Genomic DNA, 40519 nt, shown 5'->3' with positions numbered 1-40519 from the left:
AAAACCAGCCGCGTCTCAGCAACTGACTCTGTTGTAGTGGAGCGTTTTAAAATCGCTATTCGCAATATCAATGAGTTATAAAATTAACTGTCGAACTCGGGGGAGCAGGTGCTGCGTGACCTCACCGGATAAGACGCGGATCGCTTCCCTCCCGATTTTCTGTTTCAACTGGACGAAGCGGAAGACGCCGCTTTGCGGTCGCAAATTGCGACCGCAAACACCGGGCGCGGCGGGCGCCGGTACCTGCCCTGGGCCTTTACTGAGCATGGGGCCATCATGGCCGCCACGGTCTTGAACTCCAGCAAGGCCGTCGAGATGAGCGTCTTCGTGGTGCGCGCCTTCATCCAGTTACGCGAGATGCTCTCGACCCACAAGGAACTGGCGGAGAAACTGGATGCTCTGGAACGCACGGTTTCCACCCACGACCAAGTCATCGCCGGACTGATCAACGCAATCCGGGAACTGATGCGCACACCGGAGACCAAGAGTCGGCCCATCGGCTTTACCGCAAACATAGATGGTGAGCGGCCATGATCGTTCTTTGGACATGACCAGCGGCGAAGACTGGCCCAATATTCTCCGCCTGCCGGACTACCAGATCGGTGCATTTCGGGAAACCGAACACGATTATCATATCCAGATCGAAACCCATATGTCGAAGATGGCCCATTCGGGGTGTCATACACAACTTATTACGAATACCCTGAATTTCTTCAGGCACCAATCGGTTAGGTGAGGGGTGTCATGACCGTTCTGCTGAGGACGGCGGGATTTATTTTCTGCGCTTCGTCCATGACAGGGCCGCGGTTGGATATCGCGCGTTCGTGATCAACCGAGCGGCTTTACCGGGCGCGACCAAGGCGCGTTGGCGAAGCGGCGCGCCAGAAAATCGATCATGAGATCCACGCGCAAGGGGCGCGCGCGCTGCGGGGGCGTCAGGATGTGCAGCGCAATGGGCGGCGCCACCCACTCCGGCATGACCTGTTCCAGCCTGCCGTCGCGGAGCTGCTCCCAGACCAGAAACTCCGGTTGCAGGGCCAGTCCCAGCCCGGCCAGCAGCACGGGGGTGAGCGCCTCGGCGTTGTTGACCGTCAGCGACGCCGGAATGCCGATACCGAATTCCCCGTGCCGTTGGTGTTGGAAGTGCCAGGCATCGCCCTGCGGCGCGTTGGCGTAGCGCAAGGCCCGGTGGCGGCTGAGCTCGCGGGGATGCTCAGGACGCCCGAAGCGCTCGAGGTAGGCGGGTGAACCCACTAGAAGTACACGGATCGCACACAGGCGTCTGGCCAACAGGGTCGAATCGGCCAGATTGGAGATGCGCAGCGCGACGTCGATCCGGTGTTCGATCAGGTCGACGATTTCGTCGTGGAAGTCGATCTCCAACGCGATGTCCGGGTAGCTCGCCATGAACTCCGGCAGTAGCGGCGCGAGGTGGCCGATGCCGAACGACATCGGTGCCGCCATCCGGATCAGTCCGCGGGGGTTGGTGCTCTGCGCCGTAACCTCGCACTCGACGGCCTCGCCTTCGGCGACGATGCGCGCGGCCCGTTCCACCGCGACGCGGCCACTCTCGGTCAGCGACATCTTGCGCGAGGTGCGATGGAACAAGGTGGTTTTCAAGCGTGCCTCGAGCCGGGTGATGGACTTCGACACGGTCGCCTGCGACAAGCCCAGTTCCTGCGCCGCTTTCGCGAACGAGCCTAGCTCCACGACCTTGGCGAAGATCGCCCAGGCTTCCAGGTCCGGCAGCTTGATCATGACCATAATCGAAAGGTTCTCATTCCATTTCGTCCGTTTATTTATGGATCAGCGAAGCGTACCTTAGAGCCCATGGTGATGCCACCCCAACTCGCTAAGGACGACTGACATGATTGAACGCAGACCCTTCGACCGCCTCGGCGCAGCCGACCACGGCTGGCTGAACGCGAAGCACCACTTCTCGTTTGCCGAATACTACGACCCCCAGCGGATGGGCTGGGGCGCGATGCGCGTGTGGAATGACGACACCATCGCGCCGCAGACGGGGTTCCCGCCGCACAGCCACCGCGACATGGAAATCATCACCTACGTCCGGCGTGGCGCCATTACCCACGAGGATAACCTCGGCAATCGTGGCCGCACGCTGGCCGGCGATGTGCAGGTGATGTCGGCCGGCACCGGCATTCGCCACAGCGAATACAACCTCGAACCCGACACCACGCAGATCTTCCAGATCTGGATCATGCCGGACCATCAAGGTGAGCCACCGACCTGGGGTGCCAAGCCGTTTCCGCGCGCCGACCGTACCGGTCGCTTCGTCGCGCTGGCCAGCGGCATGGAGGGCGACGCCGAGGCGCTGCCCATCCGCGCGAATGCCCGCGTGCTCGGGGTCTCGCTGAAAGCGGGCGAAAGCGCCGAATACGACTTCGGCAGCGAGCGCCTGGGCTACCTCGTGCCGGCGAGCGGACGCGTCGAGGTCAATGGCCTGACGCTCGAAGCGCGCGACGGCGCGGCCATCAGCGGTGAAAGCAGGGTGCGCGTGACGGCGTTGGAAGACGCAGAGCTCGTGCTGGTCGATTCCGCCCCTTGATCGCGGCGGCAGTGACACTTCGAATCCACGTGTCGGCGATGACGCGCGCATGCCCAACCCCAACTTGCCCAAGGAGACCAGCATGACCAGTGAAGCCATCCGCGACCCCATCGAAGACGGGCTGCTCACGCCCCAGAATGCGTGCCTCGTCATCATCGACTACCAGCCGATCCAGATCAGCAGTATCGGCTCGATGGACCACCAGCAACTGACGGACAACATGGTCCGCGTGGCCCGCATCGGCAAGACCTATGGCTTGCCGATCGTGCTCTCCACGGTCAACGTCGCCAGCGGCAAGAACAAGCCCACCATCGAGCCCTTGCAACATGAGCTGGGGAACATTCCGTCCTACGACCGCACCACGATCAACGCCTGGGAGGACACTGAGTTCAAGGCTGCGGTCAAGGCCACCGGCCGCAAGAAGCTCATCATGACCGCGCTGTGGACTGAGGCCTGCCTGACTTTCCCCAGCCTCGACGCCTTGCGCGAAGGGTACGAGGTGTACCCGGTGGCCGATGCCGTGGGGGGAACCTCGGTGGAGGCCCATCAGATCGCGCTGCGCCGCATCGAACAGGCGGGCGGGCAACTCATCAGCGTGGCGCAGCTCATCTGCGAGCTGCAGCGGGACTGGATCCGCAAGGAAACGGAAAAGCCGTTCGTCGACATCCTGTTCGGCTCGGGCATGGTCAAGCACACCTGAGCGGTGCGTGCGGCTTTTGTCCCGGCAGCAACGATCCGGCGCCGCGTTGAAAGATTCACCGACATTCACTGAAAGGAGATACATCCATGGACACCTCAAAGGCGTGGCGATTCGATCGTTATGGCGACCCATCGGTCATGCAGCTCGTCGAACGCCCACGACCGCAGCCGGGTCCGGGCGAGGTGTTGATCAAGGTTTTGGCTGCCGGCGTTAATCCCAGCGACGTCAAAAACGTATCGGGCCATTTCCAGTCGACTCTGCCGCGGGTCCCAGGGCGCGATTTTGCGGGCGTGATCGTGGGCGGTGCGCGCGAAGGCGAGGAAGTCTGGGGCAGCGGCCCCGGCTTCGGCGTCACCCGTGATGGCGTCCATCAGGAATACATCACGATGCCGGAAGCCTGGCTGGCGCGACGGCCACCGGGCCTGCCCGCCGAGGTGGCGGCGGCCGCCGGCGTGCCGTGGCTCGCCGCATGGAGCGCGCTCATCACCCAGGGCAAACTGCAGGCCGGCCAGACGGTGCTGGTCACGGGCATCTCGGGTTCAGTCGGCAGTGCTGCGACGCAGATCGCGCACCAGTTGAACGCGCGCGTCATCGGCGTCGGCCGTTCCAGCGCCAACCCCTCTGGAGCCGATGTCGTCATCGACACAACGACGCAGGATCTGGTGACCGAGGTGCGGGCGCTCACGGAAAGGCGCGGGGTGGATCTGGTGCTGGATGCGGTGGGTGGCCCCATGTTTGAGCCCTGCCTGCGCACGCTTTGCCACGGCGGGCGTCAGATCGCGATCGCCAGCAATCCGCAAGTCGTCAGTTTCAATCTGGTGGACTTTTACCACAACTCCGCACAGCTGGCGGGCGTTGACACGATGGCGTTGTCGGGACCGGAGGTGGCGTCGATCCTCAGCCAGCTCAGCGAAGGGTTCGCCACCGGCCGTTACCACACACCGACGATCCAGACCTGGGCCTTCGAGCAGACGATTGACGCGTACAGCGCCGTGCTCGCCGCCGGACAGCCCATCAAGCATGTCCTCAAGATGTTTCCGTAGTGAACCCTCCAGGTGCCATCCCACGAAGGGGCGGCCTGCACCATCTGAGCGGAACGGATGGGATGGCGAACGAACCGCGGAGTCCGACATGATGCCGATCACCGTCCATGACGCCGCCGTCAGCCTGATCGGGATCGTTCTCGGGCTGGCCGTGGGCGCCGGCTGCCGCTACTTCGGCATTCCGTCGCCGGCGCCACCGCACCTGCTCGGCGCATTCATCCTGCTTGCGATGACCATCGGCTATGTCGTCGGCGGCCACGTGTTCGGATCGGGGCACCTTTGACATGTTCGCGAAAACCGTCAAGCCCGTTGCGGGAATCGTGGTCGCCTTCCTCTTCGGATTCACCTGCCGCGCATTCGGCATCCCCTCGCCGGCGCCACCCGTGATCATGGGCGCCATCCTGGTCATGGCGATGACCGTCGGCACCATCGTGATGGACCGGGTGATGACGAAGTCGGCGCTGCGCGCGAACGATGGTGGCGATCCGAGCGAGGTGGCCGAAGACGCACCAGCGGGCGACGCTCACCCGCGTGGTGTCGGCGTACACGGTGCACAAACCCATGACGCGCGTCGAGATCGTGATTGAGACGGCTGAGTGGGTGTGAAGACGGGCAGGGCAATGAAATGACCTATTGTGGAGTAATGCACCCATGAGCTACACAGCAACCCTGAACACGCTGGCCCAGACACTGCGCCAATTGCACAAGGCGCTCGTCGAGGCGGAGGCGCGCAACTACGGGCCGGCTGAAGGCCCCTATCAACTGTTGCAGTTGCTCGCCTACGACCCCCATTTCGCATGGCTGCATTGCCTCTCGGAGGTGATGGTCGACATTGATGAGCTGGGTGACGCCCAGGAACCTGTGACCGACGCGCAAGCGCGTGCCACGCGGGAGGTGATTGAGCTGTTGGTTGGACCTCGCGCGCCGGCACGGCCCGCGTTCCGGGAGCGCTACATCGTGCTGATGCAGCAGTCGCCTGAGGTGGTCATGGCCCATGCGGAGCTGCGCAACGTGCTCGCCACGCTTCCGCGTTCCGCCCCGACGGACCACCCAGAGTAGTTGGCACAGGCAACTTCAACAGGGCAATTAGTCGGAGCGGCAATGCGGCATGGACACAGGACGACTCGAGGCCAGGAATTGGACCGGGAGGGGATATTCAGCTATTGCATCAGCCTTGATCCCCAGGCCGATGACTACGTCAGCCACATTTTTGGCCGTCAATATACCGTGATCGACCAGATCGTCCGGCTCCCGGAAAAACTCCCGGCGCTGTTTATGGCGCTGACGCGATAACGTAACCGCCAACTGAACGGCGTCCTTGCGATCTATCTGATCCACCTGTAGATGCCCAACTGAAGAACAGAGGGCCACATGGCGGATGACGCTTGTGGAATACAGCCCTGGGAGGATCAGTGCGCGCGAAAAATCGGAACACCAGCGGTTGCGGATGCCGTTGCCTGATCGGTCACGATGTTGAGTCTACTGAGCAGGACAATAAAGCGCTGCGGGTCTGCTTCAGTCACAAGAGCTTTGGTCTCGACCTTGGCGACTACCGGTGGTGCCGAGTTGCTTGTGGTCTTGGGCGGTCATGATTTTTCTTGGGAGTTTGGTTGCAGGCTTTTCTGGAGTTTGGCATCAAAAGTATAGATTTCTTCCTGGTCCACGGTATGACTCGCCCAGAGAAGGGTGTCCACAAAATCCAGTTTGCTGCTGCTGTAGAGTCGCAACGCGCTCAGGAAGCGTTCGGGCCTGTCCATGTGTACCAAGCCTTCCAGCAGGAGATTGGATAGCTGGGCCTTGATTTCCCCCCTGTCGATCCCGTAGACCTTCTGGAGCACGTAGACCACCTCACAGGCCACCTCTATGAGCAGGGTTACGCTATGCTGTTCCAGGATTTCGGAGGCCCTGGCAGACAGTTCCGGATGGTCGTCCAGCAGGTAGCGCAGGACTACGTTGGCATCGACAAGACTCATTGGGGATCACGGACCTCCGCCGCCCAGGCGCCAGACTCCAGGGGGATCAGATTGGGATTAGCATGGGCTTTCAGGGCACCCCGCAGGCTTTTTTGGGCCGGCTTGGCGGTTTTTTGTACGGGTGAGGGAGTGGCCAACACGATGACCTCAACCTGCTGTCCCCAGAAGGCGCGGGGTAGTTGCAGGTGAATCTCTCCATTGGCGACGTTTTGAATGGTGCGGATGGCTTCCATGGGGTGTTCCTCGTTTCTTCGGGCTGAACGGCTTGACAACAAGCTCGCCCCGTCATTGTATCAGGTGTGAGGAATGGCCGCTGCATCGAACTGGGCGGGAAGGGGCATCGTAACCGGTAACTGAAAGGTGACCTTGCGGTCTATCTGGATGTCGTACAGAGATCGGAGCGCCAATTGTCATGGGAAACCGCCATTCTGATCCACCTGGGGATGCCCAAGTGAAGAACAGGGGGCCACATGGCGGATGACGTTTGTGGAATATAGCCCTGGGAGGATCAGTGCGCGCGAAAGATCGGAACACCAGCGGTTGCAGATGCCTTCGCCAGATGAGCGTCTAGAGTTGCCAGCGGCAGGCCTGCACGCAGAGCCAGTTCCAAGTAAGCGGCATCGTAGGCCGACAGCTTATAACGTCTGGCGAGGTGCAACGTGTCGCCCAATGCGTGTGTTGCCGTCGCCTGATCGGTCACGATGTTGAGTCTACTGAGCAGGACAATAAAGCGCTGCGAGTCTGCTTCAGCCACAAGACCTTTGGTCTCGACCTTGGCGACGACATTGGCTGCTTCCAGTGCAAACAGTGACGGCACAAAGGCTTGCACTTCCTTTAGCGTCTTTAGGGCCGCACCAGCATAATCTGCGCCTGCTGGATTGGTTTCCGGTACTAACCAAAGCAGTGCCACAGAGGCATCCAACACAAAACTCATGCCCGGCCCTCATTGATGAGGGCCTTGAGATCGACACAGCCAACCGGCTTGCGCGCCCGAGCCTGCATGAAGGACAGCATATCTTCAACGGCCGTAATGGCGTCCCGGTGCTTGTTGCCTTCCACCGGCACAAGGTCAGCCACCGCTTCACCCCGCAGCGTGATGGTATAGCGATTACCGGCTTGGGTACCACGCAACAACTCCGGCAACTTTGTCTTGGCTTCGTATGATCCAATTTCGATGTTCACGATCCGCTCCGTTGGATAGGCGTAGACCAGTATATAAGCCAGTCTGGCAAAAACAAGTTGCGGTCAATTACCGAGTCCGCGCGTGCGACAGTATTCCGCCAACTCCGTGGCATTCAGGCCCGGCGTCTCGACGACGGCCGCAAAACGATCTTGTCCCGACCAGGACACCGCATCCCCATCGGGGATCCACCGACCTTGCATCCGCGCCTCTTTCCGCCAAGCATACAGGGTCACTGCCGAAACCCCTTCGGCCGCAGCCAGCGCGTTCACCGTCAGGTTCATCGGTGGCAGCAGCTTCTTCAAAATCGCTTCTTTCCGCTCTCGACCGTACCGCATCCTCATCTCCCTAGCCCCCCTCAGACTCACTCTCTACACCAACAGAGGGTGACCAATAGCCTGACACAGGGGGATCACCACATCACCACGCTTGTTTTCCTCGAAAATGATAATATCATAGGCGATATGACACTGCCCCGCGTCGTTCTGGATACGAATGTCCTGGTGGCTGCTTCCCGCAGCAGCAGGGGCGCTTCGTTCGCCTTGCTGCAAGCGTTGAGGGACGAACGCTTCATTGCACTGCTTTCGGTGCCCCTGATGCTCGAGTACGAAGCTGTTCTCCTGCGTTCAGAACAGTTGGCGGCGAGCGGTCGCAGTCCTGCCATGACGCAAGCCTTTCTGGATGCGCTATGCCTGCGTGGAGAAGCGGTGCATCTGCATTACCTGTGGCGTCCACAGCTCCGGGATCCGGCAGACGAAATGGTGCTAGAAACGGCACTGAATGGCCGCGCCGATGCGCTGGTTACGCTGAATGTCAGAGATTTTGTTGCCGCCGGACGTTTTCGGTTGAAGTTGACGACACCCGGAGCGTTTTATCACCAATTACGAGAGGAGTACCGCTGATGTCAAACTATGCCCTGCGTGTGCCTGAATCTCTACTCGCCTATGTGCGTCAGGTGGCTGAGGAGGAACAGGTATCCATGAACCAGTTTTTTGTGACGGCCATCGCCGAAAAAGTCTCCGCTCTCAAAACGGAAGCCTATTTCCGGGATCGCCAGGCGCGCGGTGATTTTGCTGCCTTTGATGATTGGCTGGCGACCAGCCCGGATGTGCCGCCTTCAAAAGGTGACGATCTGGACTGAGATCCATCCTTTTTCCCTTACCCCCGCCATCACCATCGCTGCCGTGCGCTGTCTTCCCTGATCACCTGATCAGGTTCCGCCCATTGCAACCGCGCAGCGGTGCTCACCGAAGGCCAGTTGCGCACCTTTGAAGACGTGGGCGAGGCGATCGCCCTGTACGAGTCACTGTAACCGGATAGTAAGCGGTTGCTGAACGACGTTATTCTGATGCTGGATTTTCGACCATGCTCTCATCTTTTAGAGACAAGGATGCTGGGATCATGGATAACCAAAGGGAAACTGCCGTTTCAGAACGGGCCTTGAGATCGACACAGCCAACCGGCTTGCGCGCCCGAGCCTGCATGAAGGACAGCATATCTTCAACGGCCGCAATGGCGTCCCGGTGCTTGTTGCCTTCCGCCGGCACAAGGTCAGCCACCGCTTCACCCCGCAGCGTGATGGTATAGCGATTACCGGCTTGGGTACCACTTTCTTTTAATGATCCGCATATCGCCAATGTCGGATGGTGGCTCGCTTGTTTTTCCGATGGTTCTTTTAGGGTTTTCCGTGGCATTCATGTTTGTTCCTTATAACTTGATCATTTTTTCAGGCGTCAACAAAGAAAGTCACCAAACAACATCAGCAGTGAGTAACTTTATTCGAGTTTATCTGTCTAGTGTGGCGGTTGAGCTATTGCATGTTTTCTGGCAACAGATTCGTGCGGTTATTTACGAGAGCTCTACCAGCATAGACTACTATGGGGTTTTTCCCCCTCTCTATGCTCAGGTATCAAATGCGAACAGTACCGCGATGTCGTGGTCTGTTAATGCTTGCGCGGCGCTCTCGCGGGCCGGGTGCGTTGCCGTTTTCCTTCTCGTTATAGCGTTCGCTTATCGTAGTTACAGGGTGAGCAGAGAAAAGTGACCGATACATAGGCCAATGTCGCATCCGCTTCATCGAGCAAGATCACCCTCGCCCGTCAGATAGGCGGAATTAATGGCAGCCCGTACCATCTGCGCGATTTCCTCCGGTTGCGCAGAACGCCCCATGGGCGCTGCGTCTTGCCATTGCTGGCGGAGATGTACTGAGTTGGGTCGTCCGGACTTCCCTAATCGGCGTTGCGCGATCAAGTGATTTTCGCGCTGAATGCGGAAAAGTTTCAACAGTTCGTGTTGCCACATCGTGTTGCCCCATGGTCCCATGCGCAGCATCATGACAAATAACAGGGTACCAATGGAGGGCATCATGTCATCAATCCATGAATCGACCGGTAAGGTAGCGCGCCACCGCGAGCGGATGCGTGCTGCTGGGCTGCGCCCTGTCCAATTTTGGGTGCCGGACAGCCGCTCGCCTGAGTTTACGGTGATCCCCGAAGGTGGAGGCCTCAGGCCGCGCAATCCACCACGCGCAATGCCAAATGCTGTGCAAACGGATCAAAATCGCGATCGCTGTGCAGTAACGGCAAACCGTTGTGTAGGCAACGGGTCGCGATGAGCACATCCACCGTACCGCGCACCGTTACACCGATATTGCGTAGCTTGCGGTAGTTTTTTGCCGCGCTCACCGCTATATCAAAGCCGCCAATTTCCACTTGGGTTAACTGCCAGAGCATGGTCTGTACTTCGTAGAAGCTGCGATCGTCCTGGAGCCCTCGCAGCACCTCGGCAAGAATCAGATCGCCGATGGCCAACTCCTCCACATCAAGGTTGCGATCCAGCCAGTCAGACTGTGCCGTGGAGTGGCCGCGAAAAAAGTCGATCCAGACGCTGGAATCAACCAGAATCACCGGTCACGTCTCATGGCGTCCAAATCGCCTACCCATTCATACTGGCCACGCATCTTGCGCAATTCCGTTTGCTGCTTCAGGCGCAGCAGGGTTCTGAGCCCCTCTTCTACCACCTCACGCTTGGTTTTCAAGCCGGTGGCCTTTAGGGTGGCGTTCATCAGGTTGTCGTCAATCACGATATTGGTGCGCATGGGTGTATTGTCCTCAAGATTATACACATACTACCCTTGCGGAAGTTTCGCGGCAATCTCGGTGTCTGTCTTTGACCGTGCTTGATGGCTCACGCGCTCACCTCCTCCACAATTACGGTTGCGTTCCGCCACCCGCAAGCAACTGGGGCTTAAGCCTGGGGATGCCCTCTTGATCCATCTGGAGGGCGGTCGGATCGTCCTCGATCCTGCGATCGTTCTCCCCGTAGAAAGCTATACGGAAGAGCGCATTGCCGAATTTGCGGAACCGCTGCCCCTTACCCAGACAAAAATCTCCGCCAGGCATACGTTAAGCAACGGTTTGCGCGTCCAGCAAAAAGTCCATAAAGCGCTGGGCGACTGCAGATAGCTGCTTGTTTTTGCGATATACCGCATGCCATTTGCGCATGATGGGGAAGCCCTCCACATCGAGGATGGCGATGTCGCCGGCGGCTGCCTCCGTGGCGACGGTATTGCGGGACAGTACGGTGATGCCCAAACCCCCGGCCACCAACTGTTTGACTGCCTCATTGCTGCTCATGGTCATGCGTACGCGCAGGGCCATCCCGCGCTCGGCAAAAAAGTTTTCCGCTGTGAGCCGAGTGCCCGAGCCTTCTTCACGGAGGATGAAGGGTTCGTCCCGCAAGCGACTGGGGGTAATGTGCGGCGTTCCAGCCAAGGGGTGATTGGCAGGGGCGACCACCACGATGGGGTTATCTAAAAAGGGTTGCGCAACGCCATCAATATCATTGGGTACCTGACCCATGATGTAGATGTCATCCAGGTTCTGTTTGAGTCGCTCCAACACCGTGTCCCGATTGACAATTTCCAGGTGGACCTCGATGCCGGGATAGCTGCGGCAGAAATTGCCCACCAGGCGGGGCGCGAAATATTGGGCGGTGGAAATGATGGAGAGCCGAAGTAGTCCCCGGTCCAAATTGTGCTGGGCGTCCAATTCTTGCACCAGTTCGTCCAACCGCCGTTGAACGTCGTGGCCCGCTCGCTCAACGGCTTCGCCAGTGAGGGTCAAATATAATTTTTTACCGATTTGCTCATAGAGTGGTGTCCCGAGTTTTTCTGATAGCTGTTTGATTTGTAATGATAATGCTGCTGGTGTCTGGTGCAATTCCGCCGCCGCTCGCGTCATGTTAAGATGCCGGCCCAGCACCGTGAAGATACGAAGTTGGTGTAGCGTGATGTGGCGGATGGACAACTTTTGCTTCTCCAAAAGGTAACGTTAATTATCTTTTACTTTACCCTACGGTAGCTGCACTGTACATTCGGCCGTGGACGCAGTTCTGCAGCTTGGGTTGGATTGACATTTTAGGAGGGATCTATGGCTGGTAAATATGAAGCCGGCGTCAAGGAGTACCGCCACACATATTGGGCTCCGGACTACGTGCCGTTGGACTCGGATTTGTTGGCGTGTTTCAAGATCGTGCCCCAGGCTGGGGTGGATCGGGAAGAGGCGGCTGCTGCCGTAGCGGCAGAGTCTTCCACCGGTACCTGGACCACGGTGTGGACCGATCTGTTGACCGATATGGACTATTACAAGGGCCGCGCGTATCGGATTGAAGACGTGCCAGGCGACGACACGGCGTTCTATGCCTTTATCGCTTACCCCATCGATCTCTTCGAAGAAGGCTCGGTCGTCAACGTGTTTACCTCGTTGGTCGGCAACGTGTTCGGCTTCAAGGCTGTGCGCGCCCTGCGTCTGGAAGACGTGCGTTTCCCCTTGGCCTACGTGATGACCTGTAACGGTCCCTCCCACGGTATCCAGGTGGAGCGCGACAAACTCGACAAGTACGGTCGCCCCATGCTGGGTTGCACCATCAAGCCCAAGCTCGGTTTGTCGGCCAAGAACTACGGCCGCGCCGTGTACGAAGCCCTGCGTGGCGGCTTGGACTTCACCAAGGACGACGAAAACGTCAACTCCCAGCCCTTCATGCGCTGGCGTGACCGCTTCCTCTTCGTGGCCGACGCCATCCACAACGCCGAGGCCCAGACGGGTGAGCGCAAGGGTCACTACCTGAACGTTACCGCGCCGTCTCCCGAAGAGATGTACGAGCGTGCCGAGTTCGCTAAGGAACTGGGTATGCCCATCATCATGCACGACTTCCTTACCGGCGGCTTCTGTGCCAACACCGGTTTGAGCCGTTGGTGCCGCAAGAATGGGATTTTGCTGCACATTCACCGCGCCATGCACGCTGTGATCGACCGTAACCCCCACCACGGCATCCATTTCCGGGTGTTGACCAAGGCCTTGCGCCTCTCCGGTGGCGATCACCTGCACACCGGTACCGTGGTCGGCAAGCTGGAAGGCGACCGTGCCTCCACCTTGGGCTGGATCGACTTGCTGCGCGAATCCTATGTTCCCGAAGACCGCAGCCGCGGCATCTTCTTCGACCAGGATTGGGGCGCGATGCCCGGCGCCTTTGCCGTGGCCTCGGGTGGTATCCACGTTTGGCACATGCCGGCGCTGGTCAACATCTTCGGCGACGATTCGGTTCTGCAGTTCGGTGGCGGCACCTTGGGTCACCCCTGGGGCAATGCGGCCGGCGCGGCAGCCAACCGGGTGGCGTTGGAAGCCTGTGTCGAGGCCCGCAACCGAGGTGTCGAGCTGGAGCGCGAGGGTAAGGAAATCCTGACCAACGCCGCCCGTCACTCGCCCGAGCTGAAGATCGCTCTGGAGACCTGGAAGGAAATCAAGTTCGAGTTCGATACCGTCGACAAGCTCGACGTGCAGAATCGTTGATTTTCCGGCTAACGCATTTACTTCAGGAAGGAGTCCATCATGGCTGAAGTTCAAGATTACAAGCAGGTGCGGCGCTACGAGACCTTCTCGTATCTGCCGCCCATGTCGGCGGAGCAGATTCGCGCCCAGGTTTCCTACATCATCGCTCAGGGTTGGAACCCGGCAGTGGAGCATGTGGAGCCCGAGCGTTCTTTCAACCACTACTGGTACATGTGGAAGCTCCCCATGTTCGGTGAGCGTAACGTCGATACCGTCCTTGCCGAGCTCGAGGCCTGCCGCCGCGAGTATCCCAAGCATCTGGTTCGCTTGATCGGCTACGATAACTATACCCAGAGTCAGGGTTTGGCGTTCGTAGTGTATCGCGGTTCTTAAACCGAATAGATCGTTTTGGTGCCCGGCAACGCCGGGTGCCAAATTAAGGGGGACGTATGTCGGATTTATCAGCATCCGGTCCAATACGAGGCCGGGCTTTGGCGCAGGAGAAGCGGCGCCAGCAGGCGATGCGTAGGCAGGGTGGCGGCGCGGCCAAGCCAGTCGTCGCGCCTTCCGCGCCAAAGTCTGGAAACAGCATGGGGGCGCAGCCAGTACCTGCGCTCGAAACCCATCCAGAGACGATGTCGACGCGCAGTAGCGGGCGCGAAGCCGCCTTGGTGCATCGCGCCATGCGTTGTTCCGGGGCGCAGTGTTGGGCCGATCCACAGCAGCGCCAAATACGTCATCGTGGGCAGCGACCTGTTGTCAGTTCGGTCGCGCCAGCGGTAGCTGCCGAAGAAGTGGCGCCAGCGTTGATTCCCGGGGTTGAGGAAGAGTTCCTCGACTCGGTTTGTGAGCTTGTCGAGCAAAATCCCGATAGCTTCGGGTGGCGGGAACGCCCTGTTCGGCAGCTCTGTCGTGCACGTCGACAAACCTTGGCGCAGCGTGGCAAGGCGGCTCTTAGCGTGGTACGAGGTTTGAGTTCCGCTGCCGCCCGACTGCGCTACATGGAAAACGGTAGCGCACGGGAATTTGCCAAGCTGCGTCGGGAAGAGCAGGCGCAGCATGGTCGTGGCTTCCAAAAGAGTGCTGCCGATGCCGCGGGCAAGCGGCGCTCCAAAAAGTTCCGCAAAGTTGAAGAAGGTACCACCCTCGCGGGAGCGACGGTGACCGGTACGCAGGTCGAGCGTGGTGATGCGGTTACCGGTAGCGAGATGGGCAGCTGCCGAGCGATTACGGGTACTGAGTACACTGGCGCGGAGCAGTTTGACCGTTTTTGCGGTACCCGCCCTGCAGCGAGCCCGGCCAAGGTTGCGGTTACCAGTACTTCTGGACGTCAGGCGATATCGGGCACGCAAGTGGGTCGTGCAAACACGGTGACTGGTGATGAGTCGGGTGCATGCCGTACCGTAACGGGTACCGAATACCTCAGCAGCGAAGGTTTCCAGAGTTTCTGCAATGCGAATCTGCCTGAGCGACCAGCGAAAGTGGTAACTGGCAGTACACAGAAAAATGCGCTTCCCGTTACCGGTAGTGACGAATCGCGTGCGAATCGTGTGACTGGGTATGAGGCGGGTGCGCAGCGCGGTATTACTGGATCGCAATACTGGGATGCCGGCGTCGCCAAAATGACTATCAACGGTGCCCCGAGCAAGGTTGCCGAAACTCACACCTTTGCTGGACGCACGGTCTCTGGCACAGCGGTAGATAGCAACCAGCGTATCACCGGGTTGGAACCCGGTGAATGTCGGCAGCTCACAGGTACAGAATATTTGAGTCTGGAAAACTACCAGAGCCTGTGCAACAGCAAGCCCGAGGCTGCTCCTGCGAAGGTAGGTGTGGTTGCTACGGAAAAAGGCCAGCGGGTAACTGGGAACCTTGTTGACCGATCGGAGAAGGTGACCGGCAATGAGCCGGGCTCCTGCCAGCGGGTAACCGGCACCGGCTACAATAGCCCCAATCTCTGTGGTGGGGGTGTTGACAAGGTGCAGGCAATGACCAGCTTGGCTGGTTCAACAATCACTGGGACGGGGATGGATCAGCGCCCAAAAATGACAGGTGACGAGCAGGGTGGGTGCTGGCCCGTCACCGGAACGGAATATTATGGGCAAGAGCAGTTTGCCCACTGCGCAAGCACCCCGCAGGCAGAAGCGGCAAAAGTTGCCGTGAGTCGGACGGCGAAAGGTCAATGGGTCAGTGGTCCAGCGATGGAGCCGGCAGATAATGTTACTGGCAACGAGGCTGGCGAGGACCTTGCCGTTACTGGTACACCTTATTTAGGTGAAGAAGTAGAGACAGTAGCTACTGCGCCTAGCGCTAAGAGTGCAGGTTCTTGCGCCTGCGAAAGTTGTGAGTGCAAGCAAAAGGCTCTGGCCTTTGATGCGTTGAACGCTGGTAGTCAGCGCTATGTGGCAACGGCTCCGGCACCGGCGATGCGTGAATCGGTCGCCGTCCAGGACTTCAGTATCGTCCCGCCATCACGCCAAGCGCCAAACCGGATTACCGGCAATGCCTTTGAGCAGAGTGGTCGTATTACCGGGCCAGTCAACTTGGCCCGCGGTTTGATTACCGGCACACCCGAGTTTCGTAGTCGCGAACCGCAAGCGGTTGTTGTAGTGCCGCCGACAGCCGTGATGGCGCCAGATGCAGAAGCCTCGACGCCGGAACGGGGTGCCTGGCGGGTTACCGGTGATGACTGGAGTCGCAACGAGCGTGTCACGGGGACGGAAGGTGCTTGGGCGCAAGGGCGTAACCCTACGCAGCGTGGGGCAGCTCGCTCCTGCGTGATGAGTGCGGGCGCCAATCGCAATCAAGCCCTGGCAGCGCCCGTAAGCGATTCCAAGGTGACCGGAAGCAGCGGTAGCGCGCGAAAGGGTGCAGCGGTGACCTACTCGGGCGGAGCAAGGGGCTAAGTCGCGACCATGGACACACGCAGAAAGATGCGGTACTTACGGCAAAACGCTGCACCACCGGCGTCGATGGTGCCCATGGCGCAGCGCTTCTCCGTGTCTGTGCAGGCCCCAATTTCTGCGTCGGGTACTGTGGCTGAACATCCCGCTTGTAGCACGCTGCCGCAACGCTCTTGTCGGCATCCGCTGACGAATCTCGTGGAGAACGATCGTCTTGCCCGTTGTGAGGAGAGCATCAAGGGGCGCTTCGACGCTATCGTCCCGTTGTTGCAGGAATTGGCGGCGCGAGGCTTGGGGCGCGGTTACGTCGAAGACGCGCAGCGTTTGTCCACAGAGCGTCTCGGCTTTACTCTGCCGGAAAAGCTGCTTGGTAATGCCTGGGTACGAGGCTTGGATACGCGCGGTCTCTTTGCTAGTGCCACCTTTGCGGCTCTGGAACTTGGCGTAGAGCGCTTTTCGCAGCGCATGCGTGATGAAATGCAGGCTGGGGAAAACGTCGATGCGATGCTGGTCGAGTGTGGTTTTCACACACTCAATGTATCTGCCTGTGCCGATGGGCGACTGAAAGGGCTCTTTCCTTATGTCCTGCGCCTGCCCGCCGGGCGTCTGCTGCGACGCAGCGCCTTTGCCGGTACTCTTTTCGACGTCGAGAAAGACGTAGACGATTGGCAGGCAACGGAATTACAGCGTTTTCGGGAAGGCTTCCCGACGACCGCCGACGTGCCCACCCGCTATTTGAAGGTGGCGGTCTATCATGGGAGTTCTCTTGATCCCACCCACCAGGGATGTGCGGCGCATGGAAGTAATGAGAGTAAAGCGTTGGAAGCCGCATTGCAGCGGTTGCAGGATTTCCGTGGGGCGATCGAGAACGAATTTTGTTGTGGTGCAAGCACCGATATTTTGCTGATCGGTTTGGATACGGATACCGATGCAATCCGCATCCACGTGCCAGATGCGAAAGGAAATCTGAGTGCCTATCGTTATGTCGATAATGCACAAGTTTATCAGCAAACCCTGGGTATGGATGCCGATCGAGCACGGCTGGCAGTGTATGAGGCGATCCGCGTAGCGGCGGAGTCTTCTGGCTGGGGGCAGGGGGACGGAATGCCGCATGACGGCATGCGCAGGCTCATTGCTACTTTATTGATCAATAACCTAAGCCAGATTGAATACGTTGGCGAGCAGGTTGGCGGTTGGTATCCCGATCAGGGGCATGGCGAGCGTTTCATTAGCGTTGGGGATGGCTTTCAAGAGTTGCAGGTGCGCAATCTTGCCTACTACGCCCGCCTCGATACCGTGGAAGAGGGTGCCGCAGATCTCGATGTTGGTATCAAGATCTTCAAACACCTCAACATAGAGCGGCAGTTGCCCATTCCTATGACAATACATTATCGCTATGACTCACGCGTTCCCGGCAGTCGTGAGCGCGTGGTGGCCAAGTTGCAGCGTGTTGCCGCTGCGATCCGTCAGCGCTACGCACAACTGGATGGGGACGGCTGGCTGTACCTGCATGGCAGTGTACAAGACATGCCTCTGGGAAGTGTGTTGGAGGAGGTGGTTTTAGCATGAGGATCATGCGTGTTGAAAAGACCTTGGTTTCCACCAACCGCATTGCCGAGATGGGACACCGTCCCTTGCTCGTGGTGCAGGAAAAAGAGGGCGGTACGCGATCGGTAGCGGTGGACTCCGTTGGCTGTATTCCTGGCGATTGGGTGATTTGCGTAGGCTCCTCGGCGGCTCGTGAAGCGGCGGGCTCCAAGGAATATCCATCGGATCTCACGATTATTGGCATTATTGATAATTGGACGTCGGTCTGAAATGGAGATCATGTGTGTTCAATCTGATCTGGTTACCACGCGGCGCATATCTGGGCTGAAACAGGCGTCCTTGCGCGTCCTGCGCGATAGTACCGGCAAGACGGTTGTGGCGACAGATCCGGTGGGGGTGCCCGAAGGCAAGTGGGTGTTTACGGTATCTGGCTCGGCGGCTCGCTACGCGCAGGGCGATTTCGAGGTCCTTACCGATCTCACTATAGGTGGCATCATCGATTTTTGGGAACCCTGACGGGTTCGGGTTTTTCTCTGTGAGGAGGGGTGACAAATGGCAGACGTAACAGGTATTGCGTTGGGAATGATCGAAACCCGTGGTTTGGTGCCGGCTATCGAAGCCGCCGACGCCATGACCAAGGCCGCAGAAGTGCGCTTGATCGGTCGTCAGTTCGTTGGTGGCGGCTATGTGACGGTTTTGGTGCGCGGTGAGACCGGTGCCGTGAACGCCGCTGTGCGTGCTGGCGCTGATGCTTGCGAGCGGGTGGGTGATGGCCTGGTGGCCGCGCACATCATCGCGCGCGTGCATTCCGAAGTGGAACATATCCTGCCCAAGGCCCCGACCGCGTAAAGCGGTGGGCCAAACTGGTCAGGTTCCCAAAGATTTCTTTTGATTTTTCTTAGGAGACAACAATGGCAGATGTAACGGGTATTGCTCTGGGTATGATCGAAACGCGCGGTTTGGTGCCGGCTATCGAAGCCGCCGACGCCATGACCAAGGCCGCAGAAGTGCGCTTGATTGGTCGTCAGTTCGTTGGTGGCGGCTATGTGACGGTCCTGGTCCGCGGTGAGACTGGTGCTGTCAACGCCGCTGTTCGCGCCGGCGCCGACGCCTGTGAGCGCGTGGGTGATGGCTTGGTGGCCGCGCACATCATCGCTCGCGTGCACTCTGAGGTGGAGAACATCCTGCCCAAGGCCCCGACGGCCTGATCTAGTCTTGCGGATGTGACGCGGCGACAGGGATTTTCGCCGTGTCTCTCTTCCCGGACTCCTGAAGGAGATACAACTATGGCAACAGTAACGGGTATTGCATTAGGGATGATCGAAACGCGTGGTTTGGTGCCGGCTATCGAAGCTGCAGATGCCATGACCAAAGCAGCCGAGGTACGTCTGGTCGGTCGTCAGTTTGTTGGTGGCGGTTACGTGACGGTCCTCGTCCGTGGTGAGACCGGCGCCGTGAACGCCGCTGTGCGTGCTGGTGCCGACGCCTGCGAGCGCGTGGGTGATGGCTTGGTGGCTGCGCATATCATCGCTCGTGTCCACTCGGAAGTGGAAAATATTCTGCCCACCACGCCCACAGCCGACGGTGGTGGCCGTGATGGTGAAGTCAGTACAGTGCAGAGCTAAGGACAGGTCTTCGCCTTGCGACCACATCCACGCATAGCCGGCTTTCTGGGTCGAGCACTCAGCCATGAATTTTTGGCAGTGCAGCAATACCTCGTGCAGTCGCGTCTCTGTGGTCTCTGGGGTTGGCAGGATTGGGCCGCGAGTTTCGCCAAGGAATCGCGTGAGGAACTTGAACATGCCGGCCTGCTCAGCGACCACTTATTGCGTATTGGCATCGCTCCCAGTGCAGGGACCTTGCGTCCCTCGCGGCCGGGTAGAGATCTGCGCGAAATGCTTGAGCAGGACATGGCGATTGAGTGGTCGGCAGTAGAGCTGTACGCTGAGGCCCTTGACTTTAGTCGGCGGGTACGAGATGAAGGCGTTGCCCAACTCTTTGCCCATTTATTGGCGGACGAGCAAGGCCACCTAAAGCACTTGCAAGAAACAATCAACTCCTTGGGAGGAGCAGAGCATGGCCAGTGAGGCCCATCTTTCCTGTCCCGAGAGCTGGGAGGAGCGCAAAAGACCGCGCAGCTGGAACCGGCGTTTTGGCTTTTCTGATTATGCTGCTACGCGGGCATTTCTCGACCGCCTGACGGAGTTATCGGAAGAGTTTGGTTATTATCCCAATCTCAATTTTACCCGAGATTACGTTGTCATCGCCATCCAGTTTGAAGGCGAAGAAATCGATGCGAAGCTTGCCGGTTATGCCCATGCGGCGCAAGCGGCCTATGCCGCTGCGGGGTGAGTGGTGAGCTTGCGGCGCATTGTCCTGTTCAATGCCAAAGGCGGCTGTGGCAAAACCACCTTGGCCTGGAACTTGGCCTTTGGTCTGGCGCAGCGCGCCAAGACCCTGCTTGTCGACGCGGACCCACAGGGCAGCTTGGGACGTTGGGCGGACTGGAGTGAGGAAGAAGGCAGCGGGATAGCGGTCGCGGGCTCTGAAGCTCTCGATGGTCAAGCATCGCGGTCCCTCTGTTACCTTGTGGTGGATTGCCCTCCTGCGCTTGAGGCAGCAGAAACGCAGAAGGCACTGGCATCGGCAGACTTCGTTCTGCTCCCGGTTTTGCCCTCGCCGCTGGACCTCTGGGCCAGCCAACGCAGTGTGGAAGCTATTGAAGAATTCCGGCAGAGACGCAAAAGCTTGCGGGCAGCGCTGGTGCTGAATCAGACGGAAGGGCGCAGTGCTCTCTCCCGCGCGGCGGAACACGCTATCGCCACGCTGGGGCTGCCGGTGTTGTCTGGACAGATCGCGAGACGGGCCATCTATCGCAGTGCGGCGGTTGAAGGCAAGAGCGTCTATCAGATGGGAAAGCGCGGAGCAGCAGCCGTCGCGGAAATTGAGGGACTGATCGAGGAGGTGCTCAAGTGACTAGCCAATTGGAAGACAAACTCAACGCCAGTATGCAGAGTCCGCGGCGGCGCAGCAGTGCCAAGGCGACGACAACTGCGGCGGAAAAAGACGCGGTGCCTGCGAGCAGCGCACGTACGACGGCGACCAAAACGAAGCGTGAGCCTGTCGCGGATCTCAACGCCGGAACTGGGCGTGAACTGAATCCGCAGCGCATCTGGCCAGACTGAGTTCATCGCGCAGTACTGTAGGTAGCGCACGACCACGATAGTTGGTCGGGCTTTCATTTACCCGGAGGGCAGGCTGAGCGGCTTATGGCAATCTTGCTGACCGATTATCCCGATGTACTTGCAGAGTTGGGGGACGATGCGTCCACCGTCCTTGAGGCGAATTGGCATGAGGCCGCTCGCATCTTTTCCAAGCGCGGCTTGGAGGCCTATCTCGAAGGGGCGCGCAGCCTAAAATCCTTGGGGCGTGGCACGGATCTCGTGCTCAGCTTTATCCAGGCCGGGCCGCACGTGGCCCGTGACATCGGCGAACAAGCAGTGTTCGAGATGCTGTCCACTGCCATCCGCATGTTTTCCAAGACCAGTTCCGAGGTCCTGGTGCTCTTTTTCTCGACTGCCCCGGTGGTCGCGCAGCGGCTTGGCGAAATTGATCTCTTCCGCGGCTATCTGTTGCTTTTAGATCAACTGCTTGCGCAGGCCCCACGCGGCGTGCGCCCGATGCTGGGCAAAATTGAAGTGCTTCTCGAGCAGATGACTCTTGGCGGCTTGCGCCGTTGGGCGAGTTGGGGTATCTCGGCTTATCGCACGGACTTTGCTGCCCAGGCAGAGTTCTTCGGCTTGGAAACTCCCCAGTCTCTTGCGGTATTGCAGCAAGAGCATCGCGGTATTCTTTTTGTGGACGTGCAGCGGCGTTTGAACATGTACTTGCGCGCCCTCTGGGGTCGCGATTTCTTTCTGCGTCCTACCTCGGGGGATTACGAGAGCCGCACGGGTTACCAGCCCTACATCGAAGACTACTTCATTTTTGTGCCTGATGCCTATGACGATGTTGTCATCGGTGAAGATGACAAGGTACCAGCCCTCGAGGTCTATCGTGCGGCAGTCGCACATGCGGCTGCACACGTGGTCGAATCGCAATTCGATACCCGTCTGGAACTCGCCACGCCGCTGAAAAAGCTCTGGGTAGGGGTGTTTGAAGACGCGCGAGTGGAGACCCTGGAAGGGAAAAAGTTTCCCGGTCTTTTGCCCTTGTGGCGGCGTTTGGGGCGCACGGACGCCGTACGTGAACCAAACGCTGACGCACGGCTTGGCGAAATTGCCGAGCGTGCCGTGTATGCCTTGATCGACCACGACTATGCTGATGCGCACCCACTGGTGGAACGTGCGCGGGAACTCTTTCCGAAAATTCTTGCGGAGGAGGAAGATTTGTACGGCGTTCTGCTCTCCGCTGCGGAGGAGCTGGCCGAGTTGAGCAAAGAGCTGGCTTTGGAGTATTCGGCGCAAAAGGACCAGCCGCGCAGCCCGTACCGGGATGACAATCGCTATCTCTGGACGCCAGCAGGAAGCGCTGGCTCGGTAGACATCCTGAATGGCGGGCAGCCGCAGCTACGCAAATATGTCAACTTGATGGAGATGATCAACGCCGTCGATGTGGAGTTCGCTGGGGACGATGCCCAGGAGATCTGGATTCTTGCCACTGAGTTCTATGATGACGACGGTAAGACCTTCAACGAGAAGGAGGGGAAAGAGCCGGTTGCCCAGCCGGTGAGCTACTCGGAGTGGGATTATCAAACCCAGCTTGAGCGCCCGATGTGGACGACGGTCTACGAGAAGCGCCCGAAAATGGGCGATCCTGCCGAAATTGAGGCCTTGTTGGAGCAAAACAAGCCGTTGGTACAGAAGATCGGCAAGATGATCGAGGCCATTCAGCCACAGGGGGTAGTGCGCACGCGCAAGGTGGAGGACGGTGATGATATCGATATCAATGCTGCCATCCTGGCGATGACCGATATCCGCATGGGCCACCAGCCTGATCCACGTATTGGGATTCGCACCCGGCTGCACATTCGCGATCTATCGGTCACGCTGCTCATTGATCTTTCAGAATCCACTAACGACAAGCTACGCTCGCGAACAGAAGGTGATGTAACGGTCCTACAATTGGCGCGCGAGGCGGCGGTGCTGCTCGCCGGTGCCCTGGATCGCATCGGTGATCCCTTCATGCTTTGTGGTTTTGATTCCAATGGGCGGCATGACGTCGAGTTTTATACCTTCAAGGCCTTTGATGCCCCTTATGACGAGAAGGTGAAAGGACGCTTGGCCGGCATGGCGGGTAAACTCTCCACGCGCATGGGTGCAGCACTTCGTCATACCGGGCACTTGATGGAACAGTATCCGAGTCAGAAGAAGTTGCTCATTCTGCTGACCGATGGCGAGCCCGCCGATAATGATGTGCGCGATCCACAGTATCTGCGCTTTGATACCAAACGCGCGGTAGAGGAATTGGCGCGTAAGGGGATTCGTACGTTTTGTCTGTCTCTCGACCCCTATGCCGACGAGTATGTCAGTCGGATTTTTGGCCAGCGCAATTATTTGGTGTTGGATCATGTCGATAGCCTGCCGCAGAAGCTGCCGCAGCTGTATATTGCGATGACGAAGTGAGGAAAAATATGGGGCGTAGCTTATGTGCGGCATAACTTTCCAGATCGACGAACGAAGCGTTAAGAGGACTTGGTGATGGACACCCTAGCGGTCATTATTCCTTTTGTGCCCGTCTTATCGGCGTTGTTGATTTTTGCCTTTCTGCGTCACAACAAAAGCACAGCCGCACGCCTGAGTGTGCTGGCCACCCTCCTGACCTTCCTGCTATCGCTGTCTCTGCTCGGTGATTACATCAGTTCTGGGATGCCAAAAGTGGTGCTCATTGGGCAGCTTTGGGGGAGTGTCTGGCTGGATCCCCTAGCCTTGATCATGTGGTCTTTTGTTTCCGGGATCAGTCTGCTAGTGCACATGTACTCGGTGCGCTATATGATCGAAGAGCCGAATTATCCGCGCTTTTTCGCTTTGCTTGATCTGATGACGGCGACTATCTTTTTCATGGTTTCCGCTGCCGATTTGATCACCCTGTTGGTAGCGTGGTTCCTGGTGGGCGTATTTCTGTATTTTCTCCTGGGCCATGACACCGATCGCGCGGCCTCCGGTCGCTACGCGTTCTGGACGCAAATCACCTATCGTTTTGGTGATCTGCCCCTGTGGTTGGCGGCCTTCATTCTCTTTCAGGCCTACCATAGTCTGTCTTTGCCAGTCATATTTGCCCAAGTGGCGGCAGCACCGCACGCCGCGCAGCTTTGGGGTATGTCGGTGCCGGCATGGGTGGGTATCCTGATAGCGATTTCCGCCTTCGCCCGCTCGGCGCAATTTTTGCTGCATGGTTGGTTACCCTACACCATGGATGGTCCGACGCCAGTATCGGCCTTAATGCATGCAGGTATCGTCAATGCTGGTGGTTTTCTCTTCAACCGCTTTGCCCCCATTTTTGAGTACACGAGCCTGGCGCTGCACATCGCCTTCGTGATCGGCTTGATCACTGCGGTGCTTGGGTCGGCACTGATGTTGATTCAGAACGACATCAAGCGATCTTTGGGATACTCGACCATGGGTCAGATGGGGTTTATGGTCATGGAGTGTGGCCTAGGTGCTTTCCCTTTGGCGGTCTTTCATCTGATTGCCCACGGCTTCTTCAAGGCCTCGCTATTTTTGGGCGCCGGTAATGCCATTGGGGATGCGCGCGCGAACGATGGCGTGCCACCGGACCCGGTCTATGTTTCTGTCGTAGAGCGGCGGCCCAATAAACCTTCGCGTTTGCCCTGGATCACCGCGGCGGCGTTGACCATACTCGTGCCGGTATTGGTGCTCAGTCTGTCGCATTTTTTTGTGGCCTCGCATCTGTTCTTTGAGCAGGGCGTCATCGTGCTGCTCTTTTTCGCCTGGGTCACTGGAGCGCAGGCCCTGTTTGCCGCGCATAAGATGACGCATAGCAATCCCTGGCAAGTCATGGGTGGTATCCTCGGTTCTTTCGTCCTGGTGGTGGTTGGTTATACCCTGATTAGCCACTATTTCGGCAATTTTCTTTACCCCGAGCCTGGGGCCAGCGCTCGGCTCTTCGCTTCGGCGAGTATCGGCGTGCTCTCTTATGATGTGCTGGTGATTGTATTAGCGCTGATCTTTGTTGGTGGCTGGGCACTAACCTTTTTCGCGGATGCGCAAGATTGGGGACAGCGTTTTAATGACAAGTGGCACGGCACCTATGTGGCACTCTACGCCCTCCTGAGCCGTGAACTGTATCTCAATGACATCTATGTACGCATGACGCAGCTATTACTGGCCGCATCACGTCGTCTGAATGTCTGGTTCCGCTGGAGCTAAGCCCATGGAATGGATCATTCTTCTCATGAGCGCGGTTCTGCTCCCGGTTTTTCCGCTGAGCTTGATCTTTAACCGCCTGGTTGATTCTGCCCCTGGCCCTTGGGGTCGGGCATTGGCGGTGTTGGTGCTACCGCAACTCGGTATCTTACTGCTCTATCACACTGGACCGTTCTTACCCTTGCCGGTTCTAGGGCAACGGATCTGGCTCATGGTGGTACTCTTCACTGCGGTGTTTTACGCATTTCGTGCGGTTAGCGCGCGCGAAATCAATATTTGGTCGCGGCTTACGGCAAGCTCAAGTTTGACCCTTACTTGGCTCTTGGTTGCGAGTGGCAGCTCCGTGCACATGACGGAATTGTTTGCTCTCGCCTGGTCCCTGCCAGCAGGTCTGCTAATGCTCTGGGCGGGCATGCTCAGTCGGCGTATGGGCGGTGCATACCTGGGCTTGCGCGGTGGTTTGGCAACGGAGCTGCCACGCTTGAGTGGACTCATTACCGTTACCGCCTTGGCATTGGTAGCAACACCAGTGTTCCCCAGTTTTTTTGCGCTGTTGCATGTTTTTCATTTGCTCGATCTCTCTTGGCTCTGGCCCCTCCTCCTACTCTTGATGATTTGGGGTTGGTCTATTGGTAAATTCTTGCAAGATCTTCTTTTTGGTATCTATCGCGGTGAACCCCTGGTGGATATTGGCGGGGGAGTGGCGAGTATTGGTGCGGGTATTCTCTTTCTCTTCGCCCTGTTTGGATTGCTCTGGAGTGGCCTATGGATAGGAATCTGACCCTCGGCGACCGCCTCAAGGTCCGGTCAATGATCTACGTTGCCGGCGAGCCGATCCCACGTTTCTGGCCGATGCGTACCTTCATTCACCACAATCCACTCTTTGGTCTGGAGCATATGCCGTTCCCGGATGCGGTAGCGGAAGGAAGCCGTCTGTTCCATGGCCGGGGGTATCTACCTCGTTCTCACTACCAGGGTTATCGTGGCGAGGGCAAGATCGATGACGCAGCTCTGCGTCGATACTTGCAGGACTTCCTGGCGCAGGAACATGTTGATCTGCCGGGTATCGATCTGGAGTCCTGGCTGTGGACAGTGATGACAGAATGCCGCTCGGAACGCTTGGTTGCCGCAAGCGACTGGTTGGATGGAGAGGCACTGGCCGCCGCGTTCCAGGGGCAGGAAGCACCCGAACTAGACTCTGCCCCTCTAGTGGAACGCCTCAGGGCAGTGTTGCAGCGAAAAATTGCTAGCGATGGACCGTTGTATGGCAATATTGATCTGCTCTTTGGCACCAAAATTGGTGATACCCTAGACGACCTGCTCGTAAAAAGCTGCCTGGATTTCTTTGATGAGGGGCAGTCCGCGTGGCAGGCACCGAGTCGGGAGAAGGGGTTTTTTGCCTCATGGAAAGATGTGGCACAGCACAATCTGCGTTTTACCTTGCTTGGATTGCACTTGCGCGAACTTTTGGCATCCAGTGAGAGTCCCGAGGGGACCATCGCACAGATTCTGCTTTTGCTGAAGATTCCTGAAGAACATTGGCAAAAGTACATCACCCGGCAGCTTACCCGCTTGCATGGTTGGGCGGGCTTCATTCGCTTCCGTAGTATGGCCAAGCATTATTACTGGGCTCAGCAATATCCGGCAGATCTCACCGATTTCCTGGCGGTGCGCATGGTCCTTGGCCTCTCTTTGGTACAGGAGGCGGTACGGCATCATGGCTGCCCCGGGGATGCAGAGGCGCTGCAGCAATTCGTCTACGACGACCCCTACGGCGCTTATTTGCGCAGCGAGCTGCATGGTGGGACGATTTTGCCGGCTTGGGCGCAGCGCGTTGATGACGCCTTGGCGCGCCGCTCTCGGCGCGGATTTCCTGCCTTGGCCTCGGACTATATTCACGCTAAGCGAGAGCATGAGGCGCAACGGAAAACGCAGGCCTTGCGCGCGTTGGCAGGGCGGGTAGGAGCGGATGCCCTGGCTTCGCTGCAAGCCTTGCTGCCAGAGCAGTTGGCGCAATTTGTGAATGTGCTGCGGCGTTGGGAGCAAGCAGAGGGCTTTGCATGGTTGCGCGCGATGGAGTCCCACTACATCACCGATTTGGTGCGTAAGGTACGCTTACCAGAAGACCATCCGAAAAAACGCCCATTTGCTCAGGCATTTTTCTGTATCGATGTGCGTTCCGAGCCCATGCGCCGCCATCTGGAAGCCTTGGGCGACTACCAGACCTTTGGCATCGCGGGATTTTTTGGGGTACCGATTGGCTATCTGGAGTATGGCAAAGGCAGTGAGGTCCACCTGTGCCCTGCCGTGCAAACGCCCAAGAACCTCATCGTCGAAATCCCCGCCGAACTAGAGCTCGAAGAAGAGCCGTTGTATGGAGCGCTAGAGCATGTTCTACATGACATCAAGTCCTCTGTGCTCTCACCTTTTGTAGCGGTGGAGGCGGTGGGTTTGATCTTCAGTCTTGGATTGATCGGGAAAACGGTCTCGCCGGTCACCTATCACGAGCTGCATGGTCGCTTACATGCCGAAAAGCCGACTACCCGCCTGTTGATCGATAAATTGAATGCGGAGCAGGCCGATTCCATTATCCGCGCTGTGCAGCGCGCAATGATTGTCCGTGCCCTGCAACGGGAATTGCAGGTGAGTCGCGACCAGGTGACAGGTAATGAGGTACGCGAGCTGCGCGAAATTGCCTTGGGTAACCGCGTCGGCCGCAGTGCCTTGGCGGAACGCCTGGGGCTATCGTTGCCGGTGGAAGCCGAATTTATCGAGAAACTGCGCAGCGGCTATCGAGTCGACCGGCAGGAAACCAGCCTGCAGAGGGAGCGCATTGCCCGTCTGGGCTTTAGTATCGAGGAGCAGGTACGCTATGTATCCAATGCCCTGTTGTCGACCGGCCTGAACCAAAACTTCTCCCGTTTTGTGCTTATGGTGGGGCATGAGAGTCAGACCGAGAATAACCCCTACGAATCGGCCCTCGATTGTGGCGCTTGCGGTGGTGGTCGCGGTCTGCCGAATGCGCGGGTGATCAGTGCTATGGCCAATCAGCCGGAGGTGCGTCGCCTGCTGCGCGAGAAGAAAGGGATCGACATCCCCGAAGATACCTGGTTCATGGCGGCGGTCCACAATACCACCACGGATGAAATCACCCTGCACGACCTGGATCTGCTGCCGGCGCGCCATCTACTGTACGTGGAGCGGCTGCGCAGCGGTCTTGCCGCGGCAACTCGCGTGACCGCGGCGGAGCGTATGCCCACTCTGGGGGGGAGCCCCAGCCTGGCGAAGGAGCCCTATGCGGCCGCGGCTATGGCGCGTCGACATGCCCATGACTGGTCGCAGGTGCGGCCGGAATGGGGGCTGTCGCGTAACCTCTATGGCATCATTGGCGGTCGCTACCTAACAGAGGGAGTGAATCTCGAGGGACGCCCCTTCCTGCAATCCTACGACTACCGCCTCGATCCCAAGGGGCGTTTTCTGGAAAATATTCTCTCGGCGCCGGTGGTGGTAGGAGAGTGGATCAATCTGGAACATTATTTTTCTACCGTTGACGTGCACCATTACGGCAGTGGCAGCAAGGCCTATCACAACGTCGCCGGCCGCTTTGGCGTGATGACCGGGAACCAGAGCGACCTGCGTACCGGTCTGCCCATCCAATCGATGTATCGGGAAGGCAAACCTTACCATGAGCCGGTTCGTCTGATCGCTCTTGTAGAGGCGCCCGCGGGCTTCGTTCTTGCGGCGGTGGGCCGCTTGCCCAAGGTCAAGGCGCTGATTATGGGTGGCTGGCTGCGGGTGATCGTGATGGACCCGGAGGACGATTACCGCTGTCTGGTATTGGAAGAAGGCGAATTTCAGGTACACCCAGAATCGGGTAGACAATATCGGCAAAGCTTACTGGAGGCCAGTGCATGAACACCCTCAATCTTCATCCGTTGAAAAAGATCGAGATCATCCTCGAAGGCGCGCACCGTGATTTTGCGACTGACCTGTTGGACCGCGCCGGCGTCAAGGGCTATAGCATCGTCGGCAATCTCTCGGGCAAAGGCAGCCACGGTATTTACGAGGGCCATTTGATGTTCAACGAAGACGATGTGTTGATGATGATTATTGTTGCTGTACCACAGGATTTGCTCGCTCCTATTCTTGAAGGGTTTACCCCGTTCTTTGAAAAACATCAGGGGGTGATGTTCGTTTCCGATATCCAGGTGAGCCGCCTGGTCAAGTTCCAAAATTGAGGGGTAAGCAGCCGTGAGTATGGACAATAGCCAGTATGTAATCAGTCAGGAACCGTATTACAAGGAGGTCCACGACGAGATTTCTTTGTTCGAGGCTGCTTATGCGGCGCGCCTGCCAATGATGGTGAAGGGCCCGACGGGCTGTGGCAAATCGCGCTTTATCGAGTATATGGCGTGGCGTTTACAGCGGCCGCTGATTAGCGTCGCCTGTAATGAAGATATGACCGCATCTGATCTGGTCGGACGTTTTCTGCTCGACAAGGATGGTACCAAGTGGCAGGACGGTCCCTTGACCACCGCCGCACGCATGGGCGCCATCTGCTATCTCGACGAAGTAGTGGAGGCGCGGCAGGACACCACCGTCGTCATCCATCCTCTTACCGACCACCGACGCACTCTGCCCCTCGATAAAAAGGGCGAGTTGCTGCATGCCCATCCAGATTTCTTGCTGGTGATTTCCTACAATCCGGGTTACCAGTCGTCAATGAAGGATCTGAAGCAGTCCACCAAACAGCGCTTTGGTGCCTTGGACTTTTCCTACCCCGATCGCGACCTGGAGATCGAGATTGTCGCGCATGAATCTGGCGTCTCCACCGAGATGGCGGGTAAGTTGGTCTCCATTGCCGAGCGTTCACGCAACCTTAAAGGTCATGGTCTCGATGAAGGCTTGTCAACACGTATGCTGATCTACGCCGGCTCTCTGATCGAGAAGGGGATTGCGCCCCTGGCCGCCAGCAGCGTTGCTCTCGTTCGCCCGATTACCGATGATCCAGACATGCGTGATGCCCTGGATGCGGCGGTGACGACTTTCTTCTGAGAAACTTGTTTACCGTAACGAAAAGGCGGCATTTTGCCGCCTCATTCTTTTCTGCCGAGTGGTTTCAAGGGGACTCAGCGCCGATGTTGTCGTAGCCAATCCTGGCTCTTCACCAGCAGGCGATGGATGGAGAGTTCGCGGTTGTAGCTATGTACTTCGTGTAGTGGCACCCAGCGCAGTTCGTGCGACTCGCTATTGCCCAGCAGCGGCAAACGGTCGTCAATTTCCACCAAAAAGCGGATGTCCAAGTGGTGGTGCTCTGGTTCTTCGCGCCGCGCCGGAATACGGTGGATGTCGATGTCAAAAATTTGATGCGAAAGAAAATGGATATGTTCAGCGGCGAGTCCTGTCTCTTCGCTACACTCCTTCAGTGCTACCCGCTGCACATCTTCGTCACCGTCGCTGTGGCCGCCCGGTTGAAACCAGCGCTCGAGCTTGCGATGCAGCATCAGTAGCACGTGATCGCCCGCTGGGTTCAGCACCCAACTAGACGCCGTGACATGCAGTCCAGGGCCGCTGCGAAGAAAGCAATCCGGCCCTGTGGCGAGGAGGGCGCAGCCACGACGGGCGTAGGCTGCTTCTTCGGGATAACGGCTGCGATACGCACACAGAGCTTGCCGGAGGGTTTCGCGGTCCATCCTCAGGTCCAGGAAGGGTTCTCGACCGCATGAATGGCTGCGGCGGCGGCCTCGTCCACGTCTGCTTCCTTGCCAGCAATGGTGAGACGGCCATAGGCGCCAACGGCGCGTACGTCGATTAGGGTGATATTGGCGGCTTTTTCCGCCTGATTGGCAGCGTAGATCACGTAACCCGCAGGTTCCGTCTCAAGAATGAACATGCTCTGCTCGGGCAGGATCATGGAGCCGCGACGGGCTTGGCGATTAATGAGGACGGTGTGGTCCGGCATCATGCCGCGAATGATTTCATTCCAGGTCACGCGACAGACCGTACGATCACTTTGTTGTGCGCCCATCCGCTGCAGCACCACGCGGCCCGCCTCGCGGACGTCACTTTGATCACGATGATGCACTACCATGGTACCAAATTCGCGTTCGACCACCTGCTGCGAGAGATGTACGCGCGTGGCCTTGAGGGCAATATCAGTCAGGCGATGCACTGCCATGCCTGGCGACACCTCAATCCACAGCGCCGCATCCCCAGGTACCGGCAAAAAGCCTTGGGAAACCGAGGCCATATATGCCGCAAGCTGGGGCTGCAGAGAGTCGATGTAGACGTAAGTGCGAAGATGGATCATGGACAAGGCTTTGACATTTCCCGTTAGTATAAGCGAAAAATGCGCTTGTTTATAGCCCTCTAGCGCGACTCCTCCCGTCTCCAAAGCGCAACTTGCGGGCAATCTGGAGACGGGATTCGCACTACGAGGGGAAAAGTTTTTGGGTGATCTCTGCCACGTGCCGCCCCTGAAAGCGCGCTATGGCAAGCTCGTTTGCCGAAGGTTGGCGACTGCCATCACCTTTGGCGAGGGTGCTGGCGCCGTAGGGAGTGCCGCCAGTGATCTCGTCCATATTGGTCAGCTCGGGACAGGTGTAGGGCACGCCAACCACGATCATCCCCTGATGGAAGAGAAAGGGATGAAAACTCAGGATGGTGCTTTCCTGACCGCCATGCTGCGTTGCGGTACTGACAAAAACGCTGCCGACTTTGCCCGCCAGGGCTCCATCATGCCAGAGCCCGCCGGTACGATCGAGAAAATTGCGCATCTGCCCGGTCATGTTGCCAAAGCGGGTAGGGGTGCCAAATAGGATGGCATCGTAATCGCCCAACTCGTGTGGATGTGCCTCGGGCGCGCTTTGTGTTTTTACATGCATCGCAGACTGTTTCTCTGCGTCCATGGTTTCTGGCACGCGTCTGATTACTACCTCCACTCCCGGTACCGAACGTGCCCCTTCTGCTTCCGCTTCCGCCATCTGTTCAATATGACCCCACAGGCTATGGTATAGCACCAAGATTTTGCTCATTAAATGTCTCCTTTTACTGCTTCGAATTATGCCAGTCGCCCGGCCCGATAGTCTTCTAACGCTTGCTGCAATTGCTCCTCATTGTTCATCACAAAGGGGCCATACTGGGCAATAGGCTCGCCCAAGGGCCGCCCAGCCACCAACAATACACGGCTGGCTGTGTGCGCCTGAATCGTCACACCAGTCCCGGCGTCGTGCAAAATGGCAAGATGCTGCGCGGGAATATTCCGCCCGCCGATCTCGACTTCCCCTGTATAAGGCACAACAAAGGCATGATGGCTAGCGGGTAGATCCTGCCAGAAGCTGGCCCCCGCCGGTAGCTCCAGATCCACAATCAGTGGTTCTGTCTGTGGCCGTTGTACTGCACCCTCGACGCCATGGCTGGAGCCGGCGATCACCGTCCACCGGCATCCTTGGGCGTCTTCACCGCGCGGCAGTTCGCTGGCCGGAAAGTCGTGATACCAGGGTGCGCAAAGTTTGTCTGCGGCCGGCAGGTTCAACCATAGTTGAAAGCCGGCCATACGTCCTTCGCTCTGCTGCGGAATCTCGGAGTGGACTACCCCCTTGCCCGTCGTCATCCACTGCACCCCACCACTCTCCAGCAAGCCCTCGTGCCCGGCGCTATCGCGGTGCAGCATGCGCCCAGCCAGCATGTAGGTGATGGTCTCGAAGCCGCGATGCGGATGATCCGGAAAGCCCGCAATATAGTCGTCCGGGCTGTCGCTACCGAAGGCATCGAGCATAAGAAAAGGATCGAGCCTCTTTTGTAATGAACGCTCAAAGAGGCGGGTGAGTTTGACCCCCGCACCATCGGAAGTGGCGCGGCCAGGGATGACGCTTTCCACGCTCCGGCTCTGCTCAGCAAAATTGCTCATGATGTCGTCTCCTCGCGCAGGCTTTGCGCATAACGATGTTTTTGCATAGTATGTCATCAGGTATTTTTGTAAAGTAGGTACCAATTAGTAACCATGAGAAAGACGATACAAGATAGTCCCTGCCCCATGGATTCCCTGCTGCGCCTGCTGATGGGGCCATGGACTACCTACATCCTTTGGGTATTGCGTAACCAGGGCCCATTGCGCTTTGGCGTATTGCAGCGATCTGTTGGCAAAATTTCCGCGCGCATGCTGACAGAGCGCCTGCGTTTATTGGAGGAAGCGGGAGTTATCTATCGCGAGTACCGTCCTACCGTGCCGCCGGAAGTGAGCTATGGTCTGACGGAACGTGGTCGAGAATTGGGATCTATGCTGGACGGGCTCGATGCCCTGGCACGCAAATGGGCAGCGGAGGGTTTTCACTAGCGCTTCCCCTTGCCGGGGGGGCAGGGAGTCGATACCCTGCTCGCTGATTTCTGGAGGGGTGATGGCTATGGCAGCGTTGATTTTTGACACGGAGACTACGGGGCGTACGGAGCCGCAGCTAATCGAAGCCGCGTGGTTGCGGGTAAATGACCTGCGTACCCTAGAGGTGGAAGAGCAATTTGTGCAGCGCTACCGTCCCGAAAAAAGGATAGAGCTAGGCGCGATTGCTGTTCATCACATCCTCGATGAGGATCTCGCCGACTGTCCGCCCGCCAATGCCTTTCACTTGCCCGCCGATACCGAATACCTGGTGGGGCACAGTATCGACTTTGATTGGGGGGTTGTCGGCAAGCCCGAGGTGAAACGGATCTGCACCTATGCCATGAGTCGGCGCCTGTGGCCGGAGATTGATAGTTTTTCGCAATCTGCCTTGCTCTACCACTTCAGTAAAGATCGCAACAAGACCCGAGAGAATCTCAAGAACGCCCATTCCGCGTTGGCTGATGTAAAGTTCTGTCGGGTGATTTTGAATCGCATTATCATGGCGGTGCGGCCAGCGAGTTGGGAAGCCCTTTGGGAGTTCAGTGAACGTGCTCGCATTCCGGAAACGATGCCATTTGGTAAACACAAAGGCGTAAAAATCTGCGATCTGCCGGATGATTATCGTCGTTGGGCGCTTAACAATTTAACCGATATGGATCCCTACTTGCGCAAGGCCCTGGAGGGATCTGCGTAACTGCGTCGGTTATCCGCCACTGCGGGAGATCGCCATGATACCTGAGACTGCTCTGCTTCTGCTTTTTGTGGCAGCCTCTTTGTTGGCTGTCATTGCCCATCGTTTGCGCCTCCCTTATACCGTTGCACTGGTATTGGGCGGGCTGTTGCTCGGCAGTCTGCACCTTTTTCAAACTCCCGTTCTTACGCATGATCTGGTTTTTAGCATTTTTCTGCCGGGACTGATTTTCGAGTCGGCATATCACCTCTCTGCAAGTACCTTGTGGCGCGACCGCCTTGCCATTTTCGGTCTGGCAGTGCCCGGCGTATTCCTGTCAATGATCGTTACCGCCTATGTTTTTTTAGGGGTGTATCCCTACCTTCCGCACTTGGCTGGCATGAGTCTCAGCTTGGGCGTCGCGTTGGTATTTGGTGCTGCCGTGGCGGCGACTGATCCCATCTCCGTGGTTTCCATTTTCCGTCAATTGGGCGCGCCCCCGCGCCTGACCTTTTTGATTGAAAGTGAAAGCCTGCTCAACGATGGGACTGCCATTGTCTTCTTTACGCTTTTTATGGGAATTGCCCTGGGTAAAAATATCTCCCTGCCATCTCTTGGGTTGGAGTTTGTTACCATGGTTGGGGGCGGAGCCCTGCTTGGCCTCGTTATCGGCTGGCTTAGCTCGGAAGTGATCAAGCGGGTAAACGACGGGATGGTAGAGATCACCATCACGATTTTGGCCGCGTATAGTAGCTTCCTGCTCGCTACACAGCTCAATTTTTCCGGCGTGATTGCCACCGTTGTGGCCGGTCTGCTTTGTGGCAATTATGCGGCGCAGCGCGGCATGAGCGCCTCGGTGCGCATGGCGGTCAATACCTTCTGGGAATATCTCGGCTTTGTCCTTAACTCGTTGATCTTTTTGTTGGTAGGCTTGACCATCCATCTGGAAGATTTGCTGAAGATTTGGGCGCTGATCCTCGCGGCGTATCTCGCGGTTACTGTGGCGCGCGCCGTAGTGGTCTATGGAATGGGCGCAATTCTCCGACCAACACGCGCCCGTATCCCGTTGAATTGGAATTTTATCCTACTTTGGGGAGGAATTCGTGGTGCACTTTCCATGGTCCTGGCACTCAGCCTACCGATGGATTTCCCCTCCCGTGATCTGCTTATCAATCTGGTTTTTGGCGTCGTGTTGCTGACTATTTTGGTGCAGGGCCTGAGTATCTCGCCTCTCGGTCGTCTCTTCGGTGTCCTCGCGGCGAAAAATGACAACGAGAATTTCGAGAGAAATCGCTTGCGACTTGCCCTCGCCGAGCATGATCTCGATGAGCTGAAAGCGCTAGAACATCAGGGGCTGCGTGATCAACAGGTGTTACAGCTATTGCAGCAGCATTTTATCGAGGAGCGCGATCAGACACAGGCAAATCTGGCCGCCGAAAATCTCGACCAAGACTGGATTCGCCAACGCGATTATACGCGCTTGTATCGACGTTTGCTTCTGCAACGGAAGCAGCGAGTTCTGGATGCTCGGCAAGAGGGGTTACTGGGCGAAGGTGGCGCGGAAGAGTTGCTTGCCGATGTGGATGCGCAGCTTTTGGAAATCGAGTCCGCGCCCGGAAAGGTATTTCAGCGGGCGAATGAGCGTGGACAAGACCTTGAGGTAGAAAATAAGGGGGCTTCAGAGACCAGTGCTTAGCAGTATGCCACTGCCTGCGCCCAGTCAGATCTTTTTCTCTCTGACTTAGGAAGTCCGAGCATCAATAAAATGATTTTTGAGAATATGAAAGAAGCGCCGGTATTTGCGCAACTCGCGGTCGAGCACCAGAACTTGGTCCATGATTTCGTCCGGGTGGGCGCGATCGATGCTGGCAACGAGTTCGCGCAGCTTCTCTTGCACCAGTTCCTGCTTTTCTTCCAAGGCGTCCAAGGCCTCTTGTAATTCGCTGAGCGATTTGGCGACGGGTCTCTGTGCAGCGGGATGTTGTCGTATATTCATACAATTGCTCCGAAGGAATAGGCCCCGCGAACGGGGCCTGTGTAGATCAGTGGGCCGAATACATCGCCTTTTTGGTGTAGCGACCACGGAAAACCCAGATCTGGTACCAGTTGTACATAATCATGATGGGCACAAAGCCCGTCATGAATAGGGTAAAGACTGCCAGGGAGTCTGCCGGGTTGGCTGCTTCCTGTACGGTCCAGGTGCCGGGCACAATGTAGGGGAACATCGTCGCCCACAGGGCAAACCACATCAGCGCGACAACGCCTTCGCCCCAGAGCAAGGCAATAAAATCTCTCGAGGCAGAGTGTGCCATCATCGACTTATAGGCGAAGCCGAGGATTGCGAGAATCCAGATTAGCCATACCCACCAGTGGCTACCCGTCCACTTCGCCGCTGCCCAGGGGAAGAGGGCATAGGACCAGATCAAGGTAATAACGATGGCCGCCAAGGCAATCAGGGAAAACGCATTGGTCCACTTCTTAGCACGTTCGTGGATGACGTCACCTGGCACGAAGCGCGCACAGAGATACAAGCCACCTGCCAAACTGGCGGCAATGACGGCCCCGACACCTGTCCAGATGCTGAACCAGCTAAGAAAGTCCAGCGGTCCACCAGAAAAATGCTTCACGGCATTGAAAGAAAATGCGTGTGCTCCGCTGACGCCTTCGGCGGCAATGTGGTGCATGGTGGGAAAGCCGAGCAACGTACCACCGAGGGCTACGCCGGCGCCAAAAGGGGCAACCAGACTACCGAATGCGAAGAGGAAGCCCCAAAAGCGTTTGGAACCAATGGCATGCACATGAAACTCAAATGCCACGGCGCGCATGATGATGCCCCACAAGGCGATCATCAGAGGGATCATCAGGTAATTGAAGGCCGAGCCATAGACCAACGGAAAGGCGCCAAAAAGGACGCCACCCGCGACAACCAGCCAAGTTTCATTACCGTCCCAAAAACCGGCCATGGACGCCATGATGGCTCCGCGTTCCTCTTCATCGGGAGAAAACAGGGCAAAGATGCCGGCACCCAAATCGGCCCCATCGAGGCCAACATAGAGCAGAAACATCAAACAAAGCACCAGCCACCACCAAGTGGAGAGGCTGGATGCGATTCGTGCAATATCAAACATAAATTTCTCCGTGGCGAGCCGGGGCTTAGTGCCCCGGCGCTTTCTGGTTAGCGGGTTTTCTCCAGCATTGGCTTGCTGGCGAAGGTGGGCTTGGCAAAACCGCCGCCTGCCTGTTCTTCGCTGTGGCCTTCTTCATCGTGATGGGTGAAGAGGGTGTCGGAGTGCGGAATGTTGTCCACGCCCTTGGCAATAACCCGGCTGAAGAAATACCAGGCACCAGACCAGACCATGAGTTCGAAGATAATGTAGCCAACAAACCAGATGATCTCCTGCGCCATGGTCATGTGGCTGACGCCTTGATAGGTCCGCATCAAGCCATACACCACCCAGGGCTGCCGGCCGATTTCCCGGGTCCACCAACCACCCCAGATGGCGAGATAGGGCAGGAAACCCGAAAAGATGACCGCCCGCAGGAACCAGGGGTGCTTGCGCAATTCACTGGCATTGAACTTGCCGCGTAAGCGCAGCCAATTCCCCCACAGGGCGACCAGGAAGAGGAAGAAACCAATCGCGACCATGGCGCGGAAGGCGTAGAACGGTACCCAAACATCCGGGCGATCGTTGGGCGCGAAATGGTCCATGCCGGTAACTTTACCGGTGAGGGTATGGGTTTCCAGCAGGCTCAAGACATAGGGGATAGTGATGGCAAAGCTGTTGCCGTCATTTTTGGCATTGGGAAACGCAATCAAATGCCAGCCCGTATTGACTTTACCGTCGGGCAGATAGGTGTGGTAATGCCCTTCCATGGCCGCCAAGGAAGTGGGTTGGGTCATTGCGACATCGCGCCCAACACTGTCACCCAGCCAGATTTGTACCGGAGCGACGATCAGCAGTGCCAGCAGTGTTGGCTTCAACAATTTGGTGAAGAGATCTGCGTTGCGGTTTTTGAGGATGAACCAGGCGCTGACGGAGGCAAAGACAAAAAGGGCCAGCTCCACGCATGCCACCCACATGTGCGGAAAGCCCCATACGAAATTGTCGTTAAGAATGGCACTCCACCAATTAGTGACCTGAAACAGGCCGTCTTTCAATACCACGCCGTTGGGCGTCTGCATCCACGAGTTGGCGACCAGAATCCACATCGCTGAAAGGGTAGAAGACAAGCCGACGTTGAAGGTGGCAAAAAGGTGCATACCCTTGCTGACCTTGCCCCAGCCAAAGACCATCAAGCCAATGAAGCCCGCTTCGTACATGAAGGCGGTAATGGTTTCAAAGCCAAGGATGTTGCCAAAGAACGGCCCGACGGCCTGGGAGAAGGGGCCATAGAGAATGCCGAAAGCCATCTCCATGGTTACCCCGGTGGCGACACCGGCGCCAAAATTGATGATGAGGATTTTCTCGAAGAAGCGATTGAGCTTGTACCATCGCTCATCGCCCGTGCGCAGCCAAGCAACTTCCAGAAAGAAAAGCAACCACGACATGCCAATGGTCATTGGGGTCCAAAGGATGTGCATGGAGGTGATCCAAGCGAAGTCCATACGGCTGAGGAGCACAGGTAACGTATTTTCTAAAACCATGACTCACTCCTGTTGTCAGTTTTGATCAGAACGTACAGTCAACATCAATGTACGTAGTTATATAAGCAAATGCTGTACCATAGGTAAAACATTGCTAACTTGTTGATACTTTGTTCCAGCAGTGCCCGTCATGGTTCATATCCACCAAGACAGAGGGGCATATCAACAATCTGATATTATTGATAAAAATAGGTAGTTATATGTTTTTTGGCTGATCAAGACGTCTATGCTGCTTGCTCAGTGGCGTTTATCGTGCGATTTTCACGCAACGTAGTGAGGAGAATCGGTGCTCAGATTTTTGCAAAAGAGGCGCTTTTGGCTGGAGCTGTTGATCTGGATGGTTTTGCTTGCCGGAGTCTATGCAGTTACGCAGTGGCGTGGCAGCAGTGCAGACATCGCGGTGCCGCGGCAGATGCCGGTCTTGGCAGTACGAACCCTGGGTGGACAGACCGCAGAAATCTCTGCTGCACCGGACAAAATGCTGCTCATCAATTTTTGGGCGCCCGATTGCCCGCCTTGCCTGGCCGAGACCCCAGCCCTGGTGCAACTGCAGCGTTGGTTCGGTGGCAAGGGCTTTAGCATTGTCGGCATTGCGGTGGACGGCAGCAAGTCCAGCGCGGTGCGCGCGCGGATACGGCAGTTGGGGATCAATTATCCGGTGTATCTAGCCAGCGGGCAGGGGGCCAGCCAAGCGCTGGGTGGGGTGTTATTGACGCCAACGAGCTTGTTGATAAATGAGAAGGGGCAAATCGTTGGGCGCTACGTAGGCGCCATTGCGCTGCCCGTGATTGTCTGGAACTTGTTTTGGACCTGGGTGTAAGGACGAGAAATTGAAGCAGCGTAAGAGCCTTTTTCGACAAACGGCCGGGACCTTGGCCCTGGGCATCATCGCGCTACAAATTTTTTCCGTACTTTCCATCATAGCGACGGTTCTTTATCCGCTCGGTCAGCGTTCTGCCGAAGACCTCGCCGGTCTATTGATCATGAGTGCGCAGACCTATCAGCAGTTGCCAGTCGAGCAGCGCACAGAGTTTTTGCGACGGGTTGCGCGGGATAATGGCATCTACATCGGCCCCCCACCGAATGATTTTAATATTAGCGGTAGTCGCAGTCATTTGTATGGCAAGATCTTATCGTATGTTTTGCATCAGCGCTTGGGGCAGAATGTTCCGGTTTTTACGGCACACGACCCGAAGGGCACGCTCTGGGTCGCCATTCCTACCCAAGGCAAATCGGTTTGGATGCACTTTGCGCGCCGTCGCCTCACTGGCACGCTGCCTTTGGGACTATTGGCTATCCTGGGCATTTCAACGCTAGCGCTCCTGGTTTTGACGATCATTCTGGTGCGTCGCGTATTGCGCCCTTTGGCAGTCCTTGCGGATGCCCTGCGTCGCAAGTGGAATGCCCCTCTACCCGCGCTGCCTGCCAATGGCGCCAAAGAATTTTATGATCTTCTGGACGCCTTCGAACGCATGCGCACGCGCTTACAAGCAATGATCGACCATCAGTCCTTGCTCTTAGTGGGGATTTCCCATGATCTGCGTTCGCCGCTGACGCGCATACAGATGGCGCTGGAATTTTTGCCGGAAGATACGCCTGCTGAATTGCGCGCGGGGTTAGCCGAAGATACAGAACGCATGACCGACCTACTGGCGCAGTCCCTCGCAATTGGCCGAGGAAGTTCCGCCCGTATTGCTG

General features: G+C 57.5%; 54 protein-coding genes and 1 pseudogene (1 of these 55 cut by a window edge). 36 read left to right on the top strand and 19 right to left on the bottom strand.

Translation table 11 applies throughout. The features are described from left to right. Nucleotides 1-150: 150 nt before the first annotated feature. Both AB4090_RS06355 and AB4090_RS06350 read left to right on the top strand, forming a co-directional pair. Nucleotides 151-534 (top strand): annotated as a pseudogene (locus AB4090_RS06355) (ORF6N domain-containing protein); the annotation flags it as partial. A gap of 13 nt (nucleotides 535-547) precedes the next feature. Further along, entirely contained in the window at nucleotides 548-736 is a 189-nt protein-coding gene (locus AB4090_RS06350) for a hypothetical protein (protein WP_369573022.1), read from the top strand. Nucleotides 737-828: 92 nt separating this feature from the next. Here the strand turns inward: AB4090_RS06350 and AB4090_RS06345 are convergent, their stop codons facing one another. Beyond that, nucleotides 829-1758: a LysR substrate-binding domain-containing protein gene (locus AB4090_RS06345; protein ID WP_369573021.1), complete on the bottom strand. Its 930-nt coding sequence runs from the start codon at nucleotides 1756-1758 to the stop codon at nucleotides 829-831. A 109-nt stretch (nucleotides 1759-1867) separates the two neighbouring features. Here AB4090_RS06345 and AB4090_RS06340 point away from each other — a divergent pair, with 109 nt between their 5' ends. The 7 genes from AB4090_RS06340 to AB4090_RS06310 all read left to right on the top strand — a co-directional run bounded on the left by AB4090_RS06340 (nucleotide 1868) and on the right by AB4090_RS06310 (nucleotide 5605). Continuing rightward, a complete protein-coding gene (locus AB4090_RS06340; RefSeq protein ID WP_369573020.1) occupies nucleotides 1868-2569 on the top strand; it encodes a pirin family protein in 702 nt (233 codons plus the stop codon). 82 nt (nucleotides 2570-2651) lie between these two features. Beyond that, nucleotides 2652-3269: a hydrolase gene (locus tag AB4090_RS06335; RefSeq protein WP_369573019.1), complete on the top strand. Its 618-nt coding sequence runs from the start codon at nucleotides 2652-2654 to the stop codon at nucleotides 3267-3269. Nucleotides 3270-3355: 86 nt separating this feature from the next. After that, the gene (locus AB4090_RS06330) at nucleotides 3356-4312 is read left to right on the top strand and encodes a zinc-binding alcohol dehydrogenase family protein (protein ID WP_369573018.1); all 957 of its coding nucleotides are present in this window, start codon (nucleotides 3356-3358) and stop codon (nucleotides 4310-4312) included. 88 nt (nucleotides 4313-4400) lie between these two features. Continuing rightward, nucleotides 4401-4595, top strand: coding sequence for a DUF1427 family protein (locus tag AB4090_RS06325; protein WP_369573017.1), 195 nt, complete (start codon nucleotides 4401-4403; stop codon nucleotides 4593-4595). A gap of 1 nt (nucleotide 4596) precedes the next feature. Next, a complete protein-coding gene (locus AB4090_RS06320) occupies nucleotides 4597-4899 on the top strand; it encodes a DUF1427 family protein (RefSeq protein WP_369573016.1) in 303 nt (100 codons plus the stop codon). Between the two features lie 64 nt (nucleotides 4900-4963). Next, on the top strand, nucleotides 4964-5371 hold the full coding sequence (locus tag AB4090_RS06315) for a hypothetical protein (RefSeq protein WP_369573015.1): 408 nt from the start codon (nucleotides 4964-4966) through the stop codon (nucleotides 5369-5371). 42 nt (nucleotides 5372-5413) lie between these two features. Continuing rightward, on the top strand, nucleotides 5414-5605 hold the full coding sequence (locus tag AB4090_RS06310) for a hypothetical protein (protein ID WP_369573014.1): 192 nt from the start codon (nucleotides 5414-5416) through the stop codon (nucleotides 5603-5605). A gap of 293 nt (nucleotides 5606-5898) precedes the next feature. On the opposite strand, the gene AB4090_RS06305 is transcribed toward AB4090_RS06310, so the two are convergent. From AB4090_RS06305 to AB4090_RS06285, 5 genes are all read right to left on the bottom strand, one after another. After that, a complete protein-coding gene (locus AB4090_RS06305) occupies nucleotides 5899-6285 on the bottom strand; it encodes a PIN domain-containing protein (RefSeq protein WP_369573013.1) in 387 nt (128 codons plus the stop codon). Further along, a complete protein-coding gene (locus tag AB4090_RS06300; protein WP_369573012.1) occupies nucleotides 6282-6518 on the bottom strand; it encodes a hypothetical protein in 237 nt (78 codons plus the stop codon). The genes AB4090_RS06305 and AB4090_RS06300 overlap by 4 nt, the downstream gene beginning before the upstream one ends. A gap of 275 nt (nucleotides 6519-6793) precedes the next feature. Further along, the gene (locus tag AB4090_RS06295) at nucleotides 6794-7219 is read right to left on the bottom strand and encodes a type II toxin-antitoxin system VapC family toxin (protein WP_369573011.1); all 426 of its coding nucleotides are present in this window, start codon (nucleotides 7217-7219) and stop codon (nucleotides 6794-6796) included. Continuing rightward, complete coding sequence (locus AB4090_RS06290) at nucleotides 7216-7467, bottom strand: type II toxin-antitoxin system Phd/YefM family antitoxin (protein ID WP_369573010.1); 252 nt, start codon at nucleotides 7465-7467, stop codon at nucleotides 7216-7218. Before AB4090_RS06290 ends, AB4090_RS06295 begins: the two co-directional genes overlap by 4 nt. 63 nt (nucleotides 7468-7530) lie before the next feature. After that, on the bottom strand, nucleotides 7531-7803 hold the full coding sequence (locus AB4090_RS06285; RefSeq protein WP_369573009.1) for a hypothetical protein: 273 nt from the start codon (nucleotides 7801-7803) through the stop codon (nucleotides 7531-7533). 48 nt (nucleotides 7804-7851) lie between these two features. Between AB4090_RS06285 and AB4090_RS06280 the strand changes: the two genes are divergently transcribed. Both AB4090_RS06280 and AB4090_RS06275 read left to right on the top strand, forming a co-directional pair. Continuing rightward, nucleotides 7852-8367 (top strand): putative toxin-antitoxin system toxin component, PIN family, encoded by a 516-nt coding sequence (locus AB4090_RS06280; protein ID WP_369573008.1) that lies wholly within the window; start codon nucleotides 7852-7854, stop codon nucleotides 8365-8367. Beyond that, on the top strand, nucleotides 8367-8606 hold the full coding sequence (locus tag AB4090_RS06275) for a hypothetical protein (RefSeq protein ID WP_369573007.1): 240 nt from the start codon (nucleotides 8367-8369) through the stop codon (nucleotides 8604-8606). Before AB4090_RS06280 ends, AB4090_RS06275 begins: the two co-directional genes overlap by 1 nt. 199 nt (nucleotides 8607-8805) lie before the next feature. On the opposite strand, the gene AB4090_RS06270 is transcribed toward AB4090_RS06275, so the two are convergent. Further along, nucleotides 8806-9159 carry a hypothetical protein gene (locus AB4090_RS06270; protein ID WP_369573006.1) on the bottom strand — a complete coding sequence of 118 codons (354 nt, stop codon included), beginning with the start codon at nucleotides 9157-9159 and terminating at the stop codon, nucleotides 8806-8808. 379 nt (nucleotides 9160-9538) lie between these two features. Further along, the gene (locus tag AB4090_RS06265) at nucleotides 9539-9832 is read right to left on the bottom strand and encodes a hypothetical protein (RefSeq protein WP_369573028.1); all 294 of its coding nucleotides are present in this window, start codon (nucleotides 9830-9832) and stop codon (nucleotides 9539-9541) included. Here AB4090_RS06265 and AB4090_RS06260 point away from each other — a divergent pair. Beyond that, nucleotides 9732-10079 carry an antitoxin MazE family protein gene (locus tag AB4090_RS06260; protein WP_369573005.1) on the top strand — a complete coding sequence of 116 codons (348 nt, stop codon included), beginning with the start codon at nucleotides 9732-9734 and terminating at the stop codon, nucleotides 10077-10079. The genes AB4090_RS06265 and AB4090_RS06260 overlap by 101 nt on opposite strands. Here AB4090_RS06260 and AB4090_RS06255 read toward each other — a convergent pair. From AB4090_RS06255 to AB4090_RS06240, 4 genes are all read right to left on the bottom strand, one after another. After that, nucleotides 9970-10371, bottom strand: a complete 402-nt coding sequence (locus tag AB4090_RS06255) for a PIN domain nuclease (RefSeq protein WP_369573004.1) — start codon at nucleotides 10369-10371, stop codon at nucleotides 9970-9972. The two genes, AB4090_RS06260 and AB4090_RS06255, sit on opposite strands and share 110 nt — an antisense overlap. Beyond that, the gene (locus tag AB4090_RS06250; protein WP_369573003.1) at nucleotides 10368-10562 is read right to left on the bottom strand and encodes a type II toxin-antitoxin system VapB family antitoxin; all 195 of its coding nucleotides are present in this window, start codon (nucleotides 10560-10562) and stop codon (nucleotides 10368-10370) included. Before AB4090_RS06250 ends, AB4090_RS06255 begins: the two co-directional genes overlap by 4 nt. Nucleotides 10563-10674: 112 nt before the next feature. Next, complete coding sequence (locus AB4090_RS06245) at nucleotides 10675-10866, bottom strand: hypothetical protein (protein ID WP_369573002.1); 192 nt, start codon at nucleotides 10864-10866, stop codon at nucleotides 10675-10677. Nucleotides 10867-10869: 3 nt separating this feature from the next. After that, entirely contained in the window at nucleotides 10870-11772 is a 903-nt protein-coding gene (locus tag AB4090_RS06240; RefSeq protein WP_369573001.1) for a LysR substrate-binding domain-containing protein, read from the bottom strand. A gap of 123 nt (nucleotides 11773-11895) precedes the next feature. Here AB4090_RS06240 and AB4090_RS06235 point away from each other — a divergent pair, with 123 nt between their 5' ends. The 19 genes from AB4090_RS06235 to AB4090_RS06145 all read left to right on the top strand — a co-directional run bounded on the left by AB4090_RS06235 (nucleotide 11896) and on the right by AB4090_RS06145 (nucleotide 30184). Next, complete coding sequence (locus tag AB4090_RS06235; protein ID WP_369573000.1) at nucleotides 11896-13314, top strand: form I ribulose bisphosphate carboxylase large subunit; 1419 nt, start codon at nucleotides 11896-11898, stop codon at nucleotides 13312-13314. A 39-nt stretch (nucleotides 13315-13353) separates the two neighbouring features. Continuing rightward, nucleotides 13354-13686, top strand: a complete 333-nt coding sequence (locus tag AB4090_RS06230; protein WP_369572999.1) for a ribulose bisphosphate carboxylase small subunit — start codon at nucleotides 13354-13356, stop codon at nucleotides 13684-13686. A 56-nt stretch (nucleotides 13687-13742) separates the two neighbouring features. Then, nucleotides 13743-16199 (top strand): CsoS2 family carboxysome shell protein, encoded by a 2457-nt coding sequence (locus AB4090_RS06225; RefSeq protein WP_369572998.1) that lies wholly within the window; start codon nucleotides 13743-13745, stop codon nucleotides 16197-16199. Nucleotides 16200-16208: 9 nt separating this feature from the next. After that, the gene (locus AB4090_RS06220) at nucleotides 16209-17765 is read left to right on the top strand and encodes a carboxysome shell carbonic anhydrase (protein WP_369572997.1); all 1557 of its coding nucleotides are present in this window, start codon (nucleotides 16209-16211) and stop codon (nucleotides 17763-17765) included. Then, entirely contained in the window at nucleotides 17762-18013 is a 252-nt protein-coding gene (locus tag AB4090_RS06215) for a carboxysome peptide A (protein WP_369572996.1), read from the top strand. Before AB4090_RS06220 ends, AB4090_RS06215 begins: the two co-directional genes overlap by 4 nt. Before the next feature lie 10 nt (nucleotides 18014-18023). Next, the gene (locus AB4090_RS06210; RefSeq protein WP_369572995.1) at nucleotides 18024-18260 is read left to right on the top strand and encodes a carboxysome peptide B; all 237 of its coding nucleotides are present in this window, start codon (nucleotides 18024-18026) and stop codon (nucleotides 18258-18260) included. A gap of 36 nt (nucleotides 18261-18296) precedes the next feature. After that, nucleotides 18297-18593: a BMC domain-containing protein gene (locus tag AB4090_RS06205; protein WP_308388236.1), complete on the top strand. Its 297-nt coding sequence runs from the start codon at nucleotides 18297-18299 to the stop codon at nucleotides 18591-18593. Nucleotides 18594-18655: 62 nt separating this feature from the next. Next, nucleotides 18656-18952: a BMC domain-containing protein gene (locus AB4090_RS06200; protein WP_004871256.1), complete on the top strand. Its 297-nt coding sequence runs from the start codon at nucleotides 18656-18658 to the stop codon at nucleotides 18950-18952. 78 nt (nucleotides 18953-19030) lie between these two features. Further along, nucleotides 19031-19369, top strand: coding sequence for a BMC domain-containing protein (locus AB4090_RS06195; protein ID WP_369572994.1), 339 nt, complete (start codon nucleotides 19031-19033; stop codon nucleotides 19367-19369). Between the two features lie 15 nt (nucleotides 19370-19384). Then, on the top strand, nucleotides 19385-19831 hold the full coding sequence (locus AB4090_RS06190) for a bacterioferritin (RefSeq protein ID WP_369572993.1): 447 nt from the start codon (nucleotides 19385-19387) through the stop codon (nucleotides 19829-19831). Further along, the gene (locus AB4090_RS06185) at nucleotides 19821-20096 is read left to right on the top strand and encodes a hypothetical protein (RefSeq protein WP_369572992.1); all 276 of its coding nucleotides are present in this window, start codon (nucleotides 19821-19823) and stop codon (nucleotides 20094-20096) included. Before AB4090_RS06190 ends, AB4090_RS06185 begins: the two co-directional genes overlap by 11 nt. A 3-nt stretch (nucleotides 20097-20099) precedes the next feature. Beyond that, nucleotides 20100-20720: an AAA family ATPase gene (locus tag AB4090_RS06180; RefSeq protein WP_369572991.1), complete on the top strand. Its 621-nt coding sequence runs from the start codon at nucleotides 20100-20102 to the stop codon at nucleotides 20718-20720. Beyond that, nucleotides 20717-20929, top strand: a complete 213-nt coding sequence (locus AB4090_RS06175; protein WP_369572990.1) for a hypothetical protein — start codon at nucleotides 20717-20719, stop codon at nucleotides 20927-20929. The genes AB4090_RS06180 and AB4090_RS06175 overlap by 4 nt, the downstream gene beginning before the upstream one ends. 84 nt (nucleotides 20930-21013) lie before the next feature. After that, on the top strand, nucleotides 21014-23368 hold the full coding sequence (locus AB4090_RS06170; RefSeq protein WP_369572989.1) for a nitric oxide reductase activation protein NorD: 2355 nt from the start codon (nucleotides 21014-21016) through the stop codon (nucleotides 23366-23368). A gap of 75 nt (nucleotides 23369-23443) precedes the next feature. Then, nucleotides 23444-25132, top strand: coding sequence for a proton-conducting transporter membrane subunit (locus AB4090_RS06165; protein WP_369572988.1), 1689 nt, complete (start codon nucleotides 23444-23446; stop codon nucleotides 25130-25132). 4 nt (nucleotides 25133-25136) lie between these two features. Continuing rightward, nucleotides 25137-25910, top strand: coding sequence for a hypothetical protein (locus AB4090_RS06160; RefSeq protein WP_369572987.1), 774 nt, complete (start codon nucleotides 25137-25139; stop codon nucleotides 25908-25910). Then, a complete protein-coding gene (locus AB4090_RS06155; protein ID WP_369572986.1) occupies nucleotides 25895-29044 on the top strand; it encodes a DUF2309 domain-containing protein in 3150 nt (1049 codons plus the stop codon). Before AB4090_RS06160 ends, AB4090_RS06155 begins: the two co-directional genes overlap by 16 nt. Next, nucleotides 29041-29367 carry a P-II family nitrogen regulator gene (locus tag AB4090_RS06150; RefSeq protein WP_369572985.1) on the top strand — a complete coding sequence of 109 codons (327 nt, stop codon included), beginning with the start codon at nucleotides 29041-29043 and terminating at the stop codon, nucleotides 29365-29367. The genes AB4090_RS06155 and AB4090_RS06150 overlap by 4 nt, the downstream gene beginning before the upstream one ends. 19 nt (nucleotides 29368-29386) lie before the next feature. After that, nucleotides 29387-30184, top strand: a complete 798-nt coding sequence (locus AB4090_RS06145) for a CbbQ/NirQ/NorQ/GpvN family protein (protein ID WP_369573027.1) — start codon at nucleotides 29387-29389, stop codon at nucleotides 30182-30184. Between the two features lie 74 nt (nucleotides 30185-30258). Here AB4090_RS06145 and AB4090_RS06140 read toward each other — a convergent pair whose 3' ends face one another. The 4 genes from AB4090_RS06140 to AB4090_RS06125 form a co-directional block, all read right to left on the bottom strand. Continuing rightward, complete coding sequence (locus AB4090_RS06140; protein WP_369572984.1) at nucleotides 30259-30822, bottom strand: NUDIX hydrolase; 564 nt, start codon at nucleotides 30820-30822, stop codon at nucleotides 30259-30261. A gap of 2 nt (nucleotides 30823-30824) precedes the next feature. Then, a complete protein-coding gene (locus AB4090_RS06135) occupies nucleotides 30825-31439 on the bottom strand; it encodes a BMC domain-containing protein (RefSeq protein WP_369572983.1) in 615 nt (204 codons plus the stop codon). Nucleotides 31440-31560: 121 nt separating this feature from the next. After that, nucleotides 31561-32163, bottom strand: coding sequence for an NAD(P)H:quinone oxidoreductase (gene wrbA, locus AB4090_RS06130; RefSeq protein ID WP_369572982.1), 603 nt, complete (start codon nucleotides 32161-32163; stop codon nucleotides 31561-31563). Between the two features lie 26 nt (nucleotides 32164-32189). Then, the gene (locus AB4090_RS06125; protein WP_369572981.1) at nucleotides 32190-33038 is read right to left on the bottom strand and encodes a pirin family protein; all 849 of its coding nucleotides are present in this window, start codon (nucleotides 33036-33038) and stop codon (nucleotides 32190-32192) included. A gap of 93 nt (nucleotides 33039-33131) precedes the next feature. On the opposite strand from AB4090_RS06125, the gene AB4090_RS06120 reads away from it, so the two are divergent. The 3 genes from AB4090_RS06120 (at nucleotide 33132) to AB4090_RS06110 (ending at nucleotide 35872) form a co-directional block, all read left to right on the top strand. Next, on the top strand, nucleotides 33132-33464 hold the full coding sequence (locus AB4090_RS06120; protein ID WP_369572980.1) for a winged helix-turn-helix transcriptional regulator: 333 nt from the start codon (nucleotides 33132-33134) through the stop codon (nucleotides 33462-33464). 61 nt (nucleotides 33465-33525) lie between these two features. Next, nucleotides 33526-34200, top strand: coding sequence for a DUF3820 family protein (locus AB4090_RS06115; RefSeq protein WP_369572979.1), 675 nt, complete (start codon nucleotides 33526-33528; stop codon nucleotides 34198-34200). A gap of 34 nt (nucleotides 34201-34234) precedes the next feature. Beyond that, nucleotides 34235-35872: a cation:proton antiporter gene (locus tag AB4090_RS06110; protein WP_369572978.1), complete on the top strand. Its 1638-nt coding sequence runs from the start codon at nucleotides 34235-34237 to the stop codon at nucleotides 35870-35872. Nucleotides 35873-35917: 45 nt separating this feature from the next. Here the strand turns inward: AB4090_RS06110 and AB4090_RS06105 are convergent, their stop codons facing one another. The 3 genes from AB4090_RS06105 to AB4090_RS06095 are packed head-to-tail and all read right to left on the bottom strand — an operon-like array spanning nucleotide 35918 to nucleotide 38821. Continuing rightward, a complete protein-coding gene (locus tag AB4090_RS06105; protein ID WP_369572977.1) occupies nucleotides 35918-36172 on the bottom strand; it encodes a hypothetical protein in 255 nt (84 codons plus the stop codon). Between the two features lie 46 nt (nucleotides 36173-36218). After that, a complete protein-coding gene (locus tag AB4090_RS06100) occupies nucleotides 36219-37304 on the bottom strand; it encodes a cytochrome d ubiquinol oxidase subunit II (protein WP_369572976.1) in 1086 nt (361 codons plus the stop codon). A gap of 47 nt (nucleotides 37305-37351) precedes the next feature. Continuing rightward, the gene (locus tag AB4090_RS06095) at nucleotides 37352-38821 is read right to left on the bottom strand and encodes a cytochrome ubiquinol oxidase subunit I (RefSeq protein ID WP_369572975.1); all 1470 of its coding nucleotides are present in this window, start codon (nucleotides 38819-38821) and stop codon (nucleotides 37352-37354) included. 337 nt (nucleotides 38822-39158) lie between these two features. Here AB4090_RS06095 and AB4090_RS06090 point away from each other — a divergent pair, with 337 nt between their 5' ends. Continuing rightward, complete coding sequence (locus tag AB4090_RS06090; protein ID WP_369573026.1) at nucleotides 39159-39641, top strand: TlpA disulfide reductase family protein; 483 nt, start codon at nucleotides 39159-39161, stop codon at nucleotides 39639-39641. Nucleotides 39642-39651: 10 nt separating this feature from the next. Continuing rightward, on the top strand, nucleotides 39652-40519 hold the 5' portion of the coding sequence (locus AB4090_RS06085; RefSeq protein WP_369572974.1) for an ATP-binding protein. The gene runs 449 nt beyond the window's last position; the window shows 868 of its 1317 coding nt (coding positions 1-868); the start codon lies at nucleotides 39652-39654; the stop codon falls past the right edge of the window.

Origin of the sequence: Acidithiobacillus sp. IBUN Pt1247-S3, from assembly GCF_041146875.1 — a bacterium.
In the GTDB taxonomy this organism is placed as follows: domain Bacteria; phylum Pseudomonadota; class Gammaproteobacteria; order Acidithiobacillales; family Acidithiobacillaceae; genus Igneacidithiobacillus.
This window is presented reverse-complemented; position numbering and strand designations above follow the sequence as displayed.

Excerpts from the sequence above, each read along its gene's own strand:
- AB4090_RS06350 (WP_369573022.1), top strand. The coding sequence starts at position 548 with ATGACCAGCGGCGAAGACTGGCCCAATATTCTCCGCCTGCCGGACTAC.
- AB4090_RS06345 (WP_369573021.1), bottom strand. The coding sequence starts at position 1,758 with ATGATCAAGCTGCCGGACCTGGAAGCCTGGGCGATCTTCGCCAAGGTC.
- AB4090_RS06340 (WP_369573020.1), top strand. The coding sequence starts at position 1,868 with ATGATTGAACGCAGACCCTTCGACCGCCTCGGCGCAGCCGACCACGGC.
- AB4090_RS06335 (WP_369573019.1), top strand. The coding sequence starts at position 2,652 with ATGACCAGTGAAGCCATCCGCGACCCCATCGAAGACGGGCTGCTCACG.
- AB4090_RS06330 (WP_369573018.1), top strand. The coding sequence starts at position 3,356 with ATGGACACCTCAAAGGCGTGGCGATTCGATCGTTATGGCGACCCATCG.
- AB4090_RS06325 (WP_369573017.1), top strand. The coding sequence starts at position 4,401 with ATGATGCCGATCACCGTCCATGACGCCGCCGTCAGCCTGATCGGGATC.
- AB4090_RS06320 (WP_369573016.1), top strand. The coding sequence starts at position 4,597 with ATGTTCGCGAAAACCGTCAAGCCCGTTGCGGGAATCGTGGTCGCCTTC.
- AB4090_RS06315 (WP_369573015.1), top strand. The coding sequence starts at position 4,964 with ATGAGCTACACAGCAACCCTGAACACGCTGGCCCAGACACTGCGCCAA.
- AB4090_RS06310 (WP_369573014.1), top strand. The coding sequence starts at position 5,414 with ATGCGGCATGGACACAGGACGACTCGAGGCCAGGAATTGGACCGGGAG.
- AB4090_RS06305 (WP_369573013.1), bottom strand. The coding sequence starts at position 6,285 with ATGAGTCTTGTCGATGCCAACGTAGTCCTGCGCTACCTGCTGGACGAC.
- AB4090_RS06300 (WP_369573012.1), bottom strand. The coding sequence starts at position 6,518 with ATGGAAGCCATCCGCACCATTCAAAACGTCGCCAATGGAGAGATTCAC.
- AB4090_RS06295 (WP_369573011.1), bottom strand. The coding sequence starts at position 7,219 with ATGAGTTTTGTGTTGGATGCCTCTGTGGCACTGCTTTGGTTAGTACCG.
- AB4090_RS06285 (WP_369573009.1), bottom strand. The coding sequence starts at position 7,803 with ATGCGGTACGGTCGAGAGCGGAAAGAAGCGATTTTGAAGAAGCTGCTG.
- AB4090_RS06275 (WP_369573007.1), top strand. The coding sequence starts at position 8,367 with ATGTCAAACTATGCCCTGCGTGTGCCTGAATCTCTACTCGCCTATGTG.
- AB4090_RS06270 (WP_369573006.1), bottom strand. The coding sequence starts at position 9,159 with ATGCCACGGAAAACCCTAAAAGAACCATCGGAAAAACAAGCGAGCCAC.
- AB4090_RS06260 (WP_369573005.1), top strand. The coding sequence starts at position 9,732 with ATGCGGAAAAGTTTCAACAGTTCGTGTTGCCACATCGTGTTGCCCCAT.
- AB4090_RS06265 (WP_369573028.1), bottom strand. The coding sequence starts at position 9,832 with ATGATGCCCTCCATTGGTACCCTGTTATTTGTCATGATGCTGCGCATG.
- AB4090_RS06250 (WP_369573003.1), bottom strand. The coding sequence starts at position 10,562 with ATGCGCACCAATATCGTGATTGACGACAACCTGATGAACGCCACCCTA.
- AB4090_RS06245 (WP_369573002.1), bottom strand. The coding sequence starts at position 10,866 with ATGCCTGGCGGAGATTTTTGTCTGGGTAAGGGGCAGCGGTTCCGCAAA.
- AB4090_RS06235 (WP_369573000.1), top strand. The coding sequence starts at position 11,896 with ATGGCTGGTAAATATGAAGCCGGCGTCAAGGAGTACCGCCACACATAT.
- AB4090_RS06230 (WP_369572999.1), top strand. The coding sequence starts at position 13,354 with ATGGCTGAAGTTCAAGATTACAAGCAGGTGCGGCGCTACGAGACCTTC.
- AB4090_RS06225 (WP_369572998.1), top strand. The coding sequence starts at position 13,743 with ATGTCGGATTTATCAGCATCCGGTCCAATACGAGGCCGGGCTTTGGCG.
- AB4090_RS06220 (WP_369572997.1), top strand. The coding sequence starts at position 16,209 with ATGGACACACGCAGAAAGATGCGGTACTTACGGCAAAACGCTGCACCA.
- AB4090_RS06215 (WP_369572996.1), top strand. The coding sequence starts at position 17,762 with ATGAGGATCATGCGTGTTGAAAAGACCTTGGTTTCCACCAACCGCATT.
- AB4090_RS06210 (WP_369572995.1), top strand. The coding sequence starts at position 18,024 with ATGTGTGTTCAATCTGATCTGGTTACCACGCGGCGCATATCTGGGCTG.
- AB4090_RS06205 (WP_308388236.1), top strand. The coding sequence starts at position 18,297 with ATGGCAGACGTAACAGGTATTGCGTTGGGAATGATCGAAACCCGTGGT.
- AB4090_RS06200 (WP_004871256.1), top strand. The coding sequence starts at position 18,656 with ATGGCAGATGTAACGGGTATTGCTCTGGGTATGATCGAAACGCGCGGT.
- AB4090_RS06195 (WP_369572994.1), top strand. The coding sequence starts at position 19,031 with ATGGCAACAGTAACGGGTATTGCATTAGGGATGATCGAAACGCGTGGT.
- AB4090_RS06185 (WP_369572992.1), top strand. The coding sequence starts at position 19,821 with ATGGCCAGTGAGGCCCATCTTTCCTGTCCCGAGAGCTGGGAGGAGCGC.
- AB4090_RS06170 (WP_369572989.1), top strand. The coding sequence starts at position 21,014 with ATGGCAATCTTGCTGACCGATTATCCCGATGTACTTGCAGAGTTGGGG.
- AB4090_RS06165 (WP_369572988.1), top strand. The coding sequence starts at position 23,444 with ATGGACACCCTAGCGGTCATTATTCCTTTTGTGCCCGTCTTATCGGCG.
- AB4090_RS06160 (WP_369572987.1), top strand. The coding sequence starts at position 25,137 with ATGGAATGGATCATTCTTCTCATGAGCGCGGTTCTGCTCCCGGTTTTT.
- AB4090_RS06155 (WP_369572986.1), top strand. The coding sequence starts at position 25,895 with ATGGATAGGAATCTGACCCTCGGCGACCGCCTCAAGGTCCGGTCAATG.
- AB4090_RS06150 (WP_369572985.1), top strand. The coding sequence starts at position 29,041 with ATGAACACCCTCAATCTTCATCCGTTGAAAAAGATCGAGATCATCCTC.
- AB4090_RS06145 (WP_369573027.1), top strand. The coding sequence starts at position 29,387 with ATGGACAATAGCCAGTATGTAATCAGTCAGGAACCGTATTACAAGGAG.
- AB4090_RS06140 (WP_369572984.1), bottom strand. The coding sequence starts at position 30,822 with ATGGACCGCGAAACCCTCCGGCAAGCTCTGTGTGCGTATCGCAGCCGT.
- AB4090_RS06135 (WP_369572983.1), bottom strand. The coding sequence starts at position 31,439 with ATGATCCATCTTCGCACTTACGTCTACATCGACTCTCTGCAGCCCCAG.
- wrbA (WP_369572982.1), bottom strand. The coding sequence starts at position 32,163 with ATGAGCAAAATCTTGGTGCTATACCATAGCCTGTGGGGTCATATTGAA.
- AB4090_RS06125 (WP_369572981.1), bottom strand. The coding sequence starts at position 33,038 with ATGAGCAATTTTGCTGAGCAGAGCCGGAGCGTGGAAAGCGTCATCCCT.
- AB4090_RS06120 (WP_369572980.1), top strand. The coding sequence starts at position 33,132 with ATGAGAAAGACGATACAAGATAGTCCCTGCCCCATGGATTCCCTGCTG.
- AB4090_RS06115 (WP_369572979.1), top strand. The coding sequence starts at position 33,526 with ATGGCTATGGCAGCGTTGATTTTTGACACGGAGACTACGGGGCGTACG.
- AB4090_RS06110 (WP_369572978.1), top strand. The coding sequence starts at position 34,235 with ATGATACCTGAGACTGCTCTGCTTCTGCTTTTTGTGGCAGCCTCTTTG.
- AB4090_RS06105 (WP_369572977.1), bottom strand. The coding sequence starts at position 36,172 with ATGAATATACGACAACATCCCGCTGCACAGAGACCCGTCGCCAAATCG.
- AB4090_RS06100 (WP_369572976.1), bottom strand. The coding sequence starts at position 37,304 with ATGTTTGATATTGCACGAATCGCATCCAGCCTCTCCACTTGGTGGTGG.
- AB4090_RS06095 (WP_369572975.1), bottom strand. The coding sequence starts at position 38,821 with ATGGTTTTAGAAAATACGTTACCTGTGCTCCTCAGCCGTATGGACTTC.
- AB4090_RS06090 (WP_369573026.1), top strand. The coding sequence starts at position 39,159 with ATGGTTTTGCTTGCCGGAGTCTATGCAGTTACGCAGTGGCGTGGCAGC.